We start from the raw sequence: 55,194 nt of genomic DNA on the forward strand, positions 1-55,194 counted from the left end.
GCGCGTGAAGCGCCCTCCCCGGGGGGCAACGGCCCCGCCCCGTGGGGGGGGCCCCGGCCCCCCCCCCCGGGGGGGGCCCGGCCCCGCCCCGCGGGGCGCGGCGACGGCCCACCGCGCGTGCGGGCCTTCTCCGTACCCGGCCGGAGGGATACCCGCGGTGAATTTCGCACTGACCGGGACGCCACGGCTGCCGGGATGGCACGCTGTGTGCCGATACGCGGCCGTCCGGTGACCGGGACGCGGCCGGTGAGGCCTTGTCACGGTCCTCACGGAGCCTTTACGTTGGCCGCTGCGACGTGTCCTACAGCCAGTGGGGGAGCCACATCATGGCCGCAACCGGTCGGCATCGCCGATACCAGCCGAGCCGTATCAACCGTGCGTCGCTCACCGTCACGGCGGGCGGGGCGGGCATGGCGCTGCCGCTCCTCGCCGCGGCGACCGCGCACGCGGCGCCGGTGGACGTGTGGGAGAAGGTCGCGGCCTGCGAGTCGACCCACAACTGGCAGATCAACACCGGCAACGGCTATTACGGCGGACTCCAGTTCACCCAGTCCACCTGGGAGGCGTACGGCGGCGCCCGCTACGCGCCGCGAGCCGATCTCGCTACCAAGGACCAGCAGATCGCCGTCGCCGAGAAGGTGCTCAAGGGCCAGGGTCCCGGCGCCTGGCCCGCCTGCTCGGTCCGCGCCGGGCTGGCCCGGGGCGGCGACGCGCCCGAGATCACCCCGGCGAAGGCCCACGACACCGGGACCGCCGTCCGGGCCGACGCCCGGACGCGGAGCGCCCCCGCGAAGGCCGAGCCGAAGCGGACCGAGGCCGGGAAGGCCGCCTCGCCCACCTCCGTACCGACCCAGCGCGAGGGGTACACCGTCGCCCGCGGGGACTCCCTCTCGGGGATCGCCGTCGAGCAGTCAGTCAAGGGCGGCTGGCAGCGGCTGTACGAGGAGAACCGCCGGGTCATCGGCACCGACCCCGACCTGATCTTCCCCGGGCAGAAGCTGGTGCTCCAGGCGCCCGCCAAGGGCGCCGAGGAGACGGCGGCGCCCGTCCCCTCGGTCCCCTCGAAGAAGCGCGCCGAGACGCCGAAGCAGACCACGAAGCCGCGGGAGACGGCGGAGCCGAAGCAGCGGGAGAAGCCGAAGCAGCAGGAGAAGAAGGCCGAGGCGACGAAGACCGAGGAGAAGCGGCAGGTCAAGGCCGAGGCCCCGGCCGCGAAGCCGAAGACCGGCGCCATGACCGCCCCGGTCTCCGCCTCCACCGGCACCCAGTACCGCCAGGCCGGCTCCTGGGCCAGCGGCTACCACACGGGCGTCGACTTCCCCGTCCCCACCGGCACCTCGGTGAAGGCCGTCGCCGCCGGCCGCGTGGTCTCCGCGGGCTGGGCCGGCGCGTACGGCTACCAGGTCGTCATCCGGCACACGGACGGCAAGTACAGCCAGTACGCGCACCTCTCCGCGCTCACCGTGCGCGAGGGACAGAGCGTCGGCGGCGGCCAGCGGATCGCCCGTTCAGGATCCACCGGCAACAGCACGGGACCGCATCTCCATTTCGAGATGCGTACGGGGCCCGGCTACGGCTCCGACATCGACCCGCTCGCCTACCTGCGCGCGGGCGGCGTCCGCCTCTGACGCCCGATCCGGTTCCCGTGGCGGCCGGACGGCCGGGGCCGATGACCCCGCGCCGCCCTGCCGCGCCGCCCGGGACGCGGCCAGCCGCTCCGTGGTGAGCAGGATCAGCCCGCCCGCGGCGACGACACCCGAGGCCAGCGCCAGCGCCGTACCCAGCGCCCCGTAGCGGAACTCCTCACCGAACAGTGTCAGCCCCACGGCCGCCGCCACCACCGGGTTCACGACCGTGACCGTGGCCAGCGGTCCGGCCAGCCCCGCGCCCCGGTACGACGCCTGCGAGAGCAGCAGCCCGCCCGCCGCGAGGACCGCGATCACCGCCAGGCTCGGCAGCTGCACGGTCGGCCGGTCCGAGGTCCAGTCCACCGCGACCGTCTTGGTGAAGACCGAGGCGATGCCGAACGCCACCCCCGCCGAGGCCGCCAGCAGCATGCTCCGTACGGCGGGCCGCCCCACCAGCTGCGCGACCAGGAAGAGCAGGCCCACCGTGCCGAACGTGGCGGCGGCCAGGACCAGCCGCTCCCCGCCGTCCAGCGAGTGCGTGTCCGTCCCCTCGGTGAGGGCGAGCAGCCCCGCCAGCCCCACGGACGCCAGGAGCGCGCCCCGCCACGCGGTGCGGCCGGCCCTGCGCCCCACGAAGAGCGCCGCCATGGGCAGCGCGAAGACGATGGTGAGCGCGCCGAGCGGCTGGACGACGCTGAGCGGCCCGTACGCCAGTGCGACGACATGCAGGGCCGCCCCGAGCCCGTTGAGGGCCACGGCGGCCCACCAGAGCCCGTGGTGCAGCGGTGCGTACGGGCGGGCCGGGGTGTCCGTGGCGACATGCTCCTGGAGGATCGCCCCGGACGCGTAGGCGACCGCGGAGACCAGGGACAGGAGAACGGACAGGGCGAGTGCACTCATGCCTTCCACGATCTCTCGCCCGGACGGTCCGCGCGTCGTCCTGGAGAGGTCAATCCGGCGTAATGCGAGAGGATGACGTGCCGGGGCCGATCTACACCCGTGGGCGGTGCCCCAGGTCAGCGCGATCCCCATGGGTCCCGGGCGGGGCCGTCCCGGGACGGGCGAACCGGACACACCGCCACCCCGCGCCCATCGGCGGTGGCGGAGCGTGACCGCCGCCGCGGGGCCCCTCTCAGAGCATCCGGCGCCGCCGCCCCAGCCAGGTCTGGGCGATCACCACGACCGCCAGGAAGGCGCCGCTGACCACCTGTTGGTAGGCGGAGTCCAGCGAGCCGATCTGGTTGATGACGTTCTGGATGACCTTCAGCAGCAGCACCCCGACGAGCGACCCGCTGATGAAGCCGAAGCCGCCGGTGAGCAGGGTGCCCCCGATGACGACGGCGGAGATCGCCTCCAGCTCCATCCCCGCGCCGAGAATGGTCACCCCGGAGACCAGCCAGGCCGCGTTGAGCGCCCCGGCGAGCCCGGCGCAGAGCCCCGAGAGGGTGTAGACGGCGATCTTCGTACGGGCGACCGGGGCGCCCATCAGCGCCGCCGCGTCCTCGTTGCCGCCGACCGCGTACACGTACTGGCCGAAACGGCTGCGGCGCAGCACGACCGCGCCCAGCACGAAGAGCGCCGCCGTGATCCACACCGGCAGGCCGATCCCGAACAGGGTGTCCTGGCCGAGCCGGGCGAAGAAGGACGTCCCGTCCACCAGATAGGTGTTCGCGCCCTCGTCGGTGACCGAGAGCAGTACCCCGCGTGCCAGCAGCATCGCGGCGAGCGTGACGATGAACGGGGCCAGCCGCGCCCGGGCGATCAGCAGACCGTTGACCAGGCCGATCAGCCCGCAGACCGCCAGCGGCAGCAGCAGCGCGACAGCCGTGCCGTACCGCGAGCCCCAGGCCGCGAGCACCCCGCCGAGCGCGAAGAGCGAACCCACCGAGAGATCGATCCCACCGGTGATGATCACGAAGGTCATACCGAGGGCGACCACGGCGAGGAAGGCCGAGGAGACCGCCATGTTCGCCAGGTTGTCGCCGGTCGCGAAGGTGTCGAAGCCGATCGAGGCGGCGACGGCCACCACCACCAGGGTGACGAGCGCCCCGTGCCGCTGGGCGAGCGCGCTGAGGCGTTCCGCCCGGCTCGCGCCGTACGGATCCCCTTCGTCGTTCAGGGAGTTGGCCTCCTGGGCCTCCACCGTGGTCACCGCTTCCCCCGTTCCCGTGCCGCGTACACCGCGAGCACGATCACCACGGCCTGGGCGATCTGGGTCCAGGACGGCGGCAGGTCGTGTTTGATGAGCGTGGCGGTCAGGAGCTGGATGAGCACGGCGCCCGCCACGGTCCCGCCGATCCTGATCCGGCCGCCGCTCAGCGGCGTACCACCCACCACCACGGCGGTGATGGCCGACAGCTCCATCAGGGTGCCGAGCGAGGTCGGGTCGCTCGCCTGGAGCCTGGCGGTGGCCAGCACCCCGGCGACGGCGGCCAGGACGCCCGAGCCGACGTAGACGAGGATCAGCACCCGGCGCACCGGCAGCCCCGCGAGCCGGGCCGCCGGCCGGCTGTCACCGATCGCGAGGAGCTGCCGGCCGAAGGTCGTGCGCCGTACGGTGAAGCCCACCACGAGCGCCAGCGCGGCGGCGATCAGCACCGGATACGGCACGCCCAGCAGATCGCCCGAGCCCAGCGAGGCCAGACCCGGATCCCTGACGTCCTTGAGCTGGGGGAGCAGCACCAGGGCGAGCCCGCGCCCGGCGACCATCAGCGCGAGCGTCGCCACGATGGGCTGCACCCCGACGAACGCGACCAGCGAGCCGTTGGCGAGCCCGACCGCGGCCCCGCCCACCACGGCCACCAGCAGCGCGATCCAGGGCCCGTACCCGAGATAGAGCGAGAGCAGCGAGGTGGAGAGCGCCATCACCGCGCCCACCGAGAGGTCCACGCCCTCGCTGCCGATGGCCAGCGCCATCCCGAGCGCCACGATGATGACGGGGGCGACCTGCACGGCCTGGGTGCGGAAGTTCTCCGCGGACAGGAAGTGCGGGGTGAGCAGGACATTGGCGAGCAGCAGGGCGGCCACGCCCGCGTAGACGCCGTACTCCTGAAGGAGCGTCAGCAGCCGCGCCCGGTCCACCGGGACGCGCCGCGGCGCCGCGAGATCAGTCATGGCGGGCCTCGTCCTCCTGGGATACGCCCCCGGCCGCGATGGCGTGCAGCAGCCGGTCCCCCGTCACCTCGGAACCGGTCAACTCGGCCACCACCGCACCGTCCTTGAGCACCACGACCCGGTCGGAGCCCTCGATCAGCTCCTCCATGTCGGAGGAGATCAGCACCACCCCGAGCCCCTCGCCCGCGAGTTCGTCGATCAGCCCCTGCACCTCCGCCTTCGCGCCGACGTCGATACCGCGCGTGGGCTCGTCCAGGAGCAGCACCTTGGGGCGCATCGCCAGCCACCGGGCGAGCAGCACCTTCTGCTGGTTGCCCCCGGACAGCTCACCGACCTTCTGGTGCGGACCCGACGCCTTGATGCGCAGCCGCCTCATGAAGGTGTCCACCAGCCGGTCGATCCTGGCGTCGTCGACCAGCCCGAAACGCGCCAGCTCCGGCAGCGCGGCCAGCGCGATGTTCTCCCGTACGGAGAGTCCGGGGACGATGCCCTCGGCCTTGCGGTCCTCGGGCAGCAGACTGATGCCGGCCCGGATCGCGGCGGGCGTGGACCCGGTCCGTACGGGCGCGCCCGCCACCACCACCCGGCCCGAGTCGGGCTGCAGCGCGCCCGCGATGGCCTTCGCCGTCTCGCTGCGGCCCGAACCGAGCAGCCCGCCGAGCCCGACCACCTCGCCGGGCCGCACCCGTACCGACACCCCGTGCAGTACCTGACGTAATGTCAGATCCTTTGCCTCCAGGACGGGTTCACCGGTCGTCTCGTGCCCGCCGGAGAACTTGGTGAGCCCTTCGCCGCGCACCTCGCCCATCTCGCGCCCCAGCATCAGCGAGACCAGCCGCAGCCGGTCCAGTCCGGCGATCGGGCCGGTGTGCACCCGGCGGCCGTCGCGCAGCACGGTGACGGTGTCGCAGATCTCGTACAGCTCGTCCAGCCGGTGGCTGACGTAGATCACCGCGATCCCGCGCTCCCTGAGCATCCGGATCACCCCGAACAGGGTGCGGACCTCACGCGGTTCGAGCGACGAGGTGGGCTCGTCCATGACGACGACCCGCGCGTCGACCGAGACCGCCCGCGCCAGCGCCACCATCTGCTGGGCGCCGATGCCCAGCGAGCGCAGCGGCCGGCGGACGTCCACCCGCAGCCCGAGACCGCGCAGCACCTCGTCCGCTGCGCGGTGCATCCGCCCGAAGTCGATCAGCCCGAGCCGGCCGCGGGGCTCGCGCCCCAGGAAGAGATTGCGGGCCACGCTCATCAGAGGGACGAGGTTGACCTCCTGGTAGATGGTGGAGATCCCGGCGTGCTGCGCCTCCAGCGGGGTGGCGAACCGTACCGGCTCGCCCCGCAGGACGATCTCGCCCCCGTCGGGCCGGTACACGCCGGTGAGCACCTTGATGAGGGTGGACTTGCCCGCGCCGTTCTCGCCGATCAGCGCGTGGACCTCACCGGGGCCGACGGCGAGGTCCACCCCGTCGAGCGCCCGCGCGCCCGGGAAGGACTTGGTCAGCCCGGTGACCGACAGCAGTTCGGTCGGTGCGCCGGCGGTCCCTGTGTCGGACGGCACGTCAGTAGGCCTTGCCCAGATCGGCCTTGGCGTTCTCGGGGGTGTACGCGGTGTCCTGGATGACGATGTCCTGGGAGACCTTCTCGCCCCGGGTGAAGGTGTCCAGGGTCTGGAAGGCCAGCGGTCCGAAGCGCGGATTGGACTCGATGACACCGGAGATCCAGCCGTCGACGATGGACCGCACCGCGTTGCGCGTGCCGTCGACGGTCACGATCTTGACGTCGCCCGCCTTCTTGCCCGCGCTCTTGAGGGCGTTGACGGCGCCGAGGCCCATCTCGTCGTTCTCGGCGTAGATCCCGGTGATGTCCGGGTTGGACTGGATGAGCTGTTCGGTGACCTGCTGGCCCTTCTCGCGGGCGAACTCGCCGGTCTGCTCGAACACCACCTGGAGCCCGGGTGCCCCGGCCTTGATCCGGTCCTTGAACCCCTTGGTGCGTTCGGTGGTGACATTGTTCCCGGCGGCGCCGAGCAGAATGGCGACCTTGCCCTTGCCGCCCGTCGCCTCGATCATCCGGTCCGCCGCGCGCTTGCCCTGCTCGACGAAGTCCGAGCCGATGAAGCTCACATAGTCCTTGCAGGCCGTCGCGTTGATCTTCCGGTCGATGGTGATGATCGGGATCTTCTTCGCCGCGGCGGAGCGCAGCACCGGGCCCCAGCCGTCCGAGTTGAGCGGCGCGATGACCAGCAGGTCGGCGCCCTTGGTGATCAGGTCCTGGACATCGCTGATCTGCTTGGAGAACTGCGACTGGGCGTTGGCCGTGAGGAGCTTGACGCCCCGGTCGGCCGCCTCCGCCTTGATGGAGGCCGTCTCCGCGATCCGGAAGGGGTTGGCCTCCTTCTCGGACTGGGAGAAGCCGACGGTCGCGCCGTCCAGATCCAGCTTCTTCCCGCCGAACTGGTCGATCCCGCAGGTCGCGTCGGTCCCGGCGCTGGGGGAGGCCACCACCTGGTCGCCGCCCCCGGCCGCCGCCTCGCTGTCACCGGAGGCGTCGTCCTCCGACTTGGCGCAGCCGGTCAGGGCGAGTGCGGCGACGAGACTCGCGGCGAGAACGGTCGTGGTGGTGGAACGGACAGCGGAAGACTTCATGGCGGAACCCCATCTCGGCACGGCCCCGGCGCGAGGAACACCGCCCGGGAGATCTGCTCGTACGGTCTGCTGGTCTGCACGGTCTGCTGCGCTTGTTCGGAAGGTTTTTTACATCGTTGTACGGATCCTGTAAACCCTTCGCGCGAGAACGGCGCCACACGGTCCCCGGACCGCTCCGGACGGGCACGTCACGCTCTGCCGAGCGTGGACTCCCGCTCCACCAGCCGGAATTCCGCGCGGAGTTCACGCGCCCGCGGCTCGCCCGTGCCGTGGTCACCGGCCGGTTCCCGGCCGCCGTCCAGCCGCTCCACGAGGGACTGCACGGCGAGCCGCGCGATGGTGTGTTTCGCGGGCGAGACGGTGGTCAGGGTGACCGTCCCGTACCGGCCCTCCGTGACGTCGTCGAAGCCCACCACCGCCACATCGGCGGGGACCCGCAGCCCGCGCTCGGAGAGCACCCGCATCGCGCCGATGGCGATCAGGTCGTTGTACGCGAAGACCGCGTCCGGCAGCTCGCCCGAGTCCAGCAGCCGGGCCATCGCCGTCGCGCCGTCCGCGTGTGCCCAGCCGCCGGTCGGCGCGATCAGCGAGTCCGGCGCGGGCATCCCCACCGCCGCCAACTCCGCACGCCAGCCGCGCAGCCGGAGCTGGGAGGGCTCGTTGACCCGGTCGGTGCGCGCCCCGAGGAAGGCGATCCGCGACCGGCCCAGTGTGAGCAGATGGCGTACGGCGGTCCTGGCCGCCGCGACATTGTCGATCGCGATGTGGTCGTAGGGCAGGTCGTACTCCCGCTCGCCGAGCAGCACCAGCGGCGCGTCCTGGTCACGGCCGCGCAGATCCTCCGCCTCCAGTTCGATGGGGCTCAGGATCAGCCCGTCGATGACCCGCGCCCGGAACCCCTGGCTGACCAGGATCTCCCGCTCCCGGCTGCCCCCGGTGTGATCGAGCAGCACGGTGTACTCGTGCTCGGCGGCGGCGTCGATGACCGCGCCCGCCAGCTCGGCGAAGTACGGATTGCCCAGCTCGGGCACGGCCAGCGCGAGGATGCCCGTACGGCCCTTGCGGAGATGACGGGCCGTCAGGTTCGGCACGTATCCCAGCTCGTCGATGGCCCGCTGCACCCGGGACCGCATGGAGGGGGTGACATGCCGGTAGTTGTTGACCACGTTCGACACGGTCTTGATGGAGACACCCGCGCGCTCCGCGACATCCTTGAGGCTGACGCTCACCGATATCTGCTCCCCGACTCTGGACAGTGCCGCAAAGGGCGTGCTGTCATGCCAACTGCCGTTCCTTCCAACGTTGTACAGACTGTCGCAACGAGCCGCCACCCTCTCATCGCAAGGAGGATTTGTGCGCATCCGAAGAAAACTGGCCCTCCTGCTCGCCGCCGTCCTCGGCGTCGCCGGACTCACCGCGGCCCCCGCCGCCTCGGCCGCGGACGACCCGGCCGACGTGCACGGACTCAAGGGCGAGTACTACACCCAATCCGCCCCCGGCGCCTTCGATTTCCACACGCTGAAGGCCACCGTGTTCGACCCGGTCATCGACTTCGCCAACCTGGAGCCGCGGCTGTCCGCCACCACCGGACAGGCCGACGACGTCTCCGTACGCTGGACCGGGAAGATCGTCCCGGCCACCTCCGGCGCCCACACCTTCTCGATGACCGGCGACAACGGCTTCCGGCTCTGGGTCGACGGACGCCTCGCCATCGACCACTGGGTCGACGACTGGGACAAGGAACAGACCGCCCAGCCACTCGACCTGACGCAGGGTCAGGCCTACGACATCAAGGTGGAGTACTTCGAGCACTACGGCGGTTCGAACCTCCGCCTCCGCTGGACCGAGCCCGGCGGCGTCAAGAAGCCCGTACCGGCCTCCGCCTTCCGGCTGCCCGACGGCTTCGCGTACAACGGCGCCCTCGCCACCACCGTCCTGCCCGACGGCCGCACCCTGCGCCTGGACTTCGGACAGAGGCTCGCCGCCCCGCCCGCCGGTCTGGCCGGCCACCTCGGCGCGGTCATCGGCGGCGCGCAGTGGCCGCTCGGCACCGTCAGGAAGGACCCGAAGGACGCCCGGCGGCTGCTGGTCACGCTCAAGGAACCGGTCGTCGGCAGAGGCGGCAGCGCCGACCTCCGCTACGACGGGTCCGGCGGCCTCACCGCCCACGACGGCGCCCCCGTCGACCCCTTCTGGAGCAGCGGACCCAACACCTCGGAGTACCAGCTCACCACCCCCTGGGCCAAGGAGGTCGGGCCGGGCAACGCCCATCCCGAGTACCCCAGGCCGCAGTTGACCCGCGACGCCTGGCAGAACCTCAACGGGCAGTGGCAGTTCGCCGCCGCCACCAAGGGCGAGCAGCCGCCGGTCGGCAAGAACCTCCGCGAGCGGATCCTCGTCCCCTACCCCGTGGAGTCGGAACTCTCCGGCGTCGAACGGCACGAGGACCGCATGTGGTACCGCCGCACCTTCACCGTTCCCTCCTCCTGGCAGGTGGGCCAGGGCAAGCGGCTCAACCTCAACTTCGACGCCGTCGACTGGCAGGCCGAGGTCTATGTCAACGGCGTCAAGGTCACCGAGCACAAGGGCGGTTACGACCGCTTCACCGCCGATGTCACCGACGCCCTGAAGCCCGGCCGCACCCAGGAGCTGATCGTCGGCGTCTACGACCCCACCGACTCCAAGGACGGCGAGAACCCGCCGATCGGCAAGCAGCGCCTGGACCCCAGCGGCATCTGGTACACGCCGTCCTCCGGGATCTGGCAGACGGTGTGGATGGAGCCGGTAGCAGCCGACCACATCGGCTCCCTCAAGCTCACCCCCGACGTCGCCGGTGAGGAGCTCGCCGTCGAGGTGCGTGGCCTGCGGGACGGCGTACGGGTCACGGCCACCGCGTACGACGGCCGGCGCAAGGTCGCCGCGGTCACCGGCCGCAGCGGCGAAGCCCTCAGCGTGCCGGTCCGCGAGCCCCACCTGTGGTCGCCGGACGACCCCCACCTCTACCGGCTCGAAGTGACGGCCGGCAAGGACCGCGTCGGCAGCTACTTCGGGATGCGCTCGCTCACGGTCGAGAAGGTCGACGGCACCCCCAGGACCGTCCTCAACGGCACGCCCACCTTCCTGATGGCCACCCTCGACCAGGGCTTCTGGCCGGACGGGCTGCACACCGCGCCGACCGACGAGGCCCTCGCGTACGACCTGAAGACGCACAAGAAGCTCGGCTACAACTCCGTACGCAAACACATCAAGGTCGAACCCGACCGGTGGTTCTACTGGGCGGACCGGCTCGGTCTGCTGGTCTGGCAGGACATGCCCGCCATGAACACGGTCAATCCGAACGCGGCGTCCCGTGCCCAGTACGAGCACGAGATGAAGCGGATGATCGACCAGCACAGCAGCAGCCCCTCGGTGATCATGTGGGTCACCTTCAACGAGGGCTGGGGCCAGTACGACCAGGCACGCGTCGCCGACCAGGCCAAGTCCTGGGACCCGACCCGGCTGATCAACAACATGAGCGGGGTGAACTGCTGCGGCGCGGTCGACGGCCGCAACGGGGACATCGCCGACGCCCACGGCTACCCGAGCGCGCAACTGCCCGCGCCCGACGGCAGACGGGCGCTGGTCAGCGGTGAGTACGGCGGCCTCGGCCTCGCCGTCCCCGGCCATGCCTGGCCCGTGCAGCACACCTACGTGGGGGTGGACCAGGCCGCGTACACCGACGCGTATCTGGCCGAACTCGACAAGGTGCGCGCGCTGGCCTGCCAGGGAAGCAACGGCGCCGTCTACACCCAGATCGCGGATGTGGAGGGCGAGCTGAACGGCCTGCTCACCTACGACCGTAAGGTGCTGAAGCCCGACGCCCAGCGGCTCAAGGCGGCCCACGAGGCGCTGATCCGCGACGCCGAGAACCCGGCCGGCACGGAGTGCGGCACCTCCTGACCGCCACCCGTCGGCCCGACGCATCATGCGACGGCCCCGGTCCGCCCCCGCTCGGGGCGGACCGGGGCCGCCCGCGTCGGACACCCCGCGCGGCCGGGGCCGGACCGGGGCCGCGCGAGGCGCCGGAATAGCCTGCCACCTGCCCGCCTTACAAGGGGAGGTTGCCCCGGGGGCGACCGCCCCGACCGGACAGATGGAGGAGCCCCGTCCATGCCCCACGCCCCTGTGCCGCACCCCCTCGACAACCCCACGCGCGCCGCCCTCACCGGACCGCACGCGCACTTCGCCGAGCGGCACGGCGCGCTGCTGCGCTACCCGGCAGAGGTGGCGCCCTGGCTTGCGCTGCCCGACGACCCGGCCGAGACCGACTGGGCCGACGTCGCCGCGCTCGCCGGCCCCGGCGGCGCCCTCGCCCTCGCCGGATTCGCCGGGGAGCCGCCGGCCGGCTGGGAGATCACCTTCCGGGCCGACGGCGTCCAGATGGTCGACGCCGGACTCGCGGCGAAGCCGGACGAGGAGGCCGTACGCCTCGGCCCCGCCGACGTGCCGGACATCCTCGACCTGGTCGAGCGGACCCGGCCGGGCCCCTTCCTCACCCGTACCGTCGAACTCGGCACCTACCTGGGAATCCGCCGCGGCGGGGCGCTCGTCGCGATGGCGGGGGAGCGGATGCGCCCGCCCGGCTGGACCGAGATCAGCGCCGTCTGCACCGCCCCGGAGTTCCGCGGCCAGGGACTCGCGGCCCGGCTGATCCTCGCCGTCGCCGACGGCATACGGGCCCGCGGTGACACACCGTTCCTGCACGCCTCCGCCGCCAACACCAACGCCGTACGGCTCTACGAGTCGCTCGGCTTCCGGCTGCGCCGCTCCACGGAGTTCCTGGGCGTACGGGTCCCGGCCGGGGCGGTCGTCACGACCGGATAAGATGATGGGATTTTGTTGGCTCCTGCTCCCTCGGTACGCTCCTGACCCGCGGTGACGATCCCGGCAGCCGGCACCACCCCCAGTGATCACTGAACAGTGTTTCGACGAATGGCAGCAACGATGACGGTGACAGAGGACAGCCCGGTGTACGGCGGCGGCCCGGCGGGCCCGGCCGACCCGGCCGGGGGCGGCATCCCGGAGCCCCGGAGCCGGGACCGGGAGCCCGGTCCCGGCATCGACCCCGAGCGGATGGCCGTCTGCCTGAGCGTTCTGGACGAACTCGACAAGCTCGATGTCGACCACCCCGACGCGATCGCCGTCCGGCGCGCCACCGCCGGGATCTACCGCACGGTGAAGCAGCGCCGCCGCCAGGAGCGCAGGGCCGCCAAGACCGCCCACGACAAGGCCGTCACGGAGGCCACCGCCACCGGCTCCGCCGAGCGCATCGACGACGAGACCCAGGGCCTGCTGCCGTCCTCCTCGGCCGCCGGCGAGATCGCGGGCATCCTCCAGCGCCCCCGCTCCTGCTACATCTGCAAGGCCCGCTACACCGAGGTCGACGCCTTCTACCACCAGCTCTGCCCCTCCTGCGCCGCGGAGAACCGGGCCCGCCGTGACGCCCGTACGGACCTGACTGGACGCCGCGCGCTGCTCACCGGCGGCCGGGCCAAGATCGGCATGTACATCGCGCTGCGGTTGCTGCGCGACGGCGCCCACACCACCATCACGACCCGGTTCCCCGCCGACGCGATCCGCCGCTTCAAGGCCATGCCCGACAGCGACGACTGGATCCACCGGCTGAAGATCGTCGGCATCGATCTGCGCGACCCGGGACAGGTGGTCGCCCTCGCCGACTCCGTCGCCGCCGAGGGCCCGCTGGACATCCTGATCAACAACGCCGCGCAGACGGTGCGCCGCTCCCCGCAGGCGTACAGCGAACTGCTCGCCGCCGAGTCCGCGCCGCTGCCCGCAGGCGAACTGCCCGCCTCGCAGGTCATCGGCGCCTTCGGCAGCGGCTCCCAGGCCGTGCTGTCCGCGGGCGGCGCCGAGGCCCTGAGCGCGTCCGACGTCACCGGGCTCGCCCTGGTCGGCGGCTCCGCCACGCTCGCCAGGATCGAGGCGGGCACGGCGATCGACGCGGGCGGCCTCGTACCCGATCTGCACGACAGCAACAGTTGGGTGCAGACGGTCTCCGAGGTGGACGCGGTCGAACTGCTCGAAGTGCAACTGTGCAACTCCACCGCGCCGTTCATCCTCATCAGCAGGCTGCGTCCGGCGATGGCCCGGGCCGCCGACGCCCGCGCCTACGTCGTCAACGTCTCGGCGATGGAAGGGGTGTTCAGCCGTGGCTACAAGGGCGCCGGACACCCGCATACGAACATGGCCAAGGCCGCGCTGAACATGCTCACCCGCACCAGCGCGCAGGAGATGTTCGAGTCCGACGCCATCCTGATGACGGCCGTCGACACCGGCTGGATCACCGACGAGCGCCCGCATCCGGACAAGATGCGCCTCGCCGACGAGGGTTTCCACGCCCCGCTCGACCTCATCGACGGCGCCGCCCGGGTGTACGACCCGATCGTGCGGGGCGAGCAGGGCGAGGACCTGTACGGCTGCTTCCTCAAGGACTACGCGCCCGCCAATTGGTAGCCCCGGGACGGACACCCCGTCACAGGGCTCCCGCTAGCTCCTCACCGGGTCCCCGGCCGACCGGAACTGCGCCGGTTGGCCGGAAGTTCACCCGAAAGCCAGCCCTATCGAGCGGACTGGCGCTCATCTGGTTACTCTGGTGCGCACGGACGGCCAAGCAGGGGACACACCATCCCCACGGCCGTGCTGGGACAGGTCCCCTACCACGGCCGCGGTCCCGTCCGAAAAAACGGCGCCACCGCGACGGAACCACCTGTCCCAGAGTTACCCGACACAGAGGAGTGCGCGGTGACACCAGATGTGACGCAGCACGAGCAACGTCCGACGGAGCCCGTCGAACGTGGTCGCGGGCCCGAGAAGATCGGCAACCTGGAGGTATGGGCCCGATCCGCCCCGATCCGGCTCGCGGGGTACGAGGACGATCTCGCCGAGCCGCACATCCTGCCCGGGGTCGACTGACGGCCCGCGCCACCGTGTCCCGTACCCCCGCGCGCCCGGGTACGGGACACGGTGCCGCGCGCGATTGCGGCCGAGGTCCCGGCCCGGCCGCCGGGCGTATGAAGCCCGTTGAAGGCCATGACGGTGAACAGGACGGAGCCGTCCTCGCCCACTTGGACCACGAGGGGCTCCTCGCCGCACTCCGGATGCCCGGCGGGGGCGCCGTACGGGACCGTCAGGTCGAAGCCGAGCGGGTGCTGGCCGTCACGGTCAGGCTGACCAGCACGGACACCCCATGCCACCCCCAGGGTTGAACGCGTTCATCTTCCTCCGGTGAGCGGGAGCCGTTGATTCAACATGTTCACGTCCCGGGCGTGTCGGGGCTCGTCCCGCTTGCGGGGTGCGGACAGGTCCGGCAGATATGAGGGGTCACTCATGGAGGAAGAGAACGGGAGATCCTGGTGCGCTCACCCATCGGCCGGCGGAATGCCGCGCTTGTCGCGCTGTCCGCGGGCGTTCTGATCACAGCGGGCTGCGGATGGGGCGGCAGCGGCGGTGAGGGTGGCGAGCGGAGCGCGCCGAGCGGGAAGGACCTGCACTTCCAGCCCGTCGCCGCCGCCGGGCCCGACCCCTTCACCTCCTCGACCGCCGCGGCCCCGCTCGCCCCGGTGAAGCCGGCGGAGCGCGCCGCGCAGGGCTCCCCGGGGCGGGAAAGCGTGCGGGGCGCGACCACGGGCACCCGGACGCCGCGCGCCCTGCCCGGCTCCACCCCCGGCCTCTACGGCGGCTCCCCGTCGGCCAGTTGTGATGTGGAGCGGCAGGTCGCCCTGCTCGCCGGGGAGCCGGCGAAGGCCCGCGCCTTCGCGCGCGGCGCGGCGCTCGGCCGGACGCCCGTCCCCGAGTTCCTGCGCGGACTGACCCCCGTGGTGGTACGGGCGGACGTCCGGGTCACCGCCCACGGCTACCGCGACGGAGCCGCCACCGCCTTCCAGTCCCTGCTCCAGGCGGGCACCGCCGTCATGGTGGACGAGTACGGCATGCCCAGGGTGCGCTGCGCGGGCGGCAGCCCGCTCGGCGCGCCTGTCGCCGCCCAGGGCTCCGTGCACTACCGGGGCAAGCCCTGGCGGGGTTACGACGCCGACCGGGTCGTCGTCGTCCACCGCGCCGCGCGCCCCGTCGACGCGCTGGTCATCGTGGACCTGGTCGACCACTCCTGGGTCGAGCGGCGGATCGGTACCGACGGTGGCGAGGACCGGACCCCTGGGACGCCGCCGCCGTACGCCCCGGACGCCGACCTCACCGACCCCGAGGCGGTGAAGGCGCCCGGAGCGGTCCTGTCCGAGACCGCCGCCGGACGCGCGGAGTCCGCGCCCCCCGGCGGCGGCGCCGTACCGCCGGAGGCCCCGGCCCGCCAGGAGCGGCCCGGCGTACCGGACGAGCCGCCGGCCCCCGCCGACGAGGTGGAGCTGATGCCGGAGTCCGACCCCGGAGGTGGCTCGGGCGAGGCGCCCGGCGCCGACCTGGCCCCGCCCCTGGACGAGCCGCTTCCGCCGGAGCCCGACGTGCCGCCGGAGCCCGATGGCCCGGCCCTCCCCGACGAACCGGGCGGCGCCGGCGCGTTCCCGGGCTGACCGGCGCGAACGCCCTCCCGAGCCGGCCGGGCCGACCGGACCGACTGCGTCCGCCGTACGGTCCGGTGTTACCGGGATCACTCGAAGAATCCGACAAATGATGACAGAGTATCCACATGGTTGAACGGGTAGCGGGTCCCCTGTCGCTCCCCGACGACTGGCCCGCCCACGCCGACATCAGCCTGTCCCTCAACCGGATGGGCACCTTCGACTGGGATCTCGACAGCGGGCGGCTGCATCTCGACGCACCCGCCCTCGACGTCTTCGACCTCCGCCCCGGCGAGTACGACGGCCGCCCCGAGGGGCTGGAGCCCCGGGTCCCGCCCGCCGAGTCCCTCCGTCTCGACGAGCTGATCTCCCGGGCGCTGCGGGACGGCAGCGAGGGATACGGCGCGTACTTCCGCGTCCGGCGCCGGGACGGCGGCCTGCGCTGGACCCATCTCCAGGGCGTCATCCGCCGCGACCCCACGGGCCGGGCCCGCCGGGTGATCGGCCTCGTCCGCGACGCGGCCCAGGAGCTGGCCGACTCCGCCGCGCGCCATGAACTGGGCGCCCTGCGCCGGGTGGGCGCGGGCGTCGTCGAGTCCACCACCGCGGCGCTCGCCCACGCCAGGACCGTCCAGGACGTCATCGACGTCCTCAAACAGTCCCACGGGCTGGCGCACCTCGGCGCCAGCAGCCTGGTCATGGGCCTGGTGGACGCGGGCCGTATCCATCTGGTCGCCGAGGGCCCCGAGGGCTCCTACGTGCCCGGCACCCGGGTCACCCGTACCGATGAGGCGTACCCGATGAGCGAGGTGGTGCGCACCCTCGTGCCCCGCTTCATCGAATCGCCCCAGGAGTTCGCGGACAGCTACCCCACGCTCTGGCCCTCCATCGACGGTCTCGGCATCAACTCCGCCGCCTATCTGCCGCTGATCGCCCAGGCGCGGCCCATCGGGGCGCTCGGACTGCTCTACCGCGACCGGATCGGCTTCAGCGCCGAGGACCGCAATCTGCTCGTCGCGCTCGGCAGCAGCATCGCGCAGAGCCTCCAGCGCGCCGTTCTCTTCGAGCAGGAACACGACCTCGCGGAGGGGTTGCAGCAGGCGATGCTGCCGCGCCGGATCCCGGCGGTGCAGGGGGCCGAGATCGCCGTACGCTACCGCTCCGCGCGGATCGGCCGGGACATCGGCGGCGACTGGTACGACGTGATCCCGCTGCCCGGCGGCCGGGTCGGCACCGTCATCGGGGACGTCCAGGGCCATGACACCCACGCCGCCGCCGTGATGGGACAGCTCAGGATCGTGCTGCGCGCGTACGCCGCCGAGGGGCACGAGCCCGCCACCGTGATGGCCCGCGCCTCGGTCTTCCTGCATGAACTGGACACCGACCGCTTCGCGACCTGCACCTACGCGGAGGCCGACCTGACGACCGGGGTCGTCCAGCTCGTCCGGGCCGGCCATGTCGATCCGCTGCTCAGGGACACCGACGGGAGCTGCCGCAGACTGCCGCTGCCCGGCGGGATGCCGCTCGGGCTCTCCGCCGCCTTCGGCGCGCTCGACTACCCCGTCGAGACCGTCGAGCTGGACCCGGGGCAGACCCTGCTGCTCTACACCGACGGCCTGGTGGAACAGCCGGGCGCCGATCTCGACGACGGGATGCGGTGCCTGGCCACGCTGGTACGGGACGGGCCGCGCGACCTCCAGCACCTCGCCGACCGGCTCTGCGAGGTCGTGGACGCGCGGGGCGGCGAGGACGACGTCGCCGTACTGCTGCTGCGCCGCGGTGGTACGCGAGCCCCGCGCTCCGGCGGCAGGCTCTACCAGCGGGTCGAGCGGGACGACGCCGAGGGGCTGGCCACCGCACGCCACATGATCAGGGCGGCGGTCACCGCCTGGGGCGCCCGGGAGCGCTCCGACGCGATCGAACTGGCCGCCGACGAGCTGATCACCAACGCCCTGGTGCACACCGGCGGCGCCGCGGCCGTGGTCGTCCGGGTGCTGCCGCGCACGCAGCGGTGCGAGCCGGAGCCCGAGCGGCCCGGCACGGGCCGGCGGCTGCGGGTGGAGGTCGAGGACAGGTCGAGCGCCCTGCCGCACCGCCGCGAGGCCGGGGAGTCCGGTGTCTCCGGGCGCGGGCTGCTGCTCGTGGACGAACTGGCGGACGACTGGGGCGTGGAGTCGCGCGGCAGCGGCAAGTGCGTGTGGTGCGAATTCGTCGTCCCGGACCGGCCGGGGCGCTGAGCGAACTTCTCCATTCGAGACGATAGATCGGACAGATCGGCGCGCGGAATTCCCCGAAGGCTGCTTCAAGGGTGTTGACGTCCTCAGTCATCCGATGAATATTCGTCGTGATCGACGACGGACGGACGTCGGCACACAGGAGGCGGCAGCGGTTATGCGGCACACCACGCTCGGGACCGGCTCCACGGTCCCGGTGACCGGCCTGTCCTTCGGGGCGGCCGGGATCGGCAATCTCTACACCCCGGTAGGCCCCGGACAGGCGCGCGAGGCCGTCGACGCCGCCTGGGACGCGGGCATCCGGTACTTCGACACCGCGCCCCACTACGGCCTCGGCCTCTCCGAACGGCGGCTCGGCGCGGCGCTGCGCGAGCGGCCGCGGAACGCGTACACGCTCTCCACCAAGGCCGGCCGGCTCCTCGAACCCGTCCCGGGCGCCGGCACCGCCGAGCCCGACGACCTCGCCCACGGCTTCGCCGTACCGGCCACGCACCGCAGGGTGTGGGACTTCGGCGCCGACGGGGTACGCCGCTCCGTCGAGGAGAGCCTGACCCGGCTGGGCCTCGACCGGATCGACATCGTCTATCTCCACGACCCCGACGACCACGCCGAGGAAGCCTTCACACAGGCGTACCCGGCGCTGGAGCGGCTGCGCGCCGAGGGCACCGTCGGCGCCATCGGTGCCGGGATGAACCAGACCGCCATGCTCACCCGCTTCCTGCGCGAGACCGACACCGATGTCGTCCTGTGCGCCGGCCGCTTCACCCTGCTCGACCAGTCGGCGCTCACCGAACTGCTGCCCGAGGCCGCGGCGCGCGGCAGGAGCGTCGTGGTCGGCGGGGTCTTCAACTCCGGGCTGCTCGCCGACCCGCGCCCCGGCGCGACGTACGACTACGCCACCGCCCCGCCCGCCCTGCTCGACCGGGCCCTGCGCATGGACGCCGTCACCCGGCGGTACGGGGTCCCGCTGCGCGCCGCCGCACTCCACTACCCCCTGCGCCATCCGGCCGTCGCGAGCGTCCTGGTGGGCGCCAGATCCGCCGCCGAGGTACGGGACGCCGCCGCGCTCGCCGATCTGCCCCTCCCCGACGACCTCTGGGCCGAACTGCGCGCCGAGGGGCTGCTCACCGAGAACGGAGCCACCGCATGAGAGTCGCCCTGCACACCAAGGTCCGCGCCGACCGGATCGAGGCGTACGAGGAGGCCCACCGCGAGGTGCCCGCCGAACTCGCCGCCGCGATCCGCGCCGCCGGCGCCACCTCCTGGACGATCTGGCGCAGCGGCACCGACCTCTTCCACCTGCTGGAGTGCGCCGACTACGCGGCCCTGCTCGCCGCCCTGGACCGGCTCCCGGTCAACACCGCCTGGCAGACGCGGATGGCCGAACTCCTCGACGTCGTCCACGACTACTCCGAGGGCGGCGCGGACGCCGGGCTGCCCGTGGTGTGGGAGCTGTGACCCCGATGCCTCCCGCCGCCGTCGTCGACGCCCACCACCATGTGTGGGACCTGTCCGTACGCCCCCAGGAGTGGATGACCGGCAGCCGGATGGACCCCATCCGCCGCGACTTCACCCTGGACGAACTGGCCGCCGAGGCGCGGGCCGCCGGAGTGGGCGCCACCGTCCTCGTCCAGACCGTCGCGGTCGCCGCGGAGACCCCCGAGTTCCTGGCCCTCGCCGACGGCAGCGATCTTGTCGCGGGCGTCGTCGGCTGGACCGACCTCACCGCGCCCGGCGCCGCCGACACCCTCGCCGCGCTGCGCGCCCGCCCCGGCGGCCACAAGCTTGTCTCCGTACGCCATCCGGTGGAGGGCGAGGCCGACCCGCGGTGGCTGCTCCGCCCCGATGTGCTGCGCGGGCTGACCGCCGTCGCGGACGCGGGGCTCGCGTACGACCTGCTGGTGCGCCCGCATCAGCTGCCCGCCGCGATCGGGGCCGCCCGGTCCCTGCCGGGGCTCACCTTCGTCCTAGACCATCTCGCCAAACCGCCCGTCGCCGAAGGACGCACCAGCCCCTGGGCGCAGCGCCTGCGGGAGCTGGCCGCCCTGCCCAACACCGTCGGCAAGCTCTCCGGGCTGGTCACCGAGGCGGACTGGGACTCCTGGACGGCCGGGGACCTGCGCCCGTACGCGGACATCGCGCTCGACGCCTTCGGGCCCGAGCGGCTGATGTTCGGCTCAGACTGGCCGGTGTGCCGGCTGGCCGCGTCGTACGGCGCTGTCCTCGACGCGGCGCGCACGGTCACCGACGGGCTCTCCGCGGCCGAGCGCGACGCCGTCTTCTCGGGCACCGCGCGCCGCGTCTACACCCTCTGAACCGGGTCGCTCTCCTCCCCGGCGGCGGCCCGCGCGAAGGCGTCCCGCACCTCGTCGGGGAACCGGTCCAGGCCGAGCAGCCCGGTGACCGAACCGGTCGCCAGCGCCTGCCAGGTGCCCGCCCGGCGCAGCATCGGGTGATCGCCCCCGGCGAGGAGCACGGCACACGCCTCCGCGCCCGCCTCCCGGGCGCGGGCGGCCAGCGCCACGCTCTCCCGGGGATCCGTCGTCCGGTCGCGGTCGCCGTGCAGCAGGATGATCCGGCGGCCCCCGAGATGGTCGGCCGGCTCGCCCGGCGGGCACCACGGGGCGAGCCCCACCACGCCGACGACCTGCTCGGACGCGGCGGCGGCCAGCGCGGCCCGCCCGCCCATCGAGTGCCCCACCAGCACCACGGGCACCGGTCCGACAAGCTGCTCCAGCTCGTCCAGCGCCCGCCGGGCGTCCCGGGCCGCGTCGGCGCGGGCCCCGTTCCACCCCCGGTGGCGGTAGCGGACCCGGCCCACCACCACGTCGTACCCCTCGGTGGCGCGGAGCACCGCGCGGGTGAAGGGCCGCATCCGGATCCCCGCCGGGTTGAGCCGGGTGGGCGGACGCTCGGACTCCGAGCGACCGCCGTGCAGCAGCAGGACGACGGCGCGGGGGCGCGCGGCCGTCCTGTCGAGGACGAGCGCGGGCCGGACGGCGGCTCGCCGGTCGCTTTCTGGCACGTGGGCCTTCCTTCCTGCGGGTGCGGGGAGCCCCGGTGACGGGCGCCCCTCCCCGGACGATTCGGAGCCGCGGCGGCCTGGACGGCTCCCCGGCCCCCGGTGTGCCGCGTGTCACCCCTCCCCGGAGGAAACCCCGCCGGGCGTTCCCCGGGGCCCTGCGGCACGCTGGAACCATGCCGGAAGTACCCGAGGTCGAAGCGCTGCGCACGTTTCTCGACGGCCACCTGGTCGGCAAGGAAATCGTCCGTGTCCTGCCGCTGACGGTCAATGTCCTCAAGACCTACGATCCGCCGGTCTCGGCGCTCGAAGGCACCACGGTCACCGCCGTCGCCCGCCACGGCAAGTATCTCGACATCGTCACCGCACGCGCGGGCGGCACCGGGGACGAGACGCTGCATCTCGCCGTCCACCTGGCCCGCGCGGGCTGGCTGCGCTGGAAGGACTCGTTCTCCGGCGCGCCGCCACGCCCCGGCAAGGGGCCGCTCGCCTGGCGGACCGTACTGGCCGGGGGCGACGGCTTCGACCTGACCGAGGCCGGCACCACCAAGCGCCTCGCCGTCCACCTCGTCCGCGACCCGGCGGACGTCCCCGGGATCGCCAGGCTCGGCCCCGACCCGCTCGCCGCCTCCTTCGACCGGGCCGCGTTCGCCCGGCTGCTCGACGGTGAACGGCGCCAGATCAAGGGCGCCCTGCGCGACCAGCGGCTTCTCGCGGGCATCGGCAACGCCTACAGCGACGAGATCCTGCACGCCGCGCGGATGTCGCCGTTCAAGCCGGTGAAGAACCTCTCCGAGGACGAGATCACCGAGCTGTACGAGGCGCTGCGCACCACCCTGGGCGACGCCGTCGAGCGCTCGCGCGGGGTGGCCGCGGGAGCGCTCAAGGCGGAGAAGAAGACCGGGCTGCGGGTGCACGGCCGTACCGGCGAGGCGTGCCCCGTCTGCGGGGACACCATCAGGGAGGTCTCCTTCAGCGACTCCTCGCTCCAGTACTGCCCCACCTGCCAGACGGGCGGCAAACCGCTCGCCGACCGCAGGATGTCCCGGCTGCTCAAATGAACCACGGCAGGCCAGTACACCCGAGACCGCTCCACAGCAGGTCCGGGCGCCTGACGCGGTTCGGCACGGCCGGTCAGCCGCCGCCGATCCGTACGACCGCGCGGCCGTCCGCGCGCCGTACCTCGAAGTGGTCGATCTGACCGGGGCGCATCGACGCGCCGCCGCGGGTGATCAGCCGCTCGCCGTCCTCCGTACGGGACGCCCACGTCGTCACCGTCTCCCAGGAGCCGTCCACGCCCACGGCGATCAGTGCGCAGACCCCGGTGACGGCGGGCCGCACCAGCTCCAGATCGACGTTCGTGCCCCAGTCCGTCTCCGTCGTCGTCACCATCGCCGCCGTCCCCGTCGTGTGGTCCGACGCCGTCCACTGCGTGCTCGCCGCGGGGCCCGCGGCCGTCGTCCGCGTCACCCCGAGGACGGTGAGCGGACCGCCCATCACCAGCGCCGCCGCCACCGCCACCAGCGCGAGCCGGCGCCTGCGGCCGCGCCGCCGGCCCTCCGCCGTCCGCCCGAGCAGCCGCGCCAGCATCTCCGGGCCCGCGACGACGACCGGCGCCATCCCGGCCGGGGTCTGCCGCGCGTAGAGGTCGAGCTGTGTCCTCACCCCGCCGAAGTCACCCAGCGACAGGGTGCACTGCGGGCATTCCATGAGGTGATCCTCGAAGCGGAAGGCTTCCGCGGCGTTGAGCACGCCCAGTGCGTAGGCGCCGACATCGCGATGGAGGTCCAAGGTCCGCATGGTCTCTGGTACGCAGGCCGACGCCGAATCATTCAAAGAAGCGCGGTCGACCGTTTACACTTCGGCGCCCTACACTCCGGCGTCATGCTGCGCGTACTGGCTGTGGACGACGAAGAACCGGCCCTGGAGGAGCTGCTCTACCTGCTCAGGGCCGATCCGCGGGTGCTGCGGGCCGAGGGCGCCACCAGCGCGACCGAGGCGCTGCGCGGGATCGGCGCGGCGCTCGACGCCGGGCCCGACGACTCCGCGGCCGTCGATGTCGTCTTCCTCGACATCCACATGGCCGGACTGAGCGGACTCGACGTCGCCCGGCTTCTCGCGGGGTTCGCCGAGCCCCCGCTGATCGTCTTCGTCACGGCCCACGAGGGCTTCGCCGTCCAGGCGTTCGACCTGAAGGCCGTCGACTACGTCCTCAAGCCCGTCCGCAGGGAGCGGCTGGCGGAGGCCGTACGCCGGGTCGCCGAGCTGGTGGGGGAGCGCACCCCGCTCGCCGCCCCCGCCGCCGACCAGATAGCCGTCGAGCTGGGCGGCGTGATCCGCTTCGTCGCCGTCGACGACATCGCCTACGCCGAGGCGCAGGGCGACTACGCCCGGCTGCACACCGGCACCGGCAGCCACCTCGTGCGGATCCCCCTGACCACCCTGGAGGAGCGCTGGCGGGCGCGCGGGTTCGTACGGATCCACCGCCGCCATCTCGTCGCGCTGGCCAGGATCGACGAGATGCGGCTGGACGCGGGCGCGATGAGCGTACGCGTCGGCGACGCCGAGCTGGCCGTCAGCCGCCGCCACGCCCGCGCGCTCAGAGATCTGCTGATGCGGCAGACCGGTCGCTGACCAGGGCCTTCCCCTCGGATCGCCGGGCTGCGTACACTCCGGGCGCGAGCCACCGCAGGACCGGGGGCCCGGCACGCAGGGCACGCGGTACGACGGGTACGGCGGGGGAGGGGACACCATGGCGGGAGAGCCCGCGGCGCCGCGCCGAGAGATCGTCACCGGGGAGCCCCGGCGCGTGAGGCCCCTGCCGCGCTACCGCGCCCAGGCGGAGATAGCCGAGCAGACCGCGCTCGGCGACGCCTACGTCCGATCCCTGATGCGCAGTCAACTCCGCGCCGGACTCACCGCGTTCGCGGTCCTCGCCCTCGTCGCGGGCACCCTGCCCCTCGCCTTCGCCACCCTGCGCGACGCCACCGCCGTCTGGGCCGTGCTGGGCTTCGCCGCCTATCCGCTGCTCACCCTGCTCGCCTGGTGGTACGTACGGCGCGCCGAACGCAACGAACGCGACTTCGCCCGGCTGGTGAAGGGCCGGCCCGCTCCGTGAGCCAGAGCCACCCGGCGGTGGCGATCGCCGTCGTCGTCCTCGCCACCGTCCTCGTCGGCGGGTTCGGGCTGCGGATCTCCCGTACCACCTCCGACTTCTACGTCGCCTCCCGCACCGTCGGGCCGGCCCTCAACGCCGCCGCGATCAGCGGCGAATACCTCTCCGCCGCCTCCTTCCTCGGGGTCGCGGGACTGGTGCTGCTGCACGGCCCCGACATGCTCTGGTACCCGGTCGGCTACACCGCCGGCTATCTCGTGCTGCTCTTCTTCGTCGCCGCCCCGCTGCGCCGCTCGGGCGCGTACACCCTGCCCGACTTCGCGGAGGGGCGGCTGGAGTCACGGGCGGTACGACGGCTGGTGAGCGTCTTCGTGGTCGGCGCGGGCTGGCTCTATCTCGTTCCCCAACTCCAGGGCGCCGGGCTGACGTTGAAGATCCTCACCGGGGCGCCCGACTGGTTCGGCGGGGTACTCGTCTCCCTCGTCGTGGTGGTGGCCGTCGCGGCGGGCGGTATGCGCAGCATCACCTTCGTACAGGCGTTCCAGTACTGGCTCAAGCTCACCGCGCTGCTGGTGCCCGCGATCTTCCTGCTGCTGGCCTGGCAGGGCGACGGCCGGCCGCCGGTGGACCTCGACCTGACCGGCGCGGTCGCCGGGCGCGCGGACCATCCCCTGTACGCGACCTACGGGCTGATCGTGGCGACCTTCCTCGGCACGATGGGGCTGCCCCATGTCGTCGTCCGCTTCTACACCAGCCCCAACGGGCGGGCCGCCCGGCGCACCACCGTGTTCGTCCTGGGGCTGATCGGCGCGTTCTACCTGCTGCCGCCCGTCTACGGAGCGCTGGGCCGGCTGTACGTGCCCGAACTCCCGCACGGTGCGTACGCCGACGCCGCCGTCCTGCTGCTGCCGCAGCGCGCGATCGGCGGGCCCGGCGGGGACCTGCTGGGCGCGCTCGTGGCGGGCGGGGCGTTCGCCGCGTTCCTGTCGACCGCCTCGGGGCTGACCACGGCCGTCGCGGGGGTGCTCACCCAGGACGTCCTCCCCTCGCGCGGCGTACGGGACTTCCGGCTGGCGACCCCGCTCGCCATGGCCGTTCCGCTCGGCGGTTCCCTGCTGGTCAGCGGAATCCCCGTGGCGGACTCCGTCGGGATGGCCTTCGCGGTCTCCGCGTCGTCGTTCTGCCCGCTGCTCGTGCTCGGGATCTGGTGGCGGCGGCTCACCCCGCCCGGGGCGATCGCGGGGCTGCTGCTCGGCGGCGGTCTCTCGTTCGCGGCCACCGTGATCACGGTGAGCGGTACGGTACGGTCCGGCTGGCCGCACGCGCTGCTGGCCTGGCCCGCCGTGTGGTCCGTACCGGTCGGTTTCCTCGCGATGATCCTGGTCTCGCTGGCCACCCGGAGCCGGATACCACCCGGCACCAACGCCGCCATGACCCGCTTCCACCTCCCGGAGACCCTGATGCCGGGCGGCCGGGACGGTACGGGAGGAACGCGATGACCACGTCGAACACTATGAACGAGATGAGCACGTTGAACGCGGTGGGCCGGGCCGCCGGGAGCCCGGCGGCGCGCGGAGCGACGGGAGGCGCGCCATGAGCGGAGCCGCCCTCGCCGTCCTGATCGTGCTCGGACCGCTGCTCCTCGCGGGCGGCTTCGTCCTCGGCCGCCGTACCGCGCGCCCCGAGCGGACCAGCGACGTCGGCACCCCCGTCGAGCACGCCACCTTCGAGACCCTGCACACGGCGTCGCTCGCCGCGCCTCCGCTGCGGGCCGGGCTCACCGAGGAGAGCGCCCGCAAGGCCGCCCACCGGCTGCGCTCCCTGCTCGGCACCGACGCGCTCTGCCTCACCGACCGGGAGCGGGTGCTCACCTGGGACGGGCTCGGCGGGCACCACGCCGAGCGGGCGATGGAACGCGCCGGGGACCTGCTCGCCAGCGGGCGCGGCACGGCCTTCAGCGACGGCTGCGACGATCTCGACTGCCCGCTGCGCTGGGGTGTGGCCGCGCCGCTGACCGTCGACAACCGGGTGCTCGGCACCCTGATCGCCTACGCCCCGCGCGAGTCGGCGGTGCTGGCCCGCGCGGCCGGCGAGGTGGCCCGCTGGGTCTCCGTCCAGCTCGAACTCGCCGAGCTGGACCGCTCCCGTACCCGGCTGATCGAGGCGGAGATCAAGGCACTGCGGGCGCAGATCTCCCCGCACTTCATCTTCAACTCGCTCGCCGCCATCGCCTCGTTCGTCCGTACCGACCCGGAGCGGGCCCGTGAACTCCTGCTGGAGTTCGCGGACTTCACCCGCTACTCGTTCCGCAGGCGCGGTGAGTTCACCACCCTCGCCGACGAACTCCACTCCATCGACCAGTATCTGGCCCTGGTCCGGGCCCGGTTCGGCGAACGGCTCTCGGTCACCCTGCAAATAGCCCCCGAAGTGCTGCCCGTGGCACTGCCGTTCCTCTGTCTCCAGCCCCTCGTCGAGAACGCCGTCAAGCACGGACTCGAAGGCGCGGCGGCCGCCGCCAGGAGCCGGATCACCATCAGCGCGCTCGACGCGGGCGCCGAGGCCGAGGTGGTGATCGAGGACGACGGCGTCGGCATGGAGCCGGACCGGCTGCGCCGGATCCTGCGCGGCGAGGGAGACGCGTCCACCGGCATCGGGCTGCTCAACGTGGACGAGCGGCTGCGCCAGGTCTACGGCGACGCGTACGGCCTGGTCATCGAGACCGGGGTCGGCGCGGGCACGAAGATCACGGTACGCGTGCCCAAGTACCGCGCGGGGGTGCACGGCACCTGAGCGCCCGCCGGTCCGTCCCGCGGGCGCGGGTCGCTTAGGGGACCGGCGCGGCGGACGGGCCGCGGGGGTCGGAAGAGTCAGAAGAGATGGATCGCGAGATGGCCCAGCGGCAGCCCGAGCTGCCAGGCCGGGGTCCACACCCGCGGCCCCGCCTCCTCTCCCGGGAACCCGCCCGTGAACTCCACGGCCGGTTCCGCGGCGGCGCCTCCCGAACGGAGCGCGGTCCCGCGCGGGGGCGCCACCGCGTCGAGGTCCGGCGCCAGCAGCTCCGTCTCCTCCAGCCAGCGCCAGGCGTCCCCGGCCAGCGCCAGATCGGGGTCGCGGACCTCCGCGTCCGACTCGAAGTCGGCAGCTTCCAGCCGGTCCAGGCGTCCGCACACCCAGTCCCGCCAGGATGTCCCGTACGCCGTCAGTGAGCGCCACTCCTCCATTCTGGCCACGGCCCGCGGGCCGCCCACCGAGCCGTCCGAGAGGAAAATCGTCAGGGCGAGCGCGTCCCGGCCCGCCCGGTACTCCAGCGTCGTGGGCGGCATCAGATCCCCGGTGCGCAGCAGCTCGTCGGCGATGTACTCGGCGTACATCCAAGCCATGGGCACCAGAAGGCCGCCGCCGGCCCCTTCGGTACATTCCGGACGCATTGCTTTTCCGCCTTCCTTTCCTCCCCCGAAGCATGCTTGGACCGACCACCAATTGCCGGTCGGTCCTAAGGGAGCATTGAACCGGCGGAGACCGCCCCGCGTGGCCAGAAGAGCAGGATCCGGCGGCGGACGGGAGCGGATTGTGACGGGTGAGGCCGAGAGTGACGCGCCCGGCGATGGAGCGGACGATTCCGGTCCGCATGTGCGGTCGCTCCTCGGTGCCTATGTGCTGGAGGCGCTGGAGCCGGCGGAGGACCGGCGCGTCGCGGACCACCTCGCGGGGTGCGACGCGTGCGGCGCCGCCTATCTGGAGGTGGCCGACGCGCCGTCGCTGCTCGCGCTGCTGGAGGAGGACGACCTGTGGTAGCCGGGCAGCTCGCGGGAGAGCGCCCGCAGGGCGTAGTACGAGCGGGACTTGACCGTGCCGGGCGGGATGCCCAGTGCCCGGGCGGCCTCGTTCACGCTCAGCCCGCGGAAGTAGATCTGGGCCAGTACCGCGCGGTGCTCGCGGCTCAGTGTCCGGACCGCCTGGCGTACGTCGAGCGCGGCGACCGTGCGCTCCGTACGGTCCTCGGGGTCGGCGGTGGCGGCGAGGACCCCGTCGCTGACCTCCGGGGGGCGCGCGAGGCGTGATCTGCGCGCGTCGATCGCCAGCCTGCGGGCGACGGTGAAGAGCCAGGGCCGCATCGACTCGAAGGGGCCCTCGAACGCCTCGGGGTGGAGCCAGGCCCGTACCAGGGTCTCCTGGAGCAGATCCTCGGCGCGCTGGCGGTCGCCGTAGGTCAGCCCCAGCAGAAAGTTCAGCAGGGCTGGCCCGTGGTCGCGCTGAAGCTCCGTCAGGGCCCGCTCGTCGGTCGTCTCCGTGGCGGTGGCGGTGGTCATCGTGCACGCCCTTTCCCGTCGGGGTCGCTGTCCTGCGGTGTTCGCTGCCGCCTGCCGTATACGAACCCATGGCGGCGCCGAGGGACAGGGAGCACACCGAGCTCTGCGACGAGCGGTCGCTCACTGCGGCGAGTGGTGCGGTGAACGGTCGGGCGGTGGCGTTCGGCCCCTTTCGGGTGTGCTGTCGGCTTGGTTCCTTGACATGTGTTTATGTGACTATATGGATTCATTGGGTTGGTATTCCGCCATCTCGCGCCCCTTCATGGAAACCGGAGCCCGCCCGATGACCCAGCGCTTGCGACAGGGAGCCGTGGCCGCCGCCCTGCTCCTCGGCACCACGGCGGCCTGCGCCGGCCCCGCACAGCCACCCGCCCCCCACGGAGCGCCGGCCCACGGCCCCGCCCCGCAACGCGGCTTCACCCTCGTCGCCTCCGGCGACATCCTGCCCCACGACTCCGTCATCACCTGGGGCAACGAGGCGGCCGACGGCGACGGATACGACTTCCGGCCCATGCTCGCCGGGGTGAAACCGGTCGTGTCCGGGGCCGACCTGGCGATCTGCCACATGGAGACCGTGTACGGCGAGGAGGAAGGGCCGTTCTCCGGCTACCCGGCGTTCGTCTCACCGCCCCAGCTCGCCGCCGGCCTGCGCGCGACCGGCTACGACTCCTGCTCCACCGCCTCGAACCACACCCTGGACGACGGCGCCGACGGTGTACGGCGCACTCTCGACGCCTTCGACAAGGCCGGGCTGAAACACACGGGCTCGGCACGCTCCGCCGCAGAGGCCGGCCGGCCCGCCCTGGTGACCGCGGGCGGCGCCCGGGTCGCCCAGCTCGCGTACACCTACGGCACCAACGACCAGCCCCTCCCCGACGGGCAGCCCTGGGCCGTCAACCTCGTCGACGAGCGCCGGATCGTCGCCGACGCCCGCGCCGCCCGCAAGGCGGGCGCCGATGTCGTCGTGGTCAGCCTGCACTGGGGCACCGAGTGGCAGACCGAACCGGACGACGACCAGCTCGACCTCGGGCGGAGGCTCACCGCCTCCCGCACCGGCGGCCGGCCCGACATCGACCTGATCCTCGGCACCCACGCCCATGTCCCGCAGGCGTACGAGAAAGTCAACGGGACCTGGATCATCTACGGGATGGGCGACCAGATCGCCGGCACGATGGCCAACGACGACGGCGACCAGGACGGACGCGGCAACCAGGGCTCGATCGGCCGCTTCACCTTCGCGCCGCCCGCCGCGCCGGGGCAGCGCTGGCGCGTGGCGAAGGCCGAGTTCGTCCCGCAGCTCATGGACCTCACGTCCGGCCGCGTCGTCAGTCTGCCGCGCGCCCTGCGCGACGGGCCCGACCGCGACGACTACCAGGAGGCCGGCTCGTCCATCACCTCGGCGGTGCTCGGCCGCGGCGCCGCCGCCGACGGACTGACCGAGGGTGACGGCTGACGGACGGCGGCGGGCCGCTGGGGCGGGCCGAGTCGGCGAGGCCGCTACGGAACGACGGTCACCGGCCAGCGGCCCGCCTTGACCAGCCGTACCGCCACCGAGCCGACGAACCGGTGCCCCGCCGACTCCGACGCGCCGACCACCACCGCGTCCGCCTTCAGTTCCTCGGCCGCGGTGACCAGGCCGTTGTACGGATCCCCGTGGAAGGTGTGGAACTCCCAGCGGACGTCCCAGGTGTCCTTGACCCGCTCCAGCGACCCGCGGATCTCGGCCACCAGCCCCTCGGCGATCTCCCCGGTGGCCTCGGCGACCGGGGCCCCCAGGGCGGCGCCCGCCGTCATCACCGGTTGTACGTAGACGATGGCCAGCAGCGCGTTCTGCCGCCGGGCGAGACCGCTCGCGTACGCGGCGGCACGGAACGAGGACTGGGAACCGTCCATGCCGACGACGATCACCTTCGGGCCGTCGGTCCCGCGTTCGAATTGGGTTGGCTGCTGAGTCACGGCACGCAGGTTATCCGCTCCCGACGGGCGGCCTCACGCCGGTCTGCCTAGAGTGCTGATCATGAGTGCCGGCGGACGGGGACAGGACCGGGGACGGGGGCAGGGCGAGGACCGGGGCCAGGACAGCGGGCCGGAGCACGGACAGCCCTCGGTGTCGGAGCGCGGACAGCTCTGCGCGCCGGAGCGCGGACCGGTCGCGGGGAGCGCCCCAGAACGTCTCCTCGGGCGGGTGCCGGACGCCCTCGCGATGTTCTTCGTCGCTCTCGGCGTGTACTGCGCCGCCACCGCCCTTCTCGCCCCGCTGCGCCGGCTGCTCGCCCCCCTCACCCGCTTCCTCGACACCGTGGTCGTCCCTCTCAGCGCCAACCTCGCCTACGCCGTCTTCCTGCTGCTCCTGGCCGCCGCCGTCGGCGCGAGGAAGAAGGCCGCCTGGTGGCTGGTGATGGTCTGTCTGGGGCTGCTCGTCCTCAGCGATCTGCTGCTCCTGCTGACCCTCGCCGCGTGGGAGTGGCTGCCCAACCTTCTGCTGTGCGCCGTCGCCGTCGCCGTACTGCTCCTGGCGCGCCGCCACTTCTACGCCGAGACACGCCGCGGCGCCGTCCGCAGGGCGCTGCTCGTCCTGGTCCTCGGGCTGGCCGCCGGGGTGCTCGCCGGCTGGGGGCTGGTCTCCGCCTTCCCCGGCACCCTCGCGGGCGGCCAGCGGCTGCTGTGGGCCGCCAACCGGGTGCTCGGCGGACTCGTCTCCTCCGGCGCCTTCGACGGCAGGCCGCCCCACCCCCTCTTCTTCCTCCTCGGCCTGTTCGGCGCCGTGGCCCTGCTGGCCGCGGCCGGCACCCTCTTCCGCTCGCAGCGCATCGAATCCGCCCTGCACGGCGACGAGGAACCCCGTATCCGCGCCCTGCTGGCGGCGTACGGCGCCCAGGACTCACTGGGCTACTTCGCCACCCGCCGCGACAAGGCCGTCGTCTTCTCGCCGGGCGGCAGGGCCGCCGTCACCTACCGCGTCGAGACCGGCGTCGCGCTCGCCAGCGGCGACCCGGTGGGCGACCGCGCCGCCTGGGCCCCCGCCATCGACGCGTGGCTCGGCCTCGCCAGGCGCTACGCCTGGGCCCCGGCCGTGATGGGCGCCTCCGAGGACGGCGCGACCGCCTACGCGCGCGCCGGGCTCGGCGCCATCCGGCTCGGCGACGAGGCGATTCTCCTGCCGGACCGGTTCGACCTGGCGGGGCCCGGGATGCGGAGTGTCCGGCAGGCCGTCGGGCGCGTTCGCAGGACCGGTGCCACCGTCAGGATCCGCCGGCACTCCGCGCTCACCGGGCCGGAGAGGGCCCAGTTCGTCGACCGCGCCGACGCCTGGCGCGACACCGACACCGAACGCGGCTTCTCCATGGCGCTCGACCGGCTCGGCGACCCGGCCGACGGCGACTGCCTGCTCGTCGAGGCACGGGACGCCCGGGGAACCCTGATCGCCCTGCTCTCCTTCGTCCCCTGGGGCGTCGACGGCGTCTCCCTGGACCTGATGCGGCGCGACCCCGACGCCCCCAACGGCGTCATGGAGTTCATGGTCGCCGAACTGTGCGACCGGGCGCGCTCGCTCGGACTGCGCCGGATCTCCCTCAACTTCGCCGTCTTCCGCGCCGCCTTCGAGGAAGGCGCCCGGATCGGCGCGGGCCCCGTACTGCGGCTCTGGCGGCGACTGCTGCTCTTCCTCTCCCGCTGGTGGCAGCTCGAAGCCCTGTACCGCTCCAACGTCAAGTACCGGCCGCGGTGGTTCCCCCGCTTCCTCTGCTACGGCGACGCGGGCTCGCTGGCCAGGATCGCCCTCGCCTCCGGCATCGCCGAGGGCTTCGTCACCCTCCCCGGCCTCGGCACCACCGGGGGCCGGTGGCGCCGCCGTCCCCGCGGCGTAGCGGGACCGGCCACCACCGCGGGGCTGCCCGCCATCGAGGCGCTGCGGCTGCCGGGCCCCGGCACCGTGACCCCCGCGCGGGAGCGCCGGACGCCCGAGCAGATACGGGTCCGCCACCGCAAGCTGGAGCGGCTGCGCGCCGCGGGCACCGACCCGTACCCCGTCGGCGTGGCACCGCCCACCGCCACCCTGGCGGAGATCCGTGCCGCGCACCCCGCGCCGCCCGCCGGCTCCCGTACCGGCGAACGGGCCACCGTGGCCGGCCGGGTGATGGCGCTGCGCGACTTCGGCGGCGTCGTCTTCGCCGTCCTGCGCGACTGGTCGGGCGACCTCCAGCTCGCCCTGACCCGGGACACGGCGGGCGCGGGGTCGCTGCGCCGCTTCACCGCCGACATCGATCTGGGGGACCAGCTCACCGCCACCGGCGAGATCGGCGCCAGCGACCTGGGCGAGCTGTCCGTCTTCGTCACCGACTGGCGGCTCACCGGCGCCTGTCTGCGCCCGCTGCCCGACAAACGCCACGGCCTCACCGACCCCGAGGCCCGGGTGCGGCACCGCTCGCTCGACCTGATGGTCAGACCTGGGGCCCGTACGGTCGTGCGCGTCCGCTCCGCCGTCGTCCAGGCGGTGCGCCAAGGGCTGCTGGACCGCGGCTATCTGGAGGTCGAGACCCCGATGCTCCAGCGGGTGCACGGCGGTGCCAACGCCCGGCCGTTCACCACCCATGTCCACGCCTACGACCTCGACCTCACCCTGCGTATCGCGCCCGAGCTGTATCTCAAACGGCTCTGCGTCGGCGGCCTGGAGAAGGTCTTCGAACTGGGCCGCGCCTTCCGCAACGAGGGGGTCTCGTACCGGCACAACCCCGAGTTCACCATGGTGGAGGCGTACCAGGCGTACGCCGACTACGACGTGATGCTCGATCTGGCCCGCGAGCTGATCCAGGGCGCGGCGACCGCCGCCCACGGCGCGCCGGTCGCCCGCAGGACCGGCCCCGACGGCCGCCCCACCGAGCTCGACCTGTCGGGTCTCTGGCCGGTCAGAACGGTGTACGGGGCCCTCTCCGAGACGCTCGGGGAGGAGATCGGCGCCGGTACCGGCGAGGCGGCGCTGCGCCGGCTCTGTGACCGGTCGGGCGTGCCGCACACCCCGGACGACACGCGCGGCGAGGTCGTGCTGGAGATGTACGAGCGGCTGGTGGAGGCGCGGACCCGGGAACCCGTCTTCTACAAGGACTTCCCGAGCGATGTCTCCCCGCTCGCCCGCCCCCACCGGGCCGATCCGCGGCTCGCCGAGCGGTGGGATCTCGTCGCGTACGGCACCGAACTGGGCACCGCCTACTCCGAGCTGACCGACCCGGGGGAGCAGCGGCGCCGGCTCGCCGCGCAGTCCCTGCGCGCCGCGGGCGGCGATCCGGAGGCGATGGAGCTGGACGAGGACTTCCTGGTGGCGCTGGAGTACGCGATGCCGCCCACCGGCGGTCTGGGGCTCGGTGTCGACCGGCTCGTCATGTTCCTCACCGGGCTGTCCATCCGTGAGACACTGCCGTTCCCGCTGGTGCGCGGGGGATGAGGCGGGCTCCGCCCCCTCATCCCATCGGGTGCTTTCCCCGGGATAACCAGTGTTGGTGAACGGCGCGGAGCATCCGCCGTACGAACCATTGGTCATGAAAAAGGATCAGTTGATTCTGGGGCGCCGTGGGATGCTGCGGATCGCCGCCTGTCTCGGTGTCGCGGTCACCGCCCGGCTGCTGAGCACCGGAGAGGCCGGTACACCAGGACGCCCCGCCGGGCCGCCGCCCGCGGCCGGGCCCCAGGCGCCGGTACCGGTGCCTGACGTGCCCGCGCCGGGCGCCGGGGGGCCACCGGCCGGGGTCGGGCTGCGGCCTTCCGCGTACCGGCTCCAGCCCCTGACCGAAGGGGCGCGGACCGGCCTCGGCAGACCGCTGCCCCCGGTACGCCACCAGCCCTTCCTGGAACTGCCCGAACTGGGCCACACCATGGTGCTCACCTTCGACGACGGACCCGACCCCGCGTACACGCCCGGCATCCTGCGCACCTTGCGCGCCCACGATGTCCGCGCGATGTTCTTCGTCTGCGGCGAGATGGTCGACGTCCACCGCGATCTGCTGCGGGAGATCGCCGACGACGGCCATGTCATCGGCAACCACTCCTGGTCGCATCCGCAGATGACCAAGCTCACCCGCTCCGGCATCCGCGGCGAGATGGAGCGGACCAGCGAGGTGATCGAGGAGACCGTCGGAGCCGCGCCGCTCTGGTACCGCGCGCCGTACGGCGCCTGGAACCGGCACTCCTTCGAACTCGGCGCGGAGATGGGCATGGAACCGCTCGCCTGGACCGTCGACACCCTCGACTGGACCACGCCCGGCACCGGCACGATCGTCCGCAGGGTGCTGGACGGCGCGGGTCCCGGCGTGGTCATCCTCTCGCACGACGCGGGCGGCGACCGCTCGCAGAGCGTGGCGGCGCTGCGCCGGTATCTGCCCCGGCTGCTGGATGGGGGCTACCGCATCGCGGTGCCGCACCGCTAACCGCCGATGCGGCGGGGGCGGGGGCGGGGGCGGGGTGTGGGTACGGGGCCGTCCCGTGGGGGGACGGCCCCGTACCGTCAGCGGGTGGAGACCATCCGGGCGAAGACGACGACGTTGCCGTCGTACCCCCGAGCCTTGGAGAAACCGCCGCCGCAGGTGATCACCCGCAGCTCGGCGTGGCCGGTGTCGCCGTAGACCCGGGAGCCGGGGAAGTCGTTCTTAGCGAAGACCTCGACCCCGTAGACCTCGAACACGGCGGTGCTGCCGTCGTACCGGTCGACCTCGACGTGCCGGCCCTTCGCCACCGCGCCCAGACCGTAGAAGACGGTGGGACCCGCTTGGTTGTCGACATGGCCGACGACCACGGCCGTCCCGCGCTGCCCGGGTGACACCCCGTTCTGGTACCAGCCGGCCAGATTGGGATCCTGCGGGGGAGGCGCGGCGATCCAGCCGTCCGGGTCGAGCCCCACGTCCATCACCGGTGCGTCCACCTTGATCGCCGGAATGCGGATCCGGGACATCGGGGCGTACGGCAGCGGCTTGATGTCCGGCAGTGCGGTGGTGGCCAGCGTCGCCGGGTCGGGCCTGCTGGCCGGCGCCGCCGCGGACGCCGGTTGCGGAGGTCCCAGCGGCGCGTCCACCCCGTTGCGCATCAGGGCGATTCCCGTGAGCATGACGAGAGCCAGTACGCCCCAGGGCGAGCGCTTCCTCGACTCCGGGGCGCGGTGGTCCTGGCCCATATTTCTCCCTTCGTGGGCAGTCTGCAGGCACGGTAAGGGCGCGGGGGCCGACCGGCGATCACTGGCGGGCGAACGGGTGGTACGGGCTCCCGCGATGACCCGACCGGGTCACCGGGACCTCCTGATCGAGTAATCGGCCCGACAAAATTCCTGACGGTCCGTGACCTGCGGCTCCGTCCGGTGAAGGGCCCTTCTGACGGCGTGTCGGCGTACCTGCGCGTACCCGGTCGAAATGCGCGCTTCCGGTTGCCCGGTGAGGGTTCGTCATGGAAGGCGTTCTCGTCGAATTTCCCGGAGCGCCGCTTTGGGGCGTCTTCCGCTGGAGGTTCAACGATGCGTGCTTCACGCGCTCTCGCGGTGACCGCGACCGCCTGCGCGGCCGTGGCGCTCTCCGCTCCGCTGGCCGGCGCCACCAATGGCCCCCGCGATGTCTCCGTCAACCCGTTCGAGGTCCACCGGGGCGGCACACTCCACATCCGGGTGGAGGGCTGCGGCCACGGAGGCACGGTCACCTCCAACGCCTTCTCCCGGGTCGAACTGTCCGTCAACTCCTCGGGGCACTCTTCGGCCCGCGCCCGGATCCACGACTTCACCACACCCGGCCACTACAACCTGGCGGTCCGGTGCAGCGACGACCCCCGTACCGTCACGCACCAGTTCCGGGTGCTGGAGGGGCGGGGCGCGCTCGGTGGTCTCGGTGGCTCCGTCGGTCCCAGTTCCACGGAGATGACGGTCGGCGGCGGTCTCGTCGCCGCGGCGGCCGTCGGCGGGTCGGTCTTCCTCAGCCGTCGCCGGCGCCTGAACGCCGTGGGCGTCTGACCGGACGGGGCCCGGTGGGCCGCCCCGGCCCGGACGCGCCGGGGAGAGCGGGCGCGGGAGCGGGAAAGAGCGCGGACGCCGGACGCCCGTCGCCCCGAGCCGGAAGGTGGCTCGGGGCGACGGGCGTCCGGCGTCCGTGGGACGGTTCAGCGGACGCGGTCCTCCGTCCGCCGGCGCGCGGTCCAGAGGGCTCCGGCCGCGGCGGCCACCACGAGCGCCGTACCCGCGGCGAGTTCGCCGGGGCCGACGCCGCCGACGCTGCCGCCCAGACCGCCCCGCACCCCGGAGGGTGTGACGGAGGTGGCGGACGCGGTCGGCGCGCGGGTCGGGGCGGCCGCGGCCGCGACGGTGAGGTTGGTACGACCGGTCGTCCCGTTGCAGCTGAACGAGACCTGGTACACCGCACCCCGCTTCGCGTCCCAGTCCACGGTGGCCGCGGCCGTACGGCCCGAGGGGATCGTCACGGTGTCGAAGACCGCGGAGGAGGCGGTCGCGGAGGTCGCGCAGTTGGTGACGCCGAGAGTCACCCTCCCGCCCGGGGCGACCGTGGAGGGGGTGACGGTGAATCCGAACGGCGTGGAGCCGCCGTGCACCGCCGCCCCCGCGGGGGGCGCCGTCAGGGCGAGTGCGGCCACTCCCAGCGTAGCGGTGGTCGCGGCACGTATCGCGCGCATGATGAGCCTCCGGGTCCCCGAGGAGCAGCGGTGGAACCTTTTTCCACAGAAGCCGGTGCCTGCGCCTCGATGGCGGAAACGCTAGGAGCGCGTTACCACAGCCGCGATCGCTGACGGGCGAATGGGGCACGGCTGTCCCCCGTGCGGCGGACAGCCGTGCCCCGTTCGCCGCCGGTCAGCCGCCGATCTGCGGGAACAGGTCGAGGAAGGGCGCCGTGGTCGCGCCGATGCCGCGCCCGTACGGGGCGTCGAAGTCCCAGATGAGGAAGAGGAGGAAGGCGATCAGCACGCTGAACAGTCCCGCCAGCAGCAGTTCGCGGAACGAGCGCCGGATCTGGAGGACGAAGATCATCCCCACGGTGACCACCGCGCCGATGATGAGGCCGAACCAGACCACCCCCGGCATCGTGTCTCCCGCGTTCTGCCCGCGGGCGCCCCGGGCGTTGTCGGCGGAGGCCACCTGGTCGACCAGCGGCTGGTAGGCCTGGCCCTCCAGATCGGTGCGCGGCGCGTACTGGGAGACATCGGTGCGCAGTTGGTCGAAGAGCTGGGTGCCCTTCGCGCTGAGCGCCTCGTGCCGGGACATGTGCGGCCACTCGGTGTGCACGACGTACGAGACATACGCGTCCACGTCGCTGCGGATCCGCTCCCGTACCTCGGTGGGATAGACCTGGACGCGCTGGCGGATCTCGTGGAGCGCCTGCGCCTCCTGGCGCACCGACTCCTGGGCGGCGCCCCTGGCCTCCCAGACCCCGGCGATCGCGAGGCCGAGGACGATCGCGTAGACCACGCCGATCATCATCGTCATGTAGTCCATGACACCGGGGACCTCGGCGGGGTCGTCGTCGTCCTCGGTGACGCCCCGGTTGTTGAAGATGACGATGGTCAGGACGACCGCGCAGGCGGCGGCCATCGCGATGCCCAGGACGAGCCAGTCCGACATGGGACCTCCGTGGATCAGCGGGAACGGGGGCGGGAGCGGGGTCGCAGCACGGCCGCGGCGAGTACGGCGGGGGCCGTGATCAGAAGCATCCGGAGGACGGGGGAGGTGGAGCCGGGCGGCTGTTGACGGGTCGCCGGGCGATAGGCGGGCAGGGCCACGGCGGGCGGTGACGGTTCGGCGGACGGGGCCGGGCTCGGGGTGGGCGACGGAGCGGGCGGGGGCGTCACGGGCGGGGGCGGCGCTGGTGCGACGGTCACCGGACGCGGCCGTGGTACGGCGCCGGGCGGCGGTGCCGGTGTCGGGCGGGGCGGTCGCGGGGTGGGCCGGACGACGGGTGGTGGCGGCTTCGGCGTGACCACCACGGGCGGTGGCGGTGGCGTCGGCTTCGTAGGGGGTGGAGGGGGAGGCGGAGGCGGAGGTGGTGGTGGCGGTGGCGGCGGCTTCGGCGGTGGTTCGGGCGGTGGGGGAGGCGTCGGGGTCGGCCGGCAGCCGCCGCTGCCCGCCACGACCACCGCCTCCACCGTGCCGCCCGCACCGGTCGAGGCGTAGGCGCAACTGTCCGCCGCGGCGGGCGCCGGGGCGGCGGCCGACAGCGAGATGAGTGCGGCGGCTGTGACCAGCCGTCCGACGAGCGATCCATGCACGGGCAGGAGCTTGGTCGCCACCGGGCCCCGGCACGCCGGAAGTCGCTCGGATTCCCCCTGATAGGGGGTATTGGCCACCGTCGAGAACACGCCGCGGAAGTTTTTTCCGGCCGCGTTGAACGGGATGCCGCCTCCGTTCCGTACTTAGGACCATGAGCAGCGCACCCCAGCGCCTCAACCGGCCCATGGATATCAGGAGTTGACATGAACACCTGGCGGAACGCCTCGCTCGCGGTCACCGCGGCGGCCGTACTGGCCCTGACGACGGCGTGCGGTCAGGACCCGGGCACCAACACCAACGGACAGTCCGTCGGCGCCGCGAACCCGGCCGGCGCCGCAGACAGCGGATACGGCGCGGACACCGGCGCCGGGGCAGGAACCGGGGCCGGTGCCGCCGGGGCCGGTACGGCGGCCGCCGCCAAGCCCGCGGGGCAACTCGCCGTGTGGGACAGCAAGAAGCTCGGCAAGGTCCTCACCGACAGTGAGGGCTTCACCCTCTACCGCTTCGACAAGGACACGCCGGCCCCGCCGAAGTCCAACTGCGAGGGCGACTGCGCCACGACGTGGCCCGTCGTGACCGCCGGCGACGCCAAGGCCGCCGCCGGCACCGAGGCCTCCCTGCTCGGCGAGATCACCCGGGCCGACGGCACCAAGCAGCTCACGGTCGACGGCTGGCCCATGTACCGGTACGCCAAGGACACCAGCCCGGGCGACGCCAAGGGCCAGGGCGTGGGCGGCACCTGGTTCGCGTCCGCCCCCGACGGCAAGAAGGCCTCCCCGGCGGCCGCCGGCGGCGGTTCGGGCGCGGGCGAGGAGTCCTCGGGCGACCTGGCGGGCCTCTCGGTCCGCAAGGACCCGAAGCTCGGCGATGTCGTGGTGGACGCGCGGGGCATGACGGTCTACCGCTTCACGAAGGACTCGGCCTGGCCGATGAAGACCGCCTGCACCGGCGCCTGCCTCGACAAGTGGCCGGTTGTCGCCCCCGTCTCCAAGAACGATGTCGACGGCGTCACCACCAAGGGCTTCGTCACCTTCGACCGGCCCGACGGAATCAAGCAGCAGACCCTCAACTGCTCGCCCATCTACACCTTCGCCGGGGACAAGAAGCCCGGCGACACCAAAGGTCAGGGCGTCGGCGGCACCTGGTTCGCCGTCTCTCCCGACAACGAGCTGGTCGGAGCGTCCGAGTAGTCCCCACGCCGCGTCTCCGGCCCAACGGTCCGCCGTCACACTCCTCGGTGTGGCGGCGGACCACATGCACTTGCCGACTGTATGTGACCAAGAACGGATCGCTAATTTCCGTTTGGGCTCGCTCTCTTGGCGGTCGATCAGTAGCCTCGGCTCGAACAACCGGCCGTTATCAGGCCGCACTCCGTGGCGACTTGTTGGAGACATCGATGGAGCGTCCCGCCTGGGCCCCGCAGGGCATCGACATTTCGGTGCCGAGCGTTTCCCGCATTTATGACTACTATCTGGGCGGTTCGCACAATTTCGAGGTGGACAGGGAAGCCGCGCGCCGGGCCATGGGGTTCATGCCGGGACTTCCCAAGATCATGAAAGCGAACCGCGCGTTCATGCGGCGCACCGTGGAATTCGCCTCCGCGGAAGGCATCGGCCAGTTCCTCGACATCGGCTCCGGCATTCCCGCCTTCGGCAATGTCCACGAAGTCGCCGCCGCGCTCGACCCGGACGCCAAGGTCGTCTACGTCGACCACGACCCGGTCGCCGTCGCCCACAGCCGGGCCTTCCTCGAAGGCAGCCCCAACACCGCCGTGGTGAACGCCGATCTCCGCGAGCCGCGCAAGATCCTGCACAGCCAGGAGACGGCCGGACTGCTCGACCTGGAGCGGCCCGTCGCGGTGCTGCTCAACTTCGTCCTGCACTTCCTCCGGGACAAGGACCAGCCCTACCGGGCCGTGGCCGAACTGCGCGACGCGCTCGCCCCCGGCAGTCTCCTCACCGTCACCCATGCCTCGTACGACGGCGTCCCGGTCTCCACGGAGGACACGGACGCCGCCGTCGCCGTCTACACGGAGACCCACAGCCCGCTGGTGATGCGCTCCCGTGAGCAGATAGCCCGGTTCTTCGACGGCTTCGAGATGGTCGAACCCGGCCTGGTGCCGATGCCCGACTGGCGCCCGGCCGACCCGGCCGACCAGGAGGATCCGTACGCCTACTCGGGCTTCGCCGGAGTGGGACGCAAGGCGTGAGCGTCCCGGAACAGGAGCCGGGCCCGGCGGACCCGGACGGCCTGGAGGACAGAGTCAGACGGTTCGCGACGATCTGGAGCCGGGCGATCTTCCCGGCGACCTCCACGTCGCTCACCCGCGCCGAGTTCGAGGAGTGCCTGCTGCCGCTGGCCCGCGCCCTGCGCGAGGCCCTGCACGCACGCCCCTTCGACAGCTCGCCCGCCGGAGCGGCGGGCACCGCGCTGGTCGCCGCGCACTGCACCGACCCGGAGGCCCTGAGCCGCACCCTCGGCGTCATCGACTCGTATCTGGTCCTGTACTGCGGTACGGACGAACTGCCCGGGGAGGAGTGCCGCGCCCGGTGCGCCCGCCTCCAGCACGCCCTGGCCGCCGGGTACGCCCTGGCCCTGCGCGAGCGCACCCTCGCCGAGCAGGAGGCCCTCGCCCGCTCCGCGCTGGCGGCGCGCAGCGACGCGGAGGACGCGCTCCACGCCACCCAGGCCCGCTTCCACGCGGTCTTCGAGGAGGCGGCCATCGGCATCGGCATCGCCGACCTCGACGGCAATGTCCTGGAGGTCAACGACACCCTCACCGCGATGTTCGGCGGGCTCGAACACCATGTCCGCAGCCGCAATGTCAGCGAGTGGGTCCATCCGGAGGACGGGCCCCAGGTGTGGCGGCTCTACGACGAACTGGTGCGGGGCGAGCGCGAGCACTTCCGGGTCGAAAAGGCGTTCTACCGCAACGACGGCACCGTGCTCTGGACCAATCTGACGCTCTCGCTGCTCCGGGACCCCGAGGGCGCCCCGCAGTACCAGCTCGCGCTGATGGAGGACACCACCGAGCGTCGGCTGCTCAATCTGCGACTGCGGTACGAGGCCACCCACGACGCGCTGACCGGACTGCCCAACCGGACGCTGTTCTTCGAGCGGCTGGAGAAGACGCTCGCCGCGGGCGACGACGCCCGCTTCGGCCTCTGCTACCTCGATCTCGACGGCTTCAAGGCGATCAACGACAGTCTCGGCCACTCCTCCGGCGACCGGCTGCTGGTCGAGGTCGCGGACCGGCTCCAGTCGTGCGCCACCGCGCCGGGCGAGATGGTGGCCAGGATCGGCGGCGACGAGTTCGTGGCCCTGACGACCAGGCCCGGTACGGAGAGCGAGGTGACCGATCTCGCCTCCCGGATCCTCGGTGTGCTGGCCGCCCCGATCCGGCTGGAGGGCCGGGAGTTCACCGTACGCGGCTCCATCGGCATCGTGGAGGGGCCGTCCGCCGGGCGGAGCCCCGCCGAGGTGCTGCGCAGCGCGGACATCACCATGTACCGGGCCAAGGCGGCGGGCGGCAACCGCTTCGAGCTGGCCGACCCGGAGGCCGACGCCCGCGCCATCACCCGGCACGGGCTGACCACGGCGCTCCCGGCGGCCCTGGAACGCGGTGAGTTCTTCATCGAGTACCAGCCGCTGGTCCATCTCGACGACGGCACCGTGCACGGCGCGGAGGCCCTGGTGCGCTGGTCCCACCCGCAGCACGGGGTGCTCGGCCCCGACCGGTTCATCCCGCTCGCCGAGCACACCGGGCTGATCGTGCCGCTCGGCCGCTGGGTGCTGGAACAGTCCGTACGGCAGGCCCGGTTCTGGCAGCAGGAGCTGCCGGAGGGCGCGCTCGGCAGACCGCTGCGGATCAATGTGAACCTCTCCCCGACCCAGCTCCACCACCCCGGACTCGTCGCCGACACGGTCGAGGTGCTGGAGCGGGTCGGGCTGCCGCCGGGCGCGCTCTGCCTGGAGGTCACCGAGTCGGCGTTGATCGGCGCCGACGAGGATCTGCTCAAACCGCTGCGCCAGCTCGCCGAGATGGGCGTGGACATCGCGCTCGACGACTTCGGCACCGGCTACTCGAACCTGGCCAATCTGCGCAGGCTGCCGGTGAGCGTGCTCAAGCTGGATCGTTCCTTCACCCAGAGCATGCAGCAGCACCCGGCCGACCCGGTCGATCTGAAGATCGTCGAGGGGATCGTCTCCCTGGCGCACAGCCTGGAGCTGGCCGTGACGGTGGAGGGCGTGGAGACCGGGGCGCAGGCGGAGCATCTGCGCCGGCTGGGCTGCGACACGGCGCAGGGCTGGTACTACGCCAGGCCGGGGCCGCCCGAGCAGCTTCACACGCTGTCGCTGGCGGACGCCGTCTGAGCGGAGCGGGGGCCGTCCGCGGACCGGGCGGTCACCGCGACCCCGGCCGCCGCCGCTCCGGCCCCCGCGGTCCCGGACGCCGCCGCTCCGGACGCCCCTTGTGTGGCCAGCAGCACCTTCTGGAGCTCCCGGGCGGCGCGCGGCGGGGCGACGTCGCTGCGGTGCGCGAGCGCGATCGTACGGCTCAGCCCCGGCCTGGCCAGCGGTGTGACCCGCAGATCGCGCGCCCGCGCCGCCACCATGCTCGGTACGACCGCCATGCCGAGCCCGGCCCGTACGAAACCGAGCACGGCGTCCATCTCGCCGCCCTCCACGGTGAACGACGGCTCGAACCCGGCGGCCCGGCAGGCGGCCACGGTCAGCTCGCGCAGGTCGTAGCCGTGCCGGAACATCACCAGCGGCCGGCCCTCCAGATCGGCGATCCGCACCGGGCTCCCGGGGGCCGGCCCGCCGGGTGAGGAGACCACCACCAGGTCCTCGTGGAGCAGTTCGACCGTGGTCAGCGCGGGGGAGGCGGCCGGCAGCGGCATCACCACCAGCGCCAGATCGAGCGCGCCGCGGGCCAGCTCCCGTACCAGATCGTGCGAACCGCTCTCCTCGATCAGCAGCTCGATACCGGGATGCAGATCGTGGAAGGCGCGCAGCACCTCGGGCAGCAGCCCCGTGCACAGACTCGGCGGCGCGCCCAGCCTGACCCGGCCGCGCCGGAGCTGCACCAGCTCCTGGACCTCGACCCGCGCGGTCTCCGTGTCGGCGAGGATCCGCCGGGCCAGCGGAAGCAGCGCCTCGCCCGCGTCGGTCAGGGCGACATTGCCCCGGGCGCGGCTGAGCAACTCGGCGCCCAGCTCCTTCTCCAGCGCCCTGATCTGCTGCGACAGCGAGGGCTGCGAGACATGCACCCGCTCGGCGGCGCGGGTGAAGTGGCGGGTCTCGGCGACGGCCACGAAATAGACGAGCTGCTGGAACTGCATCTCCCCAGGATACGTCCACGATAGGCACGGCCTATGGAGTTCAGCCGGACCATGTCTTGGACCTCTCGGCCGGGGCGGCCTAGCGTCATGAGCATGGCTCTGGCAACGCGGACGGACCCGGCGGACCCGACGGACAAACGGGCGTCCATGACCCGCACCCTCTGGAGATCGACGCTCGGGAAGAAGACGGTCATGGCCGTGAGCGGCCTGATCATGCTCGGCTACCTCGTCGTGCACATGCTGGGCAATCTCAAGATCTTCTTCGGGGCGTCCGAGTTCAACGGGTACGCCCACTGGCTGCGCACCCTGGGCGAGCCCCTGCTGCACTACGAATGGGCGCTGTGGCTCGTACGGATCGTCCTTGTCGCGGCCGTCGTCCTGCACGGGGTCTGCGCGTACCAGCTCAGCCGCCGCGACCTCGCGGCGCGCCCCAGCCGCTACGTCCACCGGCGGGCGCGGACGAGCTACGCGACCCGCACCATGCGCTGGGGCGGGATCATCCTCGCCCTGTTCATCGTCTGGCACATCCTCGACCTGACGACCGGCACCGCGCACCCCGGCGGCTTCCAGCCGGGCCATCCGTACCAGAACGTCGTGGACACCTTCTCCACCTGGTACGGCAACACGGTCTACCTCACCGCGATGGCCGCTCTCGGACTCCATGTCCGGCACGGCTTCTGGAGCGCCGCGCAGACCCTCGGCGTGGGCAGCGCCGCCCGCGACCGCTTCCTGAAGACCGCCGCGAACACCCTGGCACTGGTGCTGACGGCGGGATTCGTCGCCGTACCCGTCGCCGTCATGACCGGAGTGGTGAGCTGAGATGAACGAACCCAACCGCTACACCGAGTACACCACCGGCGCACCGCTCGCCGACACCAAGGCGCCCGGCGGCCCCGTCGCCGAACGGTGGAACCGGCGCCGCTTCGAGGCGAAACTCGTCAACCCCGCCAACCGCCGCAAACACACCGTGATCGTCGTCGGCACCGGCCTCGCGGGCGGCGCCGCGGGCGCCACCCTCGCCGAACAGGGCTACCACGTCGTCCAGTTCTGCTACCAGGACTCCCCGCGCCGAGCCCACTCCATCGCCGCCCAGGGCGGCATCAACGCCGCGAAGAACTACCGCAACGACGGCGACTCCGTCCAGCGGCTCTTCTACGACACCGTCAAAGGCGGCGACTTCCGCGCCCGCGAGTCCAATGTGCACCGGCTCGCCGAGGTCTCCGTCGAGATCATCGACCAGTGTGTCGCCCAGGGCGTCCCGTTCGCCCGGGAGTACGGCGGACTCCTGGACACCCGTTCCTTCGGCGGCGTCCAGGTCTCCCGTACGTTCTACGCGCGCGGCCAGACGGGCCAGCAACTCCTGCTCGGCGCCTACCAGGCGCTCTCCCGGCAGATCGCCGCCGGCACCGTCGAGATGCACGCCCGCACCGAGATGCTCGACCTGCTCGTCATCGACGGACGGGCCCGCGGCATCGTGGCCCGCGACCTGATCACCGGCGAGATCTCCCCGTACTTCGCCGACGCGGTGGTCCTCGCCTCCGGCGGTTACGGCAATGTCTTCCATCTGTCGACCAACGCCAAGAACAGCAACGCCACCGCGATCTGGCGGGCCCACCGGCGCGGCGCCCACTTCGCCAACCCCTGCTTCACCCAGATCCACCCCACCTGCATCCCGCGCTCCGGCGACCACCAGTCGAAACTGACCCTGATGAGCGAGTCGCTGCGCAACGACGGCCGGATCTGGGTGCCCGTGGCGCCCGGCGACACCCGCCCGCCGGCCGAGATCCCCGAGGACGAGCGCGACTACTACCTGGAGCGGATCTACCCGTCCTTCGGCAACCTCGTCCCCCGCGACATCGCCTCGCGCGCCGCGAAGAACGTCTGTGACCAGGGACGCGGCGTCGGCCCCGGCGGCCAGGGCGTCTACCTCGACTTCACCGACGCCATCGCCCGGCTCGGCCGCGGGGCGGTCGAGGAGAAGTACGGCAACCTCTTCGAGATGTACGAGCGGATCACCGCCGAGAACCCGTACGAGGTCCCGATGCGGATCTACCCGGCGATCCACTACACCATGGGCGGACTCTGGGTCGACTACGACCTCCAGACCACCGTGCCCGGGCTGTTCGCGATCGGCGAGGCCAACTTCTCCGACCACGGCGCCAACCGGCTCGGCGCCTCCGCCCTCATGCAAGGGCTCGCGGACGGCTACTTCGTGCTGCCCTCCACCATCAACGACTACCTCGCCCGCCACCCGCACCACGACACCGTCGACGCCTCCCACCCGGAGGTCGCCGAGGCCGTCGCGGACACCGAGGACCGGCTGCGCCTGCTGCTCGCCGTCGACGGCGACCGTACGCCCGAGTCGTTCCACAAGGAGCTCGGTGAACTCCTCTGGGAACACTGCGGGATGGCCCGCACCGACAGCGGGCTGCGCAAGGCGCTCGACCGGATCCCGCAGATCCGCGAGGAGTTCTGGCGCCGGATCAAGGTGCCGGGCACCGGCGAACAGCTCAACCAGGCGCTGGAGAAGGCCAATCGCGTCGTCGACTACCTGGAACTCGCCGAACTGATGTGCCTGGACGCCCTGCACCGTACCGAGTCCTGCGGCGGCCACTTCCGCGAGGAGTCGCAGACCGAGGGCGGCGAAGCGGCCCGCCGGGACGAGGAGTTCGCGTACGTGGCCGCCTGGGAATACCGGGGGGCCGGGGGCCGGCCCCCGGGAGAGCACAGCACGGGCACCGGCCGCGCCCCCGTCCTGCACAAGGAAGACCTCGTCTTCGAGTACGTCCACCCCACCCAGCGGAGCTACGCATGAGGCTCACCCTGCGCGTCTGGCGCCAGCCGGACGCCGACACCCCCGGCGCCATGGTCACCTACGGGCTCGACGGCATCTCCGAGGACATGTCGTTCCTGGAGATGCTCGACACCCTCAACGAGGAGCTGATCCTCAAGGGCGACGAGCCGGTCGCCTTCGACCACGACTGCCGCGAGGGCATCTGCGGCGCCTGCGGTGTCGTCATCAACGGGGACGCCCACGGCCCCGAGCGCACCACCACCTGCCAGCTCCACATGCGCCACTTCTCCGACGGCGACACCATCGACGTCGAGCCCTGGCGGGCCGGCGCCTTCCCCGTCGTCAGGGACCTGGTCGTGGACCGCTCCTCCTTCGACCGGATCATCGGGGCCGGCGGCTACATCACCGCCCCCACCGGCGCCGCCCCCGAGGCACACGCCACCCCGGTGCCCAAACCCGACGCCGACTCCGCCTTCGAGCACGCCGAGTGCATCGGCTGCGGCGCCTGCGTCGCGGCCTGCCCCAACGGCTCGGCGATGCTCTTCACCTCGGCCAAGATCAACCACCTCAACGTCCTGCCCCAGGGCGCGCCCGAGCGCGAGACCCGCGTCCTGGACATGGTCGCCACGATGGACGCGGAGGGCTTCGGCGGCTGCACCCTCGCCGGGGAGTGCGCCACCGCCTGCCCGAAGGGCATCCCGCTGCCGTCGATCGCGGCGATGAACAAGGAATGGCTGCGCGCCACCCGCAAAGCCGCCCGCTGACCGACGGCATGAGGCGCCCGGCGCGCCCCACAGGGCCCGCCGGACGCCGGTGGCGTGCGGCCGGGGCCGATCTCCCGCACCCTGGAGCACAGGAACGATCAGGGAGCGGGTGGAGCCATGGGACTGGCACGGCGGGCGCTGCTGCTCGGGGCCGGCGGGCTGGTGGCCGGGGCCGCCACCGGGTGCTCCGGGGGCGGCCGGACGGGGGCCGGGGCCGCCGTCGTGACGCGTTCGTCCGGGCCGCTGCCGACCACAACCGCGTGGCGGCCCGACCGCGACGACGTGGACCCCGCCGTCAAGTCGCGCGCCGTCCAGGTCGTGGAGGCCATCGGCGCCTGGCCCGCCGGGCAGGGCGGTGCCGCGGCGGCGAAGCGGCGGGTGGCCGCGCTGGGCGCGGCGCCGGCGCTCGTGGACGCGGCGGGGCCGCTGCTGCCCGACGCCGACGAGGCCGTGCTCCAGGTGATCGACGCCCAGTACGGTGGGATCCTCGCGGACTCGGCCAGTGTGCTGGTGGTCTGCCGGCAGTGGACCCCGGGGCACGCGGGCGGCACGACCGTCGACGTACGGCTGAGCCGGGCACGGCCCCACTGGGAGGTCACCGCGCTCCACCCGGCCAGGCCCGGCGCCGCCGCGCCCGCGCTGCCCGCCGTCGCGCGCGAGGTGCTGGCCGCGTCACGGATCGGCCTGCCGCCCGCCGCGGCGGCGGACATCCGCAGCGGCCACATCCACGAGAGCGTCCTGCGCGCCCTGCTCCGCCTGGCCGGTACGTACCGGATGTACGTCAGTGTGATCCGCTCCGGCCATCCGCTGGACGTCTTCGGCACCGACCGGCCCAGCGACCATCCGCGCGGCCGGGCCTTCGACGTCTGGCAGATCGACGGGCACGCGGTCGTGGACCCGGCCACCTCGCGCCGGCTCGTGGAGACCTTCATGTGGGATGCGGCGGCGGCCGGCTCGTACAACGTGGGCGGTCCGGTACGGCTCTCCGGCGGCGCCCGGGGCCAGTTCTTCAGCGACGCCACCCACCACGACCATGTCCACGCGGGATTCTCGGCCTGAGCGCTGACCTGCCGGGTGGGTGGGCGCCCGGGGAGCCCGGGAGCGTCACTCCGCGTCGTCGAGCCGGAATCCGACCTTCATGCCGACCTGGTAGTGCTCGATGTCGCCGTCGACGATGTGGCCGCGTACTTGCGTCACCTCGAACCAGTCCAGTCCGCGCAGCGTCCGCGCCGCGCGGCTGACACCGTTGCGGATGGCGTCGTCGACGCCCTCGTGCGAGGTGCCGACGATCTCGGTGACCCGGTAGGTGTGGTGCGACATGGGGCCGCTCCCCTCTTCAGGTGCGCGTGCACGCCTTCACGTGTCGCGGGGACCGCGACGTCCCTCCACCGTGCCCCACCCCGCCGTTCCCCGCGAGGCCACGAGGGCACCCACCGCTCTCTGGGACAGTGGTACGGATACCCGTACACCCATCCGGAGGATGCGTCGCCCATGCGCCTGCTGCTGATCCGACACGGCCAGACCCCGTCCAACGTCGCCGGTCTCCTGGACACCGCGGAGCCCGGTCCCGGGCTCACCGCGACGGGGGAGAGGCAGGCCGCCGCGCTGCCCGGCGCACTGGCGGACGAGGACATCGGCGCGCTGTACGTCTCGAACCTGGTCCGTACGCGGCTCACCGCGGCGCCCCTGGCCGCCGCGCGCGGACTGGAGATCCAGGTCAGGGCCGGGATCAGGGAGCTGTCCGCGGGCGAACTGGAGATGCGCGGCGACGAGGAGTCGATCAGGCGCTATCTGACCACCGCCTTCGCCTGGTCGGCGGGGGACGTGGAGCTGCGGATGCCGGGCGGCGAGAACGGGGCCGAGGCGCTGGCACGGTTCGACGCCGTGGTCGCCGAGGCGACGGCGACGGGCTTCGGCACGGTGGCGCTGGTCAGCCACGGGGCGGCGATCCGGACGTGGACCGCCGCCCGCGCGGAGAACGTGGACGTGGACTTCGCCGCCGCCCACGCCCTGGACAACACGGGCGTCGTGGTCCTGGAGGGCGCCACCGGACCGACGGCGTCCGGGTGGAAGGCCCTGACCTGGGCGGGCACGGTGGTCGCCCCGCGCGAAGCCGACGTCGAGGACGGCGGCCCCGCCGGGCGCGCGCTGTAGGAGCGGCGCAGCGGGACGGACGGCGGGGGACGGGCGTACGGGGCGGCGGGGACGTGTGTACGGGGCGGCGGGGACGTGTGTACGGGGCGGTGGGGAGCGCTCCGGGCGCCTCCGGGCGCGCCGCGTGGTCCGGCATTCAGCCGCCTCACATCCGCACTCCGCCGTGTGGTCATGTCAAATCCAGTCGGTCACGGAAGAAACGAGGTGCCGGGTCCACGCGCCCGCGACGGACCCGGCGGCCCGCTCTCCCCACGGCACAGGAGTCCGCCATGTCCGCTCCCGCTCCCGCCACCGTCCCCGTGCTCACCCCGCCCGCCGTCCCGCTCCCCACTCCGCTCCCCACCCCGGGCCCGGCCAACGGGACCGAGCCGCGCTACCTCGTCCAGCTCGCCCGCACCCAGGAGGACGTACGGGCCGCCCAGCGGCTGCGGCACCTCGTCTTCGCCGGGGAGATGGGCGCCCGGCTCGACGGGCCCGAGCCCGGTCTCGACACCGACGCGTTCGACGCCTACTGCGACCACCTGCTGGTCCGCGAGGAGACCACCGGCGAGGTCGTCGGCACCTACCGGCTGCTGCCGCCCGAGCGCGCCAGGGCCGCCGGACGGATCTACTCCGACAGCGAGTTCGACCTCGCCCGGCTCGCCCCGATCCGCCACGACCTGGTCGAGGTGGGCCGCTCCTGCGTCCACCCCCTGCACCGCACCGGTGGCGTCATCGCCCTGATCTGGGCCGGGCTCGCCCGCTACATGACCACCACCGGACACAACTGGCTGGCGGGCTGCTGCTCGGTGCCGCTCGCGGACGGCGGGGCGCTGGCCGCCTCCACCTGGAACCGCGTCAAGGACAAGCACCTCGCGCCCGAGGAGTACTGGGTCACCCCGCACCGGCTCTGGACCCCGGAGCCCGCCGCGGTGGCCGCCGCCCCCGCCGAGCTGCCGCCGCTGCTCCGCGGCTATCTGCGCCTCGGCGCCTGGGTGTGCGGGACGCCCGCGCACGACCCGGAGTTCGGCGTCGCCGACCTGTACGTCCTGCTGTCGATGCGCCGCACCAACCCGCGCTACCTGCGGCACTTCCTCTCCCTCGCGCCGACCCCCGTCGCATGAGCGCCTGGCTGCCCACCGCGCCCTGCACCCCGCGCGACTGCTCGCGCCACCGCGGCCCGGCGACCGGCCCGGCGGCCGGAGCGGGCCGGCTGCTGGCGGGGATCCCGCTCGTCCTGTGCGGCGCGCTGCTGGCGCCGCTCCTCGCCCCGCTGAGTGCGGCGGTACGCGACCGGCTCACCCGGAGCTGGTCCCGTACCGTCCTGCGCGCCTTCGGCCTGCGGATCACGGTGCGCGGCGCGGCGGAGTACGGGGCCACGGACGCCGTGGCGCCGCGCGGCGCCGGGGTGCTGGTCGTCGCCAACCACATCTCCTGGCTGGACATCCCGCTCCTCGCCACCGTCTTCCCCGGGCGGATGCTGGCCAAGAGCGAGATCCGGCGCTGGCCGGTACTGGGCGCGCTGGCCGCCCGGGGCGGCACGCTCTTCGTGGAGCGCGAGCGGCTGCGCGCGCTGCCCGATGCCGTACGGACCCTCTCCGGCGCCCTCGGGGAGGGCTCACGGGTGATCGCCTTCCCCGAGGCGTGCACCTGGTGCGGCCGGGAGCAGGGCCGGTTCACCTCGGCCGTCTTCCAGGCCGCCGTGGACGCGGGCGCCCCCGTCCGGCCCGTACGGATCACCTACCGCGCGCCGGACGGAACGTCCTCGGGGGCGCCCGCCTTCGTCGGGGACGACACACTGCCCGCGTCGCTGTGGCGGGTCGTGTCGGCCGGCGGGCTCACCGCGGAGATCACACTCCTGCCGCCGGTCCCGCCCGGCCGCCACACCGACCGGCGCGCGCTGGCCCGTACGGCGCACCGCGCGATCACCTACGGCGCCCTCGCGTACGGCCCTCTGGCACACGGCGACGGCGCCCGTGGGGGCGCCACGCCGTGCACGGGGGCCGTCCCGCCTCAGACCGCCGTCGCGAGCGAGACCGCGAACCGGCCCGCCCCGTCGGTCCACCAGTGCGTCAACTCCATGCCCGCGGCGGCCAGTTCGGACCTCACCCGGTCCTGACGGAACTTGGCCGACACCTCCGTACGCACCTCCTCCCCCGCGTCGAAGCGCACCACCAGATCCAGTTCCGGGACCTTCACGGTGAGCGCGGAACGGGCCCGCAGCCGCATCTCGATCCACTCGTTCTCCGCGTCCCAGAGGGCCACGTGGTCGAAGCCGTCCGGCGGGAAGTCGGCGCCCAGCTCACGGTTGACGACGGTCAGCACGTTCTTGTTGAACGCGGCCGTCACCCCGGCCGCGTCGTCGTACGCCCTGACCAGGACGGACTCCTCCTTGACCAGATCCGTGCCGAGCAGCAGCCCGTCACCGGGGGCCAGCAGTCCGCGGACCGAGGCGAGGAACGCGGCGCGCTCGGCGGGCAGCAGATTGCCGATCGTGCCGCCGAGGAACGCGACCAGCCGGGGACCCGGGGTGCCCGGCAGCGACAGACCGCCGGTGAAGTCGGCGACGATCGCGTGCACATCGAGCCCCGGATGGTCGACGAGCAGCCCTTCGGCGGCCCCGATCAGCGCGCTCTCGCTGACGTCGACCGGTACGTAACTGGTCAGGTCCGGCGCCGACTCCAGCAGCAGCCGGGTCTTCTCGGACGACCCGGACCCCAGCTCGACCAGGGTCCGCGCGCCGGTCGCCGCCGCGATCTCGGGCGCCCGGGCGTGCAGGATCTCCCGCTCGGCGCGCGTCGGATAGTACTCGGGCAGTGCGGTGATCTCCTCGAACAGCTCACTGCCCCGGGCGTCGTAGAACCACTTGGGCGGCAGTGTCTTGGGCGTACGGGTCAGCCCGTGGAGCACATCGGCGCGCAGCGCGGCGTCCGTGGCGTCCTCGGGGAGCGTGCGGGTCAGCAGGAACGGGCTCACGCGGGAAGCTCCTTGAGAGGGGAGAGCAGAACGTCGCGACGGCTCGCCACGAGCAGGGTGCGGTCGGGGGCCTCACGCCAGCGCGGATCGTCGTCGTACGGCTCCGAGGCCACCAGGGTGGCGTCGGCACCGGATCCGGCGCGGTACCAAAGGGTGTCCCCCCAGGCCGTCGCCGCTATCCGGGCACCGTCGGTGAGCAACAGGTTGAGCCGGGACGCCGGCGCCGCCTCCGCCACCTCGACGACCGTGTCGGCCAGCGCCTGACCGAGGTCGTCGCCCGCCCGCAGCCGGCGCAGCACCAGCGCCCACACCAGCGCCGAGTCGCTGCGCGCCGTCAGCGAGAGCAACTCCTCGGCGGTCAGTGTCGCGGCTGGCCCCGCGAGCGAGCCGGGCCAGCCGCCCACCGAGCCGTTGTGGCTGAACAGCCAGGGCCCGTCGGCGAAGGGCGCCGCCGCTGCCTCCCCGTCGGCGCCGGGCAGTGTGGCGTCCCGTACGGCGGCGAGCAGCGCGCCCGTACGGATCACCCGGGCCAGATCGGTGAAGCCCAGGTCGCCCCAGATGGGGCCCGCGCGGCGGTAGCGCGCGGGCACCGGGTCGCCCTCGGCGTACCAGCCGACGCCGAAACCGTCGGCGTTGACCGTCCCGTTGCGCTGCCGACGCGGCGCCCAGGACTGCCGGTACAGCGCGTGCGGCGGCTCGACGAGCACCGCGCCGAGTCTCATCGGCGGTCCCAGGGCCGCGATATGACGGCACATCAGATGCTCCCGGCGGAGCCCGTGGACAGGGCGCCGGGACCGGCGGGCGCCGCGGTGCGCGCCGTACGGAACCCCGAGAAGATCTGCCGGCGCACCGGCAGGTCCCAGTTGCGGAAGGTGCCCCGGCAGGCCACCGGGTCCACCGCGAACGACCCGCCCCGCAGTACCTTGTGCGCGCCGCCGAAGAACACCTCCGAGTACTCGCGGTAGGGGAAGGCGGCGAAGCCCGGGTACGGCAGGAAGTCGCTCGACGTCCACTCCCACACGTCGCCGATCAACTGCCGTACCCCGAGCGGCGACGCGCCCGCCGGATAGCTGCCCGCGGGGGCCGGCCGGAGATGGCGCTGACCGAGGTTGGCGTGCACCTCGGTGGGCTCGCCGTCACCCCAGGGATGGCGCAACGACCGTCCCGAGACGGGGTCGTGGCGCGCGGCCTTCTCCCATTCCTCCTCGCTCGGCAGCCGACGGCCCGCCCAGCGGGCGTACGCGTCGGCCTCGTACCAGCTCACATGGAGCACCGGTTCGTCCGCCGGGACCGGTTCCAGCACCGAGAACCGGCGGCGCAGCCACTGCCCGCCCTCGCGCCGCCAGAACAGCGGGGCGCCGATGGAGTGTTCCCGGATCTGCGCCCACCCGGCCGACGCCCACCAGCGCTCCTCGGTGTAGCCGCCGTCCTCGATGAACCGCTGGTAGTCGCCGTTGGTCACCGGGACGGTGTCGATCCAGAACGCCGGGACGATCCGCTGGTGGGCCGGGCGCTCGTTGTCCAGCGCCCACGGCTCCGTGGACGTTCCCATGGTGAAGGGACCGCCGGGCACGAGGACTTCGGCGGGCAGCCCCGTGGTGTCCCCGGCCGGTGGCGGGGGCGCGGTGAGCGCGGTCGGCCCCGTCCGCAACTGGTGGGTGATGAGCATCGTCTCGTCGTGCTGCTGTTCGTGCTGCGCGATCATCCCGAAGGCGAACCCCGCGTCCAGCAGGGGACCGCCGTGCAGCGGGGTGCGCTCGATGACGTCCAGGACCCGGCTCCGTACGTCGGCGGCGTACGTCCGTGCCTCGGGCGGCGGCAGCAGCGGCAGGGTGGGCCGGGCGGCCCTGGGGTGTTCGAACGCGTCGTAGACGGAGTCGATCTCGGGGCGTACGGCGGGGCGCCCCCCGACGGTCCGCAGGAGCCACTGCTCCTCCTGGTTGCCGATGTGCGCGAGGTCCCAGACCAGCGGGGACATCAGCGGCGAGTGCTGGGCGGTGAGGTCACGGTCGTCGACGCAGGAGGTCAGCAGGGCGGTACGGGCCCGGGCCGCCGTCAGCGAGTCGACGGCGCGCCGCTTGAGCTGTTCCTCGGTGGCCGGGCCGGCGAGGTCGGTCATGTGCGGAGGTCCTTCCCTGTCACGGGCGCGCGCAGATCGTCCGCCGGACACCGGCCCGGCAGGACGTAACGGTCGACGAAGCGCGCGACCGCTTCCTGTACGTGGGGTGCCGCGCCGATGCGCGGCAGCGCTTCCCGGGCGACGGCGAAAACGGCGATCGCCGCCGCGTGCAGCTCCGGGTCGGC

The 55,194-nt window shown here is 73.0% G+C and carries 51 protein-coding genes and 1 pseudogene (1 of these 52 running past the window's edge); 31 read left to right on the forward strand and 21 right to left on the reverse strand.

Annotation, left to right across the window (positions count from 1 at the left end; translation table 11 throughout):
* The first annotated feature begins 326 nt into the window (after positions 1–326).
* Positions 327–1,628, forward strand: a complete 1,302-nt coding sequence (locus ACIQ7D_RS03690; RefSeq protein ID WP_403933213.1) for a transglycosylase family protein — start codon at positions 327–329, stop codon at positions 1,626–1,628.
* Here the strand turns inward: ACIQ7D_RS03690 and ACIQ7D_RS03695 are convergent.
* The 6 genes from ACIQ7D_RS03695 to ACIQ7D_RS03720 all read right to left on the reverse strand — a co-directional run bounded on the left by ACIQ7D_RS03695 (position 1,509) and on the right by ACIQ7D_RS03720 (position 8,619).
* Positions 1,509–2,528 (reverse strand): DMT family transporter, encoded by a 1,020-nt coding sequence (locus ACIQ7D_RS03695; protein WP_403933215.1) that lies wholly within the window; start codon positions 2,526–2,528, stop codon positions 1,509–1,511. The genes ACIQ7D_RS03690 and ACIQ7D_RS03695 overlap by 120 nt on opposite strands.
* Positions 2,529–2,760: 232 nt before the next feature.
* On the reverse strand, positions 2,761–3,771 hold the full coding sequence (locus tag ACIQ7D_RS03700) for an ABC transporter permease (protein ID WP_403933806.1): 1,011 nt from the start codon (positions 3,769–3,771) through the stop codon (positions 2,761–2,763).
* 5 nt (positions 3,772–3,776) lie between these two features.
* On the reverse strand, positions 3,777–4,742 hold the full coding sequence (locus tag ACIQ7D_RS03705) for an ABC transporter permease (protein ID WP_403933216.1): 966 nt from the start codon (positions 4,740–4,742) through the stop codon (positions 3,777–3,779).
* Positions 4,735–6,264 (reverse strand): sugar ABC transporter ATP-binding protein, encoded by a 1,530-nt coding sequence (locus tag ACIQ7D_RS03710; RefSeq protein WP_403933808.1) that lies wholly within the window; start codon positions 6,262–6,264, stop codon positions 4,735–4,737. Before ACIQ7D_RS03710 ends, ACIQ7D_RS03705 begins: the two co-directional genes overlap by 8 nt.
* Before the next feature lie 40 nt (positions 6,265–6,304).
* Positions 6,305–7,390, reverse strand: coding sequence for an ABC transporter substrate-binding protein (locus ACIQ7D_RS03715; protein WP_403933218.1), 1,086 nt, complete (start codon positions 7,388–7,390; stop codon positions 6,305–6,307).
* Positions 7,391–7,578: 188 nt separating this feature from the next.
* On the reverse strand, positions 7,579–8,619 hold the full coding sequence (locus ACIQ7D_RS03720; protein ID WP_403933219.1) for a LacI family DNA-binding transcriptional regulator: 1,041 nt from the start codon (positions 8,617–8,619) through the stop codon (positions 7,579–7,581).
* Between the two features lie 124 nt (positions 8,620–8,743).
* Here ACIQ7D_RS03720 and ACIQ7D_RS03725 point away from each other — a divergent pair, with 124 nt between their 5' ends.
* The 4 genes from ACIQ7D_RS03725 to ACIQ7D_RS03740 all read left to right on the forward strand — a co-directional run bounded on the left by ACIQ7D_RS03725 (position 8,744) and on the right by ACIQ7D_RS03740 (position 14,362).
* Positions 8,744–11,329 (forward strand): PA14 domain-containing protein, encoded by a 2,586-nt coding sequence (locus tag ACIQ7D_RS03725; RefSeq protein WP_403933221.1) that lies wholly within the window; start codon positions 8,744–8,746, stop codon positions 11,327–11,329.
* A gap of 210 nt (positions 11,330–11,539) precedes the next feature.
* On the forward strand, positions 11,540–12,253 hold the full coding sequence (locus ACIQ7D_RS03730; RefSeq protein ID WP_403933222.1) for a GNAT family N-acetyltransferase: 714 nt from the start codon (positions 11,540–11,542) through the stop codon (positions 12,251–12,253).
* A 249-nt stretch (positions 12,254–12,502) separates the two neighbouring features.
* Entirely contained in the window at positions 12,503–13,903 is a 1,401-nt protein-coding gene (locus ACIQ7D_RS03735; protein ID WP_403933810.1) for an SDR family NAD(P)-dependent oxidoreductase, read from the forward strand.
* Between the two features lie 288 nt (positions 13,904–14,191).
* Positions 14,192–14,362: a hypothetical protein gene (locus ACIQ7D_RS03740; RefSeq protein ID WP_384925340.1), complete on the forward strand. Its 171-nt coding sequence runs from the start codon at positions 14,192–14,194 to the stop codon at positions 14,360–14,362.
* Between the two features lie 146 nt (positions 14,363–14,508).
* Here the strand turns inward: ACIQ7D_RS03740 and ACIQ7D_RS03745 are convergent.
* Positions 14,509–14,643 (reverse strand): annotated as a pseudogene (locus ACIQ7D_RS03745) (hypothetical protein); the annotation flags it as partial.
* A gap of 159 nt (positions 14,644–14,802) precedes the next feature.
* On the opposite strand from ACIQ7D_RS03745, the gene ACIQ7D_RS03750 reads away from it, so the two are divergent.
* From ACIQ7D_RS03750 to ACIQ7D_RS03770, 5 genes are all read left to right on the forward strand, one after another.
* Entirely contained in the window at positions 14,803–15,972 is a 1,170-nt protein-coding gene (locus ACIQ7D_RS03750) for a DUF6777 domain-containing protein (protein WP_403933224.1), read from the forward strand.
* A 116-nt stretch (positions 15,973–16,088) separates the two neighbouring features.
* Positions 16,089–18,197 carry a SpoIIE family protein phosphatase gene (locus ACIQ7D_RS03755; protein WP_403933226.1) on the forward strand — a complete coding sequence of 703 codons (2,109 nt, stop codon included), beginning with the start codon at positions 16,089–16,091 and terminating at the stop codon, positions 18,195–18,197.
* Between the two features lie 154 nt (positions 18,198–18,351).
* Entirely contained in the window at positions 18,352–19,344 is a 993-nt protein-coding gene (locus ACIQ7D_RS03760) for an aldo/keto reductase (protein WP_403933228.1), read from the forward strand.
* The gene (locus ACIQ7D_RS03765) at positions 19,341–19,652 is read left to right on the forward strand and encodes an L-rhamnose mutarotase (protein WP_403933230.1); all 312 of its coding nucleotides are present in this window, start codon (positions 19,341–19,343) and stop codon (positions 19,650–19,652) included. Before ACIQ7D_RS03760 ends, ACIQ7D_RS03765 begins: the two co-directional genes overlap by 4 nt.
* Positions 19,653–19,657: 5 nt before the next feature.
* Positions 19,658–20,509 (forward strand): amidohydrolase family protein, encoded by an 852-nt coding sequence (locus ACIQ7D_RS03770; protein WP_403933812.1) that lies wholly within the window; start codon positions 19,658–19,660, stop codon positions 20,507–20,509.
* On the opposite strand, the gene ACIQ7D_RS03775 is transcribed toward ACIQ7D_RS03770, so the two are convergent.
* Entirely contained in the window at positions 20,497–21,219 is a 723-nt protein-coding gene (locus ACIQ7D_RS03775; RefSeq protein WP_403933232.1) for an alpha/beta fold hydrolase, read from the reverse strand. The genes ACIQ7D_RS03770 and ACIQ7D_RS03775 overlap by 13 nt on opposite strands.
* 173 nt (positions 21,220–21,392) lie before the next feature.
* Between ACIQ7D_RS03775 and ACIQ7D_RS03780 the strand changes: the two genes are divergently transcribed.
* Entirely contained in the window at positions 21,393–22,277 is an 885-nt protein-coding gene (locus ACIQ7D_RS03780) for an Fpg/Nei family DNA glycosylase (RefSeq protein WP_403933234.1), read from the forward strand.
* Between the two features lie 73 nt (positions 22,278–22,350).
* On the opposite strand, the gene ACIQ7D_RS03785 is transcribed toward ACIQ7D_RS03780, so the two are convergent.
* The gene (locus ACIQ7D_RS03785; RefSeq protein ID WP_403933236.1) at positions 22,351–23,016 is read right to left on the reverse strand and encodes a zf-HC2 domain-containing protein; all 666 of its coding nucleotides are present in this window, start codon (positions 23,014–23,016) and stop codon (positions 22,351–22,353) included.
* Positions 23,017–23,100: 84 nt separating this feature from the next.
* Between ACIQ7D_RS03785 and ACIQ7D_RS03790 the strand changes: the two genes are divergently transcribed.
* The 4 genes from ACIQ7D_RS03790 (at position 23,101) to ACIQ7D_RS03805 (ending at position 27,121) form a co-directional block, all read left to right on the forward strand.
* A complete protein-coding gene (locus ACIQ7D_RS03790; RefSeq protein WP_385004849.1) occupies positions 23,101–23,850 on the forward strand; it encodes a LytR/AlgR family response regulator transcription factor in 750 nt (249 codons plus the stop codon).
* Positions 23,851–23,968: 118 nt separating this feature from the next.
* Positions 23,969–24,334, forward strand: a complete 366-nt coding sequence (locus tag ACIQ7D_RS03795; RefSeq protein ID WP_403933239.1) for a hypothetical protein — start codon at positions 23,969–23,971, stop codon at positions 24,332–24,334.
* A complete protein-coding gene (locus ACIQ7D_RS03800; protein ID WP_403933241.1) occupies positions 24,331–25,830 on the forward strand; it encodes a cation acetate symporter in 1,500 nt (499 codons plus the stop codon). Before ACIQ7D_RS03795 ends, ACIQ7D_RS03800 begins: the two co-directional genes overlap by 4 nt.
* A gap of 94 nt (positions 25,831–25,924) precedes the next feature.
* The gene (locus tag ACIQ7D_RS03805; RefSeq protein ID WP_403933243.1) at positions 25,925–27,121 is read left to right on the forward strand and encodes a sensor histidine kinase; all 1,197 of its coding nucleotides are present in this window, start codon (positions 25,925–25,927) and stop codon (positions 27,119–27,121) included.
* A 77-nt stretch (positions 27,122–27,198) separates the two neighbouring features.
* Here the strand turns inward: ACIQ7D_RS03805 and ACIQ7D_RS03810 are convergent, their stop codons facing one another.
* Positions 27,199–27,759, reverse strand: a complete 561-nt coding sequence (locus ACIQ7D_RS03810; RefSeq protein WP_403933245.1) for a hypothetical protein — start codon at positions 27,757–27,759, stop codon at positions 27,199–27,201.
* Between the two features lie 202 nt (positions 27,760–27,961).
* Here ACIQ7D_RS03810 and ACIQ7D_RS03815 point away from each other — a divergent pair, with 202 nt between their 5' ends.
* On the forward strand, positions 27,962–28,126 hold the full coding sequence (locus tag ACIQ7D_RS03815; RefSeq protein WP_403933247.1) for a zf-HC2 domain-containing protein: 165 nt from the start codon (positions 27,962–27,964) through the stop codon (positions 28,124–28,126).
* On the opposite strand, the gene ACIQ7D_RS03820 is transcribed toward ACIQ7D_RS03815, so the two are convergent.
* Positions 28,063–28,641 carry a sigma-70 family RNA polymerase sigma factor gene (locus ACIQ7D_RS03820; RefSeq protein ID WP_403933248.1) on the reverse strand — a complete coding sequence of 193 codons (579 nt, stop codon included), beginning with the start codon at positions 28,639–28,641 and terminating at the stop codon, positions 28,063–28,065. The two genes, ACIQ7D_RS03815 and ACIQ7D_RS03820, sit on opposite strands and share 64 nt — an antisense overlap.
* A 283-nt stretch (positions 28,642–28,924) precedes the next feature.
* On the opposite strand from ACIQ7D_RS03820, the gene ACIQ7D_RS03825 reads away from it, so the two are divergent.
* Complete coding sequence (locus ACIQ7D_RS03825) at positions 28,925–30,094, forward strand: CapA family protein (RefSeq protein WP_403933250.1); 1,170 nt, start codon at positions 28,925–28,927, stop codon at positions 30,092–30,094.
* Between the two features lie 44 nt (positions 30,095–30,138).
* On the opposite strand, the gene ACIQ7D_RS03830 is transcribed toward ACIQ7D_RS03825, so the two are convergent.
* Positions 30,139–30,597, reverse strand: coding sequence for a universal stress protein (locus ACIQ7D_RS03830; protein ID WP_403933252.1), 459 nt, complete (start codon positions 30,595–30,597; stop codon positions 30,139–30,141).
* Positions 30,598–30,658: 61 nt separating this feature from the next.
* On the opposite strand from ACIQ7D_RS03830, the gene lysX reads away from it, so the two are divergent.
* Positions 30,659–34,078, forward strand: a complete 3,420-nt coding sequence (lysX, locus tag ACIQ7D_RS03835; protein ID WP_403933254.1) for a bifunctional lysylphosphatidylglycerol synthetase/lysine--tRNA ligase LysX — start codon at positions 30,659–30,661, stop codon at positions 34,076–34,078.
* Positions 34,079–34,172: 94 nt separating this feature from the next.
* A complete protein-coding gene (locus ACIQ7D_RS03840; protein WP_403933256.1) occupies positions 34,173–35,057 on the forward strand; it encodes a polysaccharide deacetylase family protein in 885 nt (294 codons plus the stop codon).
* A gap of 77 nt (positions 35,058–35,134) precedes the next feature.
* Here the strand turns inward: ACIQ7D_RS03840 and ACIQ7D_RS03845 are convergent, their stop codons facing one another.
* Complete coding sequence (locus tag ACIQ7D_RS03845; RefSeq protein WP_403933258.1) at positions 35,135–35,797, reverse strand: class F sortase; 663 nt, start codon at positions 35,795–35,797, stop codon at positions 35,135–35,137.
* A gap of 333 nt (positions 35,798–36,130) precedes the next feature.
* On the opposite strand from ACIQ7D_RS03845, the gene ACIQ7D_RS03850 reads away from it, so the two are divergent.
* On the forward strand, positions 36,131–36,616 hold the full coding sequence (locus ACIQ7D_RS03850) for a hypothetical protein (protein ID WP_403933259.1): 486 nt from the start codon (positions 36,131–36,133) through the stop codon (positions 36,614–36,616).
* A 146-nt stretch (positions 36,617–36,762) separates the two neighbouring features.
* Here ACIQ7D_RS03850 and ACIQ7D_RS03855 read toward each other — a convergent pair whose 3' ends face one another.
* Both ACIQ7D_RS03855 and ACIQ7D_RS03860 read right to left on the reverse strand, forming a co-directional pair.
* Positions 36,763–37,290, reverse strand: a complete 528-nt coding sequence (locus tag ACIQ7D_RS03855; protein ID WP_403933261.1) for a hypothetical protein — start codon at positions 37,288–37,290, stop codon at positions 36,763–36,765.
* Between the two features lie 175 nt (positions 37,291–37,465).
* A complete protein-coding gene (locus tag ACIQ7D_RS03860; RefSeq protein ID WP_403933263.1) occupies positions 37,466–38,233 on the reverse strand; it encodes a hypothetical protein in 768 nt (255 codons plus the stop codon).
* A 351-nt stretch (positions 38,234–38,584) separates the two neighbouring features.
* On the opposite strand from ACIQ7D_RS03860, the gene ACIQ7D_RS03865 reads away from it, so the two are divergent.
* The 4 genes from ACIQ7D_RS03865 (at position 38,585) to ACIQ7D_RS03880 (ending at position 43,252) form a co-directional block, all read left to right on the forward strand.
* Entirely contained in the window at positions 38,585–38,782 is a 198-nt protein-coding gene (locus ACIQ7D_RS03865) for a hypothetical protein (RefSeq protein ID WP_403933265.1), read from the forward strand.
* 299 nt (positions 38,783–39,081) lie between these two features.
* A complete protein-coding gene (locus ACIQ7D_RS03870; RefSeq protein ID WP_403933267.1) occupies positions 39,082–40,068 on the forward strand; it encodes an SCO0930 family lipoprotein in 987 nt (328 codons plus the stop codon).
* 206 nt (positions 40,069–40,274) lie between these two features.
* A complete protein-coding gene (locus tag ACIQ7D_RS03875; RefSeq protein WP_403933268.1) occupies positions 40,275–41,087 on the forward strand; it encodes an SAM-dependent methyltransferase in 813 nt (270 codons plus the stop codon).
* On the forward strand, positions 41,084–43,252 hold the full coding sequence (locus tag ACIQ7D_RS03880) for a putative bifunctional diguanylate cyclase/phosphodiesterase (protein ID WP_403933269.1): 2,169 nt from the start codon (positions 41,084–41,086) through the stop codon (positions 43,250–43,252). The genes ACIQ7D_RS03875 and ACIQ7D_RS03880 overlap by 4 nt, the downstream gene beginning before the upstream one ends.
* On the opposite strand, the gene ACIQ7D_RS03885 is transcribed toward ACIQ7D_RS03880, so the two are convergent.
* On the reverse strand, positions 43,222–44,223 hold the full coding sequence (locus tag ACIQ7D_RS03885) for a LysR family transcriptional regulator (RefSeq protein WP_403933271.1): 1,002 nt from the start codon (positions 44,221–44,223) through the stop codon (positions 43,222–43,224). The genes ACIQ7D_RS03880 and ACIQ7D_RS03885 overlap by 31 nt on opposite strands.
* Before the next feature lie 93 nt (positions 44,224–44,316).
* Between ACIQ7D_RS03885 and ACIQ7D_RS03890 the strand changes: the two genes are divergently transcribed.
* The 4 genes from ACIQ7D_RS03890 (at position 44,317) to ACIQ7D_RS03905 (ending at position 48,840) form a co-directional block, all read left to right on the forward strand.
* Entirely contained in the window at positions 44,317–45,042 is a 726-nt protein-coding gene (locus ACIQ7D_RS03890) for a succinate dehydrogenase (RefSeq protein ID WP_403933274.1), read from the forward strand.
* Position 45,043: 1 nt separating this feature from the next.
* On the forward strand, positions 45,044–47,038 hold the full coding sequence (locus tag ACIQ7D_RS03895) for a fumarate reductase/succinate dehydrogenase flavoprotein subunit (RefSeq protein WP_403933276.1): 1,995 nt from the start codon (positions 45,044–45,046) through the stop codon (positions 47,036–47,038).
* Positions 47,035–47,781 (forward strand): succinate dehydrogenase/fumarate reductase iron-sulfur subunit, encoded by a 747-nt coding sequence (locus ACIQ7D_RS03900; protein ID WP_403933278.1) that lies wholly within the window; start codon positions 47,035–47,037, stop codon positions 47,779–47,781. Before ACIQ7D_RS03895 ends, ACIQ7D_RS03900 begins: the two co-directional genes overlap by 4 nt.
* Before the next feature lie 117 nt (positions 47,782–47,898).
* The gene (locus tag ACIQ7D_RS03905; RefSeq protein ID WP_403933279.1) at positions 47,899–48,840 is read left to right on the forward strand and encodes a hypothetical protein; all 942 of its coding nucleotides are present in this window, start codon (positions 47,899–47,901) and stop codon (positions 48,838–48,840) included.
* Positions 48,841–48,885: 45 nt separating this feature from the next.
* Here the strand turns inward: ACIQ7D_RS03905 and ACIQ7D_RS03910 are convergent, their stop codons facing one another.
* Complete coding sequence (locus ACIQ7D_RS03910) at positions 48,886–49,101, reverse strand: dodecin (protein WP_403933281.1); 216 nt, start codon at positions 49,099–49,101, stop codon at positions 48,886–48,888.
* Between the two features lie 171 nt (positions 49,102–49,272).
* Between ACIQ7D_RS03910 and ACIQ7D_RS03915 the strand changes: the two genes are divergently transcribed.
* The 3 genes from ACIQ7D_RS03915 (at position 49,273) to ACIQ7D_RS03925 (ending at position 52,033) form a co-directional block, all read left to right on the forward strand.
* On the forward strand, positions 49,273–49,935 hold the full coding sequence (locus ACIQ7D_RS03915) for a histidine phosphatase family protein (RefSeq protein WP_403933283.1): 663 nt from the start codon (positions 49,273–49,275) through the stop codon (positions 49,933–49,935).
* 269 nt (positions 49,936–50,204) lie between these two features.
* On the forward strand, positions 50,205–51,038 hold the full coding sequence (locus tag ACIQ7D_RS03920; protein WP_403933284.1) for a GNAT family N-acetyltransferase: 834 nt from the start codon (positions 50,205–50,207) through the stop codon (positions 51,036–51,038).
* The gene (locus ACIQ7D_RS03925) at positions 51,035–52,033 is read left to right on the forward strand and encodes a lysophospholipid acyltransferase family protein (RefSeq protein ID WP_403933286.1); all 999 of its coding nucleotides are present in this window, start codon (positions 51,035–51,037) and stop codon (positions 52,031–52,033) included. Before ACIQ7D_RS03920 ends, ACIQ7D_RS03925 begins: the two co-directional genes overlap by 4 nt.
* Here ACIQ7D_RS03925 and egtD read toward each other — a convergent pair.
* The 4 genes in view from egtD to egtA are tightly spaced (each overlapping or abutting the next) and all read right to left on the reverse strand, a layout consistent with a single transcriptional unit that may run on beyond the window.
* On the reverse strand, positions 51,928–52,890 hold the full coding sequence (egtD, locus tag ACIQ7D_RS03930; protein WP_403933288.1) for an L-histidine N(alpha)-methyltransferase: 963 nt from the start codon (positions 52,888–52,890) through the stop codon (positions 51,928–51,930). The two genes, ACIQ7D_RS03925 and egtD, sit on opposite strands and share 106 nt — an antisense overlap.
* Positions 52,887–53,645, reverse strand: coding sequence for an ergothioneine biosynthesis protein EgtC (gene egtC / locus ACIQ7D_RS03935; RefSeq protein WP_403933289.1), 759 nt, complete (start codon positions 53,643–53,645; stop codon positions 52,887–52,889). Before egtC ends, egtD begins: the two co-directional genes overlap by 4 nt.
* The gene (gene egtB / locus ACIQ7D_RS03940; protein WP_403933291.1) at positions 53,645–55,009 is read right to left on the reverse strand and encodes an ergothioneine biosynthesis protein EgtB; all 1,365 of its coding nucleotides are present in this window, start codon (positions 55,007–55,009) and stop codon (positions 53,645–53,647) included. The genes egtC and egtB overlap by 1 nt, the downstream gene beginning before the upstream one ends.
* On the reverse strand, positions 55,006–55,194 hold the 3' end of the coding sequence (egtA, locus tag ACIQ7D_RS03945; RefSeq protein ID WP_403933293.1) for an ergothioneine biosynthesis glutamate--cysteine ligase EgtA. It continues 1,086 nt past the right edge of the window; only the last 189 of its 1,275 coding nucleotides appear in the window; the start codon falls outside the window, past its right edge — the gene reads right to left on this strand; the stop codon is at positions 55,006–55,008. Before egtA ends, egtB begins: the two co-directional genes overlap by 4 nt.

Source organism: Streptomyces sp. NPDC096310 (assembly GCF_044763125.1).
Classification (GTDB): domain Bacteria; phylum Actinomycetota; class Actinomycetes; order Streptomycetales; family Streptomycetaceae; genus Streptomyces.

What these genes read in the sequence shown, in the direction of transcription:
- ACIQ7D_RS03690 (WP_403933213.1), top strand. Translation starts at nt 327, where the DNA reads ATGGCCGCAACCGGTCGGCATCGCCGATACCAGCCGAGCCGTATCAAC.
- ACIQ7D_RS03870 (WP_403933267.1), top strand. Translation starts at nt 39,082, where the DNA reads ATGAACACCTGGCGGAACGCCTCGCTCGCGGTCACCGCGGCGGCCGTA.
- ACIQ7D_RS03890 (WP_403933274.1), top strand. Translation starts at nt 44,317, where the DNA reads ATGGCTCTGGCAACGCGGACGGACCCGGCGGACCCGACGGACAAACGG.
- ACIQ7D_RS03715 (WP_403933218.1), bottom strand. Translation starts at nt 7,390, where the DNA reads ATGAAGTCTTCCGCTGTCCGTTCCACCACCACGACCGTTCTCGCCGCG.
- ACIQ7D_RS03820 (WP_403933248.1), bottom strand. Translation starts at nt 28,641, where the DNA reads ATGACCACCGCCACCGCCACGGAGACGACCGACGAGCGGGCCCTGACG.
- ACIQ7D_RS03910 (WP_403933281.1), bottom strand. Translation starts at nt 49,101, where the DNA reads ATGTCGCACCACACCTACCGGGTCACCGAGATCGTCGGCACCTCGCAC.
- egtC (WP_403933289.1), bottom strand. Translation starts at nt 53,645, where the DNA reads ATGTGCCGTCATATCGCGGCCCTGGGACCGCCGATGAGACTCGGCGCG.
- ACIQ7D_RS03915 (WP_403933283.1), top strand. Translation starts at nt 49,273, where the DNA reads ATGCGCCTGCTGCTGATCCGACACGGCCAGACCCCGTCCAACGTCGCC.
- ACIQ7D_RS03885 (WP_403933271.1), bottom strand. Translation starts at nt 44,223, where the DNA reads ATGCAGTTCCAGCAGCTCGTCTATTTCGTGGCCGTCGCCGAGACCCGC.
- ACIQ7D_RS03920 (WP_403933284.1), top strand. Translation starts at nt 50,205, where the DNA reads ATGTCCGCTCCCGCTCCCGCCACCGTCCCCGTGCTCACCCCGCCCGCC.
- ACIQ7D_RS03805 (WP_403933243.1), top strand. Translation starts at nt 25,925, where the DNA reads ATGAGCGGAGCCGCCCTCGCCGTCCTGATCGTGCTCGGACCGCTGCTC.
- ACIQ7D_RS03825 (WP_403933250.1), top strand. Translation starts at nt 28,925, where the DNA reads ATGACCCAGCGCTTGCGACAGGGAGCCGTGGCCGCCGCCCTGCTCCTC.
- ACIQ7D_RS03810 (WP_403933245.1), bottom strand. Translation starts at nt 27,759, where the DNA reads ATGCGTCCGGAATGTACCGAAGGGGCCGGCGGCGGCCTTCTGGTGCCC.
- ACIQ7D_RS03735 (WP_403933810.1), top strand. Translation starts at nt 12,503, where the DNA reads ATGGCCGTCTGCCTGAGCGTTCTGGACGAACTCGACAAGCTCGATGTC.
- ACIQ7D_RS03695 (WP_403933215.1), bottom strand. Translation starts at nt 2,528, where the DNA reads ATGAGTGCACTCGCCCTGTCCGTTCTCCTGTCCCTGGTCTCCGCGGTC.
- ACIQ7D_RS03705 (WP_403933216.1), bottom strand. Translation starts at nt 4,742, where the DNA reads ATGACTGATCTCGCGGCGCCGCGGCGCGTCCCGGTGGACCGGGCGCGG.
- ACIQ7D_RS03875 (WP_403933268.1), top strand. Translation starts at nt 40,275, where the DNA reads ATGGAGCGTCCCGCCTGGGCCCCGCAGGGCATCGACATTTCGGTGCCG.
- ACIQ7D_RS03730 (WP_403933222.1), top strand. Translation starts at nt 11,540, where the DNA reads ATGCCCCACGCCCCTGTGCCGCACCCCCTCGACAACCCCACGCGCGCC.
- ACIQ7D_RS03770 (WP_403933812.1), top strand. Translation starts at nt 19,658, where the DNA reads ATGCCTCCCGCCGCCGTCGTCGACGCCCACCACCATGTGTGGGACCTG.
- ACIQ7D_RS03925 (WP_403933286.1), top strand. Translation starts at nt 51,035, where the DNA reads ATGAGCGCCTGGCTGCCCACCGCGCCCTGCACCCCGCGCGACTGCTCG.
- ACIQ7D_RS03785 (WP_403933236.1), bottom strand. Translation starts at nt 23,016, where the DNA reads ATGCGGACCTTGGACCTCCATCGCGATGTCGGCGCCTACGCACTGGGC.
- ACIQ7D_RS03755 (WP_403933226.1), top strand. Translation starts at nt 16,089, where the DNA reads ATGGTTGAACGGGTAGCGGGTCCCCTGTCGCTCCCCGACGACTGGCCC.
- ACIQ7D_RS03855 (WP_403933261.1), bottom strand. Translation starts at nt 37,290, where the DNA reads ATGCGCGCGATACGTGCCGCGACCACCGCTACGCTGGGAGTGGCCGCA.
- ACIQ7D_RS03895 (WP_403933276.1), top strand. Translation starts at nt 45,044, where the DNA reads ATGAACGAACCCAACCGCTACACCGAGTACACCACCGGCGCACCGCTC.
- egtB (WP_403933291.1), bottom strand. Translation starts at nt 55,009, where the DNA reads ATGACCGACCTCGCCGGCCCGGCCACCGAGGAACAGCTCAAGCGGCGC.
- ACIQ7D_RS03780 (WP_403933234.1), top strand. Translation starts at nt 21,393, where the DNA reads ATGCCGGAAGTACCCGAGGTCGAAGCGCTGCGCACGTTTCTCGACGGC.
- lysX (WP_403933254.1), top strand. Translation starts at nt 30,659, where the DNA reads ATGAGTGCCGGCGGACGGGGACAGGACCGGGGACGGGGGCAGGGCGAG.
- ACIQ7D_RS03760 (WP_403933228.1), top strand. Translation starts at nt 18,352, where the DNA reads ATGCGGCACACCACGCTCGGGACCGGCTCCACGGTCCCGGTGACCGGC.
- ACIQ7D_RS03860 (WP_403933263.1), bottom strand. Translation starts at nt 38,233, where the DNA reads ATGTCGGACTGGCTCGTCCTGGGCATCGCGATGGCCGCCGCCTGCGCG.
- ACIQ7D_RS03850 (WP_403933259.1), top strand. Translation starts at nt 36,131, where the DNA reads ATGCGTGCTTCACGCGCTCTCGCGGTGACCGCGACCGCCTGCGCGGCC.
- ACIQ7D_RS03795 (WP_403933239.1), top strand. Translation starts at nt 23,969, where the DNA reads ATGGCGGGAGAGCCCGCGGCGCCGCGCCGAGAGATCGTCACCGGGGAG.
- ACIQ7D_RS03765 (WP_403933230.1), top strand. Translation starts at nt 19,341, where the DNA reads ATGAGAGTCGCCCTGCACACCAAGGTCCGCGCCGACCGGATCGAGGCG.
- ACIQ7D_RS03790 (WP_385004849.1), top strand. Translation starts at nt 23,101, where the DNA reads ATGCTGCGCGTACTGGCTGTGGACGACGAAGAACCGGCCCTGGAGGAG.
- ACIQ7D_RS03845 (WP_403933258.1), bottom strand. Translation starts at nt 35,797, where the DNA reads ATGGGCCAGGACCACCGCGCCCCGGAGTCGAGGAAGCGCTCGCCCTGG.
- ACIQ7D_RS03900 (WP_403933278.1), top strand. Translation starts at nt 47,035, where the DNA reads ATGAGGCTCACCCTGCGCGTCTGGCGCCAGCCGGACGCCGACACCCCC.
- ACIQ7D_RS03840 (WP_403933256.1), top strand. Translation starts at nt 34,173, where the DNA reads ATGAAAAAGGATCAGTTGATTCTGGGGCGCCGTGGGATGCTGCGGATC.
- ACIQ7D_RS03905 (WP_403933279.1), top strand. Translation starts at nt 47,899, where the DNA reads ATGGGACTGGCACGGCGGGCGCTGCTGCTCGGGGCCGGCGGGCTGGTG.